This is a genomic window from Tatumella sp. JGM91 (genome assembly GCF_018257575.1).
In the GTDB taxonomy this organism is placed as follows: Bacteria; Pseudomonadota; Gammaproteobacteria; order Enterobacterales; family Enterobacteriaceae; genus Tatumella; species Tatumella punctata.
In genome coordinates this window covers 172356-230026 of the sequence record NZ_JAERJP010000001.1, presented here as the reverse complement: position 1 = coordinate 230026, position 57671 = coordinate 172356, and the positions used below count along the sequence as shown (strand labels likewise).

The 57671-nt window shown below is 51.0% G+C and carries 55 protein-coding genes, 2 tRNA genes, 1 pseudogene and 1 riboswitch (2 of these 59 cut by a window edge); of the genes and pseudogenes, 21 read left to right on the top strand and 37 right to left on the bottom strand.

Features of this window, described 5'->3' with window-relative positions; genetic code table 11:
* Nucleotides 1-414, top strand: partial view of an undecaprenyl-diphosphate phosphatase gene (gene ybjG / locus JK198_RS01160; RefSeq protein WP_212706730.1) — the 3' portion only. Its footprint begins 192 nt before the window's first position; 414 of the gene's 606 nt are visible here — the last part of the coding sequence; its start codon lies off the left edge, out of view; its stop codon occupies nt 412-414.
* 45 nt (nt 415-459) lie between these two features.
* Here the strand turns inward: ybjG and JK198_RS01155 are convergent, their stop codons facing one another.
* A complete protein-coding gene (locus JK198_RS01155; RefSeq protein ID WP_212706731.1) occupies nt 460-1659 on the bottom strand; it encodes a serine hydrolase in 1200 nt (399 codons plus the stop codon).
* A gap of 65 nt (nt 1660-1724) precedes the next feature.
* Complete coding sequence (locus JK198_RS01150) at nt 1725-1955, bottom strand: hypothetical protein (RefSeq protein WP_212706732.1); 231 nt, start codon at nt 1953-1955, stop codon at nt 1725-1727.
* 305 nt (nt 1956-2260) lie between these two features.
* Between JK198_RS01150 and moeA the strand changes: the two genes are divergently transcribed.
* Together moeA and JK198_RS01140 are read left to right on the top strand one after the other, a co-directional pair.
* Nucleotides 2261-3496: a molybdopterin molybdotransferase MoeA gene (moeA, locus tag JK198_RS01145; protein WP_212706733.1), complete on the top strand. Its 1236-nt coding sequence runs from the start codon at nt 2261-2263 to the stop codon at nt 3494-3496.
* Nucleotides 3497-3499: 3 nt separating this feature from the next.
* Nucleotides 3500-4258, top strand: a complete 759-nt coding sequence (locus tag JK198_RS01140; RefSeq protein ID WP_212706734.1) for a molybdopterin-synthase adenylyltransferase MoeB — start codon at nt 3500-3502, stop codon at nt 4256-4258.
* 101 nt (nt 4259-4359) lie between these two features.
* On the opposite strand, the gene JK198_RS01135 is transcribed toward JK198_RS01140, so the two are convergent.
* The 3 genes from JK198_RS01135 to mntR all read right to left on the bottom strand — a co-directional run bounded on the left by JK198_RS01135 (nt 4360) and on the right by mntR (nt 7785).
* Nucleotides 4360-5952: an ABC-F family ATPase gene (locus tag JK198_RS01135; protein WP_212706735.1), complete on the bottom strand. Its 1593-nt coding sequence runs from the start codon at nt 5950-5952 to the stop codon at nt 4360-4362.
* A gap of 270 nt (nt 5953-6222) precedes the next feature.
* Complete coding sequence (locus JK198_RS01130) at nt 6223-6621, bottom strand: H-NS family nucleoid-associated regulatory protein (protein ID WP_212706799.1); 399 nt, start codon at nt 6619-6621, stop codon at nt 6223-6225.
* Between the two features lie 696 nt (nt 6622-7317).
* Nucleotides 7318-7785, bottom strand: coding sequence for a manganese-binding transcriptional regulator MntR (gene mntR / locus JK198_RS01125; protein ID WP_212706736.1), 468 nt, complete (start codon nt 7783-7785; stop codon nt 7318-7320).
* Between the two features lie 224 nt (nt 7786-8009).
* Between mntR and JK198_RS01120 the strand changes: the two genes are divergently transcribed.
* Nucleotides 8010-8243, top strand: coding sequence for a hypothetical protein (locus JK198_RS01120; RefSeq protein WP_212706737.1), 234 nt, complete (start codon nt 8010-8012; stop codon nt 8241-8243).
* A 287-nt stretch (nt 8244-8530) separates the two neighbouring features.
* Here the strand turns inward: JK198_RS01120 and ompX are convergent, their stop codons facing one another.
* Nucleotides 8531-9043 (bottom strand): outer membrane protein OmpX, encoded by a 513-nt coding sequence (gene ompX, locus JK198_RS01115; protein WP_212706738.1) that lies wholly within the window; start codon nt 9041-9043, stop codon nt 8531-8533.
* A 364-nt stretch (nt 9044-9407) separates the two neighbouring features.
* Between ompX and rhtA the strand changes: the two genes are divergently transcribed.
* Nucleotides 9408-10307 (top strand): threonine/homoserine exporter RhtA, encoded by a 900-nt coding sequence (rhtA, locus tag JK198_RS01110; protein WP_212706739.1) that lies wholly within the window; start codon nt 9408-9410, stop codon nt 10305-10307.
* Nucleotides 10308-10480: 173 nt separating this feature from the next.
* Nucleotides 10481-10984: a DNA starvation/stationary phase protection protein Dps gene (gene dps, locus JK198_RS01105; RefSeq protein ID WP_212706740.1), complete on the top strand. Its 504-nt coding sequence runs from the start codon at nt 10481-10483 to the stop codon at nt 10982-10984.
* A gap of 62 nt (nt 10985-11046) precedes the next feature.
* Here dps and rlmF read toward each other — a convergent pair whose 3' ends face one another.
* The 3 genes from rlmF to dinG all read right to left on the bottom strand — a co-directional run bounded on the left by rlmF (nt 11047) and on the right by dinG (nt 15283).
* Nucleotides 11047-11976 carry a 23S rRNA (adenine(1618)-N(6))-methyltransferase RlmF gene (gene rlmF, locus JK198_RS01100; protein WP_212709909.1) on the bottom strand — a complete coding sequence of 310 codons (930 nt, stop codon included), beginning with the start codon at nt 11974-11976 and terminating at the stop codon, nt 11047-11049.
* Nucleotides 11977-12070: 94 nt separating this feature from the next.
* Nucleotides 12071-13036: a DNA-binding protein YbiB gene (gene ybiB / locus JK198_RS01095; protein WP_212709908.1), complete on the bottom strand. Its 966-nt coding sequence runs from the start codon at nt 13034-13036 to the stop codon at nt 12071-12073.
* 54 nt (nt 13037-13090) lie between these two features.
* Nucleotides 13091-15283, bottom strand: coding sequence for an ATP-dependent DNA helicase DinG (dinG, locus tag JK198_RS01090; RefSeq protein ID WP_212709907.1), 2193 nt, complete (start codon nt 15281-15283; stop codon nt 13091-13093).
* Nucleotides 15284-15515: 232 nt separating this feature from the next.
* Between dinG and JK198_RS16740 the strand changes: the two genes are divergently transcribed.
* Nucleotides 15516-15620 carry a hypothetical protein gene (locus tag JK198_RS16740; RefSeq protein ID WP_249212911.1) on the top strand — a complete coding sequence of 35 codons (105 nt, stop codon included), beginning with the start codon at nt 15516-15518 and terminating at the stop codon, nt 15618-15620.
* Between the two features lie 64 nt (nt 15621-15684).
* On the opposite strand, the gene idi is transcribed toward JK198_RS16740, so the two are convergent.
* The 5 genes from idi to pbpG all read right to left on the bottom strand — a co-directional run bounded on the left by idi (nt 15685) and on the right by pbpG (nt 23131).
* Complete coding sequence (idi, locus tag JK198_RS01085) at nt 15685-16206, bottom strand: isopentenyl-diphosphate Delta-isomerase (RefSeq protein ID WP_212706744.1); 522 nt, start codon at nt 16204-16206, stop codon at nt 15685-15687.
* Between the two features lie 63 nt (nt 16207-16269).
* On the bottom strand, nt 16270-17145 hold the full coding sequence (locus JK198_RS01080; RefSeq protein WP_212709906.1) for an oxygenase MpaB family protein: 876 nt from the start codon (nt 17143-17145) through the stop codon (nt 16270-16272).
* 51 nt (nt 17146-17196) lie between these two features.
* Nucleotides 17197-19491 carry a beta-glucosidase BglX gene (bglX, locus tag JK198_RS01075; protein WP_212709905.1) on the bottom strand — a complete coding sequence of 765 codons (2295 nt, stop codon included), beginning with the start codon at nt 19489-19491 and terminating at the stop codon, nt 17197-17199.
* Between the two features lie 123 nt (nt 19492-19614).
* Nucleotides 19615-22059 (bottom strand): DUF3772 domain-containing protein, encoded by a 2445-nt coding sequence (locus JK198_RS01070; RefSeq protein WP_212706747.1) that lies wholly within the window; start codon nt 22057-22059, stop codon nt 19615-19617.
* Nucleotides 22060-22222: 163 nt separating this feature from the next.
* Nucleotides 22223-23131: a D-alanyl-D-alanine endopeptidase gene (pbpG, locus tag JK198_RS01065; protein ID WP_212706748.1), complete on the bottom strand. Its 909-nt coding sequence runs from the start codon at nt 23129-23131 to the stop codon at nt 22223-22225.
* 263 nt (nt 23132-23394) lie between these two features.
* Between pbpG and JK198_RS01060 the strand changes: the two genes are divergently transcribed.
* Nucleotides 23395-23973, top strand: a complete 579-nt coding sequence (locus tag JK198_RS01060) for a DedA family protein (protein ID WP_212706749.1) — start codon at nt 23395-23397, stop codon at nt 23971-23973.
* Nucleotides 23974-24120: 147 nt separating this feature from the next.
* The gene (locus JK198_RS01055) at nt 24121-25185 is read left to right on the top strand and encodes a L,D-transpeptidase family protein (protein WP_212706750.1); all 1065 of its coding nucleotides are present in this window, start codon (nt 24121-24123) and stop codon (nt 25183-25185) included.
* Nucleotides 25186-25270: 85 nt separating this feature from the next.
* On the opposite strand, the gene JK198_RS01050 is transcribed toward JK198_RS01055, so the two are convergent.
* The 11 genes and pseudogenes from JK198_RS01050 to moaA form a co-directional block, all read right to left on the bottom strand.
* The gene (locus JK198_RS01050; protein ID WP_212709904.1) at nt 25271-26467 is read right to left on the bottom strand and encodes an MFS transporter; all 1197 of its coding nucleotides are present in this window, start codon (nt 26465-26467) and stop codon (nt 25271-25273) included.
* A 73-nt stretch (nt 26468-26540) separates the two neighbouring features.
* The gene (dusC, locus tag JK198_RS01045; protein ID WP_212706800.1) at nt 26541-27488 is read right to left on the bottom strand and encodes a tRNA dihydrouridine(16) synthase DusC; all 948 of its coding nucleotides are present in this window, start codon (nt 27486-27488) and stop codon (nt 26541-26543) included.
* 4 nt (nt 27489-27492) lie between these two features.
* Nucleotides 27493-28821, bottom strand: a complete 1329-nt coding sequence (gene rhlE, locus JK198_RS01040; protein WP_249213221.1) for an ATP-dependent RNA helicase RhlE — start codon at nt 28819-28821, stop codon at nt 27493-27495.
* A 228-nt stretch (nt 28822-29049) separates the two neighbouring features.
* Nucleotides 29050-29442: a YbhQ family protein gene (locus tag JK198_RS01035; RefSeq protein WP_212706752.1), complete on the bottom strand. Its 393-nt coding sequence runs from the start codon at nt 29440-29442 to the stop codon at nt 29050-29052.
* 435 nt (nt 29443-29877) lie between these two features.
* Nucleotides 29878-30588: a Bax inhibitor-1/YccA family protein gene (locus JK198_RS01030; protein ID WP_212706753.1), complete on the bottom strand. Its 711-nt coding sequence runs from the start codon at nt 30586-30588 to the stop codon at nt 29878-29880.
* A 70-nt stretch (nt 30589-30658) separates the two neighbouring features.
* Nucleotides 30659-31685, bottom strand: a pseudogene (locus JK198_RS01025) (DUF1615 domain-containing protein).
* 98 nt (nt 31686-31783) lie between these two features.
* Nucleotides 31784-32245 (bottom strand): molybdopterin synthase catalytic subunit MoaE, encoded by a 462-nt coding sequence (gene moaE / locus JK198_RS01020; protein ID WP_212706802.1) that lies wholly within the window; start codon nt 32243-32245, stop codon nt 31784-31786.
* Between the two features lie 9 nt (nt 32246-32254).
* A complete protein-coding gene (moaD, locus tag JK198_RS01015) occupies nt 32255-32500 on the bottom strand; it encodes a molybdopterin synthase sulfur carrier subunit (RefSeq protein WP_212706754.1) in 246 nt (81 codons plus the stop codon).
* Nucleotides 32493-32978: a cyclic pyranopterin monophosphate synthase MoaC gene (moaC, locus tag JK198_RS01010; RefSeq protein WP_212706755.1), complete on the bottom strand. Its 486-nt coding sequence runs from the start codon at nt 32976-32978 to the stop codon at nt 32493-32495. Before moaC ends, moaD begins: the two co-directional genes overlap by 8 nt.
* Nucleotide 32979: 1 nt before the next feature.
* Nucleotides 32980-33495, bottom strand: a complete 516-nt coding sequence (moaB, locus tag JK198_RS01005) for a molybdenum cofactor biosynthesis protein B (protein WP_212709903.1) — start codon at nt 33493-33495, stop codon at nt 32980-32982.
* Nucleotides 33496-33510: 15 nt separating this feature from the next.
* Complete coding sequence (gene moaA / locus JK198_RS01000) at nt 33511-34497, bottom strand: GTP 3',8-cyclase MoaA (protein ID WP_212709902.1); 987 nt, start codon at nt 34495-34497, stop codon at nt 33511-33513.
* A riboswitch (molybdenum cofactor riboswitch) is annotated at nt 34487-34624 on the bottom strand. It overlaps the preceding gene by 11 nt.
* A 206-nt stretch (nt 34625-34830) precedes the next feature.
* On the opposite strand from moaA, the gene yvcK reads away from it, so the two are divergent.
* A complete protein-coding gene (gene yvcK, locus JK198_RS00995; RefSeq protein WP_212706758.1) occupies nt 34831-35733 on the top strand; it encodes a uridine diphosphate-N-acetylglucosamine-binding protein YvcK in 903 nt (300 codons plus the stop codon).
* 19 nt (nt 35734-35752) lie between these two features.
* Here yvcK and uvrB read toward each other — a convergent pair whose 3' ends face one another.
* Complete coding sequence (gene uvrB / locus JK198_RS00990) at nt 35753-37783, bottom strand: excinuclease ABC subunit UvrB (RefSeq protein ID WP_212706759.1); 2031 nt, start codon at nt 37781-37783, stop codon at nt 35753-35755.
* A gap of 838 nt (nt 37784-38621) precedes the next feature.
* On the opposite strand from uvrB, the gene JK198_RS00985 reads away from it, so the two are divergent.
* Entirely contained in the window at nt 38622-39338 is a 717-nt protein-coding gene (locus JK198_RS00985) for an ATP-binding cassette domain-containing protein (protein WP_212706760.1), read from the top strand.
* Here JK198_RS00985 and bioD read toward each other — a convergent pair.
* Genes bioD through bioB form a run of 4 tightly spaced genes read right to left on the bottom strand, consistent with a single transcriptional unit; the run spans nt 39325 to nt 42953 of the window.
* Nucleotides 39325-40014, bottom strand: coding sequence for a dethiobiotin synthase (bioD, locus tag JK198_RS00980; RefSeq protein WP_212709901.1), 690 nt, complete (start codon nt 40012-40014; stop codon nt 39325-39327). The genes JK198_RS00985 and bioD overlap by 14 nt on opposite strands.
* Nucleotides 40011-40787, bottom strand: coding sequence for a malonyl-ACP O-methyltransferase BioC (gene bioC / locus JK198_RS00975; protein ID WP_212706762.1), 777 nt, complete (start codon nt 40785-40787; stop codon nt 40011-40013). The genes bioD and bioC overlap by 4 nt, the downstream gene beginning before the upstream one ends.
* Nucleotides 40771-41922: an 8-amino-7-oxononanoate synthase gene (bioF, locus tag JK198_RS00970; protein WP_212706763.1), complete on the bottom strand. Its 1152-nt coding sequence runs from the start codon at nt 41920-41922 to the stop codon at nt 40771-40773. Before bioF ends, bioC begins: the two co-directional genes overlap by 17 nt.
* Complete coding sequence (bioB, locus tag JK198_RS00965) at nt 41919-42953, bottom strand: biotin synthase BioB (RefSeq protein ID WP_212706764.1); 1035 nt, start codon at nt 42951-42953, stop codon at nt 41919-41921. The genes bioF and bioB overlap by 4 nt, the downstream gene beginning before the upstream one ends.
* A gap of 81 nt (nt 42954-43034) precedes the next feature.
* Between bioB and bioA the strand changes: the two genes are divergently transcribed.
* Both bioA and JK198_RS00955 read left to right on the top strand, forming a co-directional pair.
* Nucleotides 43035-44333: an adenosylmethionine--8-amino-7-oxononanoate transaminase gene (bioA, locus tag JK198_RS00960; protein WP_212709900.1), complete on the top strand. Its 1299-nt coding sequence runs from the start codon at nt 43035-43037 to the stop codon at nt 44331-44333.
* A gap of 73 nt (nt 44334-44406) precedes the next feature.
* Complete coding sequence (locus tag JK198_RS00955) at nt 44407-44883, top strand: kinase inhibitor (protein ID WP_212706766.1); 477 nt, start codon at nt 44407-44409, stop codon at nt 44881-44883.
* Nucleotides 44884-44929: 46 nt separating this feature from the next.
* Here the strand turns inward: JK198_RS00955 and pgl are convergent, their stop codons facing one another.
* Entirely contained in the window at nt 44930-45928 is a 999-nt protein-coding gene (gene pgl, locus JK198_RS00950) for a 6-phosphogluconolactonase (protein WP_212706767.1), read from the bottom strand.
* A gap of 159 nt (nt 45929-46087) precedes the next feature.
* Between pgl and JK198_RS00945 the strand changes: the two genes are divergently transcribed.
* Complete coding sequence (locus tag JK198_RS00945; protein WP_212706768.1) at nt 46088-46906, top strand: pyridoxal phosphatase; 819 nt, start codon at nt 46088-46090, stop codon at nt 46904-46906.
* Between the two features lie 41 nt (nt 46907-46947).
* Here the strand turns inward: JK198_RS00945 and JK198_RS00940 are convergent, their stop codons facing one another.
* Nucleotides 46948-47109, bottom strand: a complete 162-nt coding sequence (locus JK198_RS00940; protein WP_212706769.1) for an AcrZ family multidrug efflux pump-associated protein — start codon at nt 47107-47109, stop codon at nt 46948-46950.
* Nucleotides 47110-47269: 160 nt separating this feature from the next.
* Between JK198_RS00940 and JK198_RS00935 the strand changes: the two genes are divergently transcribed.
* From JK198_RS00935 to gpmA, 6 genes are all read left to right on the top strand, one after another.
* Nucleotides 47270-48043, top strand: coding sequence for a TOBE domain-containing protein (locus JK198_RS00935; RefSeq protein WP_212706770.1), 774 nt, complete (start codon nt 47270-47272; stop codon nt 48041-48043).
* Nucleotides 48044-48138: 95 nt separating this feature from the next.
* A complete protein-coding gene (gene modF / locus JK198_RS00930; RefSeq protein WP_212706771.1) occupies nt 48139-49620 on the top strand; it encodes a molybdate ABC transporter ATP-binding protein ModF in 1482 nt (493 codons plus the stop codon).
* A gap of 213 nt (nt 49621-49833) precedes the next feature.
* Nucleotides 49834-50877: a galactose-1-phosphate uridylyltransferase gene (galT, locus tag JK198_RS00925; protein ID WP_212709899.1), complete on the top strand. Its 1044-nt coding sequence runs from the start codon at nt 49834-49836 to the stop codon at nt 50875-50877.
* 1 nt (nt 50878) lies between these two features.
* Entirely contained in the window at nt 50879-52045 is a 1167-nt protein-coding gene (gene galK, locus JK198_RS00920) for a galactokinase (RefSeq protein ID WP_212706773.1), read from the top strand.
* A complete protein-coding gene (gene galM / locus JK198_RS00915; protein ID WP_212706774.1) occupies nt 52021-53052 on the top strand; it encodes a galactose-1-epimerase in 1032 nt (343 codons plus the stop codon). Before galK ends, galM begins: the two co-directional genes overlap by 25 nt.
* Nucleotides 53053-53204: 152 nt before the next feature.
* Complete coding sequence (gene gpmA / locus JK198_RS00910; RefSeq protein WP_212706775.1) at nt 53205-53957, top strand: 2,3-diphosphoglycerate-dependent phosphoglycerate mutase; 753 nt, start codon at nt 53205-53207, stop codon at nt 53955-53957.
* A 72-nt stretch (nt 53958-54029) separates the two neighbouring features.
* Here gpmA and aroG read toward each other — a convergent pair whose 3' ends face one another.
* On the bottom strand, nt 54030-55085 hold the full coding sequence (gene aroG, locus JK198_RS00905) for a 3-deoxy-7-phosphoheptulonate synthase AroG (protein ID WP_212706776.1): 1056 nt from the start codon (nt 55083-55085) through the stop codon (nt 54030-54032).
* Nucleotides 55086-55357: 272 nt separating this feature from the next.
* On the opposite strand from aroG, the gene zitB reads away from it, so the two are divergent.
* Nucleotides 55358-56323, top strand: a complete 966-nt coding sequence (zitB, locus tag JK198_RS00900) for a CDF family zinc transporter ZitB (protein WP_212706777.1) — start codon at nt 55358-55360, stop codon at nt 56321-56323.
* Between the two features lie 53 nt (nt 56324-56376).
* On the opposite strand, the gene JK198_RS00895 is transcribed toward zitB, so the two are convergent.
* From JK198_RS00895 to cpoB, 4 genes are all read right to left on the bottom strand, one after another.
* Complete coding sequence (locus JK198_RS00895; RefSeq protein WP_212706778.1) at nt 56377-56862, bottom strand: methylated-DNA--[protein]-cysteine S-methyltransferase; 486 nt, start codon at nt 56860-56862, stop codon at nt 56377-56379.
* Between the two features lie 242 nt (nt 56863-57104).
* Nucleotides 57105-57180 (bottom strand) — tRNA-Lys (locus JK198_RS00890).
* Nucleotides 57181-57215: 35 nt separating this feature from the next.
* A tRNA-Lys gene (locus tag JK198_RS00885) sits at nt 57216-57291 on the bottom strand.
* Between the two features lie 166 nt (nt 57292-57457).
* Nucleotides 57458-57671: the end of a cell division protein CpoB gene (cpoB, locus tag JK198_RS00880; RefSeq protein ID WP_212706779.1), read on the bottom strand. 566 nt of this gene lie beyond the right edge of the window; the window shows 214 of its 780 coding nt (coding positions 567-780); the start codon falls outside the window, past its right edge; it ends in the stop codon at nt 57458-57460.

Genomic DNA, 57671 nt, shown 5'->3' with positions numbered 1-57671 from the left:
ACAGCGCTGGTGTATGCCCTGGGGATTGCCACTGTGGTTGCCTTTATTTATCCGCATCCGCGCCCGTTCGCTATCGGCCTCGGGTATCAGTTTCTCAGTCACAGCGCTGATGGTTCCTACCCGAGCGATCACGGCACTGTTATTTTCACAGTTGCCCTGGCATTTATCTGCTGGCACAGATTATGGTCGGGTGTGATCCTGATGGTGGCAGGTATCGCCATTGCCTGGTCAAGGGTCTACCTCGGAGTTCACTGGCCACTGGATATGCTGGGTGGTTTTCTGGTGGGAATGCTTGGCTGCATCGCTTCTCAATGCGGATGGTCCCTGTACGGCGAGCGGCTGTTATCTTTAGCAGGCACCCTCTATAGCCGGTTATTTGGCCCATTGATCCGCAAAGGATGGGTTCACCCTTAAACCTCTGTTACGGGCAAAGCGATCAGGCTTTGCCCGTTCTCATAATCAGCCAAACCATTTCTGATATAGCGTGCTGATTTTCATACTTATAAAGTCCAGGATACGACTAAAAAAGCTCCCCTGTTTCACTTCTTCCATAACCACCAGCGGCTTCTGATCAATTACCTTGCCCCCGAGCTGGAAGTTGACAGTCCCGACAACCTGCCCTTTATTCAGCGGCGCTTCCAGGACCGGTGTGTTCAGGGTGTAACCCGCTTTCAGATTATTGACCTGGCCTCTCGGCAAGGTGACCGCTGTATTCGCCATCACTCCTAAATCTGCATATTTGCTGTCACCATACCAGACTCGCTGCTGAACAAAGGGTTTGTCGGCTTTTATCGGAAATACTGTTTCATAATAGCGGAAACCCCAGTTGAGTAATTTCTCACTTTCCCTGAACCGGATAGCATCCGTTTTAGCACCCAGAACTACGGAGATCAGCCGCATATTCCCCGACGTCGCGGATGCCACCAGGTTATTACCGGCGCCCGAGGTATAACCTGTTTTAATACCATCAACCTGTAAGTCAGTACTCCACAGCAGCCGGTTACGGTTAGGCTGACGTATATTATTAAAGGAAAATTCTTTTTCCTTGTTTAATGCATACTCGTCGGGAACATCACGGATTAAAGCCTGGCCAATCAGTGCCATATCACGAGCTGTACTGTATTGTCCCGGTTCATCCAGTCCATGAACTGTTGAAAAATGCGTATTCTGCAATCCCAGTTGTTTTACATAGTTATTCATCAGGTCGATAAACGCACTCTGACTTCCGGCAACATAATCAGCTAATGCAATGCAGGCATCATTGCCGGACTGAATCACGATGCCTTTATTTAAATCAGAGACCGATACCTGATCTCCGGGTTTTAAAAACATCAGCGAAGAACCACGCAGTTTAGGATTACCGGTTGCCCAGGCATCCTGCCCGATGGAGACCATATCCGTAGATTTTATTTTCCCGGATTTTAAAGCCTGACCCACCACATAACTGGTCATCATTTTGGTCAGACTGGCAGGGTCAAGCCGGTCATCGGCATGGGATTCTGCCAGTACTTTACCGCTGTTGTAGTCCATCAGGATCCATGCTTTGGCATCGATCTGCGGGGCATCAGCGGGTTGATCTGCATGCGCCAGCACCGGGGAGACCAGTAACAGAGCTATCATCACGGCGCGATATCGGGGGGAGTGACATGTCTTTTGCATGATTAACAGTCCGTCCTTGTTAAAAGAGATAAGTTTCGAAAATGTGGTTCATCCGCAGGATTTTATCAACCAGAACTTAACTGTTGTTGAGCCGGTAAATACATTTCCTGAATGACCTCAGGAATCGCTGAGCACACCGGAAGGATATTCAGCACCGGTATAAACTCTGCTGAGTTGTTCACTGGACTATCAATAACATAAGCCCGCAGGGATTGTATACTTTGCCGCCTCTCTTTACCAAAAGCATACATACGAAAATTTCCGACCAGAGACAGGCTGTTAGCTGATTTTTCCACAGAGACTTTTTCTCCGGGCCGGATAACTTCACTGACCACGGCTGATGCTCACTCTGCCGACTGAAACCGACATGACGTCACTATAACCATACATTAATCACGCTGAAACATAACGAGGAAATACTCAAAGTAGCATAAATGATATTACAGATACTTATTCAGCAATACTTTTTGGCAGCGGATCCTGCCGGCTATTGTTACCCTCTCCGGTGGCTAAAATGCTATTCTTAGTGTGTGATCTGTATTACCGGACAAGGTAAATATACACTTGCCCTCCGCGCATCGTTAACCTGGCAGGAGCCACTATGGAACCTTATACTTCCGGACTTATCTCTTTGGAAGATGCACAGCATTTAATCCAGCTACAAATCTCTCCCATCCGTGACAAGCTTCAACTGGCACTGAATGATGCGGCCGGAAGAATCACCGCCGATCCGGTGATTTCACCCATGGCTGTACCCGGATTTGATAATTCAGCGATGGATGGTTATGCCGTCCGCCTGGATGACCTGGCTCTGTCACGGCCATTACCGGTTGCCGGTAAAGCGCTGGCAGGAAATCCGTTTAACGGCGAATGGCCACGGGGTACCGTCATCCGCATTATGACCGGAGCACCGGTGCCTGCCGGTACCGATGCGGTTGTTATGCAGGAACAGGCCAATAGCAGTGAACAGGGAATAACGTTTACCGCTGAGGTGGTTGCCGGACAAAATATCCGTCGTACCGGAGAGGATATCCGTGCCGGTGACCAGATTCTGGAAGCGGGTGTCCGGCTGGGCGCTTCACAACTGCCATTACTCGCATCTTTAGGGATCAGCGAGGTCAGCGTATTACGTAAACTGCGGGTCGCTATATTTTCGACCGGTGATGAACTGGTGCCGGTAGGGCAGCCACTGCAGGCAGGGCAATTGTACGATACTAACCGGTTTGCTATCCGTCTGATGCTGGAAAAACTGGGTTGTGAGGTGGTCGATTTAGGCATCATCGCCGATGATCAGCAGTTACTGAAACAGGCCTTTGAGGAAGCCAACCGTCAGGCCGATGTAGTCATCAGTACCGGCGGGGTTTCGGTCGGGGAAGCCGATTTCACCCGCGATATGCTTGAAGCGCTGGGCACCGTCACTTTCTGGAAACTGGCAATCAAGCCCGGTAAGCCTTTTGCTTTTGGTCGTCTGTCAGAAAGCTGGTTTTGTGGCTTGCCCGGCAATCCTGTTTCCGCGGTAGTCACGTTCTATCAGCTGGTACAGCCAATGCTGGCGCGTTTACTCGGCCAGCAGCACAGCGGACTCGCCGCCCGTTTAACCGCCAGAACCAGTACATCACTGCGGAAAATGCCTGGCAGGATTGATTTTCAGCGTGGATATTTTTCTGCCACAGCAGATGGCACCCTGCAGGTTACCCCTGCCCCGCACCAGGGGTCGCATATATTCAGTTCATTTTCTAAAGCCAACTGTTTTATTGTGCTGGAACGTGAACGGGGAGCCGTTCAGAGCGGTGAAAATGTCACGATTGAGCCTTTTAATGATCTGCTGAGTGACTGAGCCATGATGCCACTGAATGATGCAGAAATTATGCGTTACAACCGTCAGCTGGTATTACAGGGGTTTGACTTTGACCGCCAGGAACAGTTGAAGGCATCAAAAGTGTTAGTTGCAGGCCTGGGTGGGCTCGGCTCTGCCGCAGCCCCCTGGCTGGTGTCTGCGGGGGTCGGACAGTTAACGTTACTGGATTTTGACACCGTATCTTTGTCCAACCTGCAACGGCAGATTTTACATAACGATGATACTCTCGGGATGGCAAAAACCGACTCTGCCGTGTTGTCATTACAGAAGCTGAACCCCTGGGTCACTCTCACACCCCTCTGTCAGCAATTAACCAATGATAATGCGGATGCCCTGGTACAGCATCACCATGCGGTTCTTGACTGCAGTGATAATGTTACCACCCGTGAATACCTGAACGCGGCATGCTATCGCCATAAAATCCCCTTAATCTCCGGGGCAGCTATCCGTATGGAAGGACAGCTAACCGTCTTTCGCTGGCAGAAAGGTGAACCCTGCTACCGTTGCATGAGCCGGTTGTTTGGCGATCAGACACTAAGCTGTGTCGAAGCAGGTGTAATGGCTCCGCTGGTCGGTGTTATTGGTGCGATGCAGGCCATGGAAACCTTGAAAGTGCTTACGGGTTATGGTGACAGCCGGGGCGGAAAAATCCTGCTGTATGACGCAATGACGGCCCGGTTTCGTGAAATGCGCCTGCAGCCCGATCCTGATTGCGAAATTTGTGGTCAGCCTGCTCAGTAATTCCCCTCTGCTACAGGCTAAGGCTTGCCTGAGGCCTTAGCCTGGTGTTCGGGAGCTACCCGGAGGCTTATCGCCGCCGGGTATTCTCCTGTTGCGGGAAATCAGGCAATCCCCTGACTACGCAGATAATCATCATAGCTGCCAGTGAAGTCGGTAATACCCTCAGCTTTTATCTCAATCACACGTGTGGCCAGTGAGCTGACGAATTCACGGTCATGAGAAACGAAGATCAGCGTTCCTTCATACATCTCCAGTGCCATATTCAGGGATTCGATAGATTCCATATCCAGGTGGTTGGTAGGTTCATCCATTACCAGCACATTTGGCCGGGCCATCATCAGCTTACCGAACAGCATGCGGCCTTTCTCACCACCTGACAGCACTTTTGCCGGTTTCTTAATATCATCCTGAGAAAATAACAGCCTGCCAAGAATACCACGCACTGCCTGCTCGTCGTCACCTTCCTGTTTCCACTGGCTCATCCAGTCGAAGACGGTCAGATCATTAGCAAAGTCAGCCGCATGGTCCTGGGCATAATATCCCTGCAAGACATTTTCCGACCATTTCACGGTGCCGTTATCCGGCGCAACTTCCCCCATCAGGGTTTTCAGCAGTGTGGTTTTACCAATACCATTGGCACCGATAATTGCGACCTTTTCCCCGACTTCCAGTAATAAATTAAGACGGTTAAATAATGGTCCCTTATCAAAACCTTTACTTAATTCTTCCGTTTGCAATGCATTACGGAATAATTTTTTATCCTGTTCGAAACGGATAAAAGGGTTCTGACGGCTGGATGCTTTAACTTCATCCAGTTTAATTTTATCTATTTGTTTGGCTCGTGATGTTGCCTGGCGGGATTTAGAGGCATTGGCACTAAAGCGGCTCACGAAGGACTGTAATTCAGCGATCTGTGCTTTCTTTTTCGCATTATCTGATAATAAACGATCACGGGCCTGAGTTGCCGCAGTCATATACTCATCATAATTTCCGGCATAGACCCGCAGTTCACCGTAATCCAGATCCGCCATATGCGTACATACCATATTCAGAAAGTGGCGATCGTGGGAAATGATCACCATGGTACTGTTACGCTCGTTTAATACCTGCTCAAGCCAGCGGATAGTATCTATATCCAGGTTGTTGGTTGGCTCATCCAGCAACAATATATCAGGGTTAGAAAACAGCGCCTGTGCCAGTAACACACGTAATTTCCATCCTGGTGCAACTTCGCTCATGGGGCCGTAATGCTGTTCCTGAGGGATGCCCACACCTGATAATAGTTCTCCTGCCCGGGCTTCTGCAGTGTATCCATCCATTTCACCATACTGAACTTCCAGTTCAGCCACTTTATAACCTTCATCTTCACTCATTTCAGGTAAAGAATAAATACGGTCACGTTCCTGTTTTACTTCCCAGAGTTCATTATGCCCCATAATGACCGTATCAAGGACCGTAAAGTTTTCGAACGCAAACTGATCCTGGCGTAATTTACCAATCCGCTCATTAGGATCGTAAGAGACATTTCCGGCACTTGGCTGTAAATCACCGCCCAGGATCTTCATAAACGTTGACTTACCGCTGCCGTTGGCACCAATTAAACCATAACGATTCCCTCCGCCGAACTTTACAGAGATATTTTCAAACAATGGCTTACTGCCAAACTGCATCGTCACATTACTGGTTACTAACACGGGATAGCCTTATAGATAAATCGGATTCAGGAAAAATTGTGGTTCAGAAAGCCAGACGGTTGCTGTACTTTCTGACACAGCGAGATTCAGTGATCTTATATAACAGCAGACAGTACCATTTGCTAAAAGTAACTGAAACAATAACCGACGGATTTTATGTCAGTTGTCTGCTCTGGCCTGTACTGCGTCTTAATCACGTGACTGATAAAAGCAAAAAAGCCAGTAACAGAATGTCACTGGCTCTCCCACTAACAAGGAGTTTGCACCTGATTAGATCAGGAAATCGTCCAGGCTTTTACCTTCGTCCAGCGCTTTTTTGATCGCGGCTGGTGTACGGCCCTGGCCGGTCCATGATTTAGTTTCACCGTTTTCATCGGTGTATTTATATTTAGCAGGACGCGGGGCGCGTTTTACACGTTTTTTGCTCACCTCAATTGAACCCAGTAATTCGTTAGGGTCAATACCGTCGGCCAGCAACATTTCACGGTACTTAGTCAGTTTTTCTTCTTTCTCACGATTCTGAGCTTGTTCAGCTTCAATTTCTTCGCGACGTTCATTAACAACAACAGTCAGTTTTTCCAGAACTTCTTCCAGATCACTTAATGCCAGGTCACGGGCCTGCGCACGCAGAGTACGAATGTTATTGAGAACTTTAAATGCATCACTCATCATATTTTCCTTGCTTATCCGGGTACAAATAACTGTGGAGCTGAGGTTACCTAATTTAAATAAAAAAATAAATAGCCGAATACTGATTATAAAATTTAAATTTTAAATTTAGCATTATCGGTTACAGGCTGAATAAAAATTAACGCTCATTTAACAGTGCTGCAGATAACCAGCTCTCCGGTACTCCCTCTTAGCATAACCCCGTAAGCAAGATAACTCTTATAGAAAATGATAACGGCGGACATTACATTCCGCAGACATTAATTACTTAAATCTTCTTTTCTAATCATAACATGACAATTGAAGCTGAATTTTGTACCTGATATTGCAACGCATTACCAATACAACTAATCAAAATTCAGACAGATAACCTTCCGGGCTGTAAGCTTATTATGCCACATACAGACTCTCGCTGAGTGGTTAATGGTTTTGTTGAATCGTTTGCGTCACTACAGGCAAAGGAATAGTGCCGTTTCTTCCTGAGATTAAATATCACAGAATATATACAGAAAAATATTATGTTTTCAGCCGGATATAAAAATAATCCGAACTGACAGCAGGCTTCTCAGGAAGTTTATAGCAACAACTGAAAAAGTAATCTGTTGGCTGTTATCTGAGGACAAAAAAAACAACCACACGTCACCGCGGGTTGTCTTAAGTGATTGCTATCGGAGATCCTGCACACTGCCAGATAATTTATTTTTCTGACTGATATTGCTGGTTAAACGCTTTAAATATCGCCAGTGTTTCTTCACTGACATGATGTTCAATACCTTCAGCATCACGGTGGGCAGTATCCGGGCTGACGCCTAATGTCAGTAAAAAAGCTTCGACAATATGGTGCCGTTCCCTGCTTTGTTCTGCCAGAGTTTCCCCTTCTGCTGTCAGAAATACCCCGCGATAAGGTACCTGCTCTACCAGTCCGCTAGCCGCCAGTTTCTTCAGCATCTTAGCAACCGTCGGCTGAGAGACACCCAGCCTCGCTGCCATATCAACCTGCCTTGCTTCACCAAATTCATGAATCAGGTCGGATATCAGCTCAACATAATCATCAATTAATTCCCTGCGATGTGCTTCCCTGACCTGCCGAAACCCTTCGGCATGATCCTCGACATCTTTAATTGCCCCCGGCAGGGAACTGACATTATTTGCTCGACGGTTCATTAAACTTCCTCATTATAATCTTGCCAGTTCCGTGGGCAGAAACCGGCAATCTGTCCGGTATTGTAAACCAGCTGCACAGAAGCTCAAATTTTTCATCAATAGCCATGGCTAAATGATATAGCAAATGCTATATCTTACTGCAGACACAGAAGGTATGGTTATTGTTCGCCAGCCAGTGTGTCGTGCTGTACCAACCGGCAGTCTTAGGCAGAGGAGAAGCAGCCATGAAAAAATCAGTAACCTGCGGCATCTGTAAGCACCAGCTATCTTTGGCCTCTGTTAATCGTCACAGTTATCAGTGGCTGAAATGCATATATTTACGTTCGCCCTTCAGCCTGCGGTTATTGTTACTGAATATGTTGTTTCAGCAGTTTAAAAAAACCAGACAACAGACATTGCTGCCATTACCTGCCAGCCGTTTCCGTCACCTGCATCCTATTCCGGTAAAAATCCTGTAAATTTACGCTCAGAGAATGCTCTGCCGGTAAAGTTCAGACTGCCGATGCATACAATGGAACCGTTGCTGTTGTTTGCCCGTTAAGGTGCATGGTTCAGTAACCCGTTTGACTGCCAACGCAGGGAGGTTCCGGACAGAAGGTGCAACGGAAGATCTGTGCCTGGCACCATCATTTTTCAGAGCGGAGAGATACAGACTAACAGAATGTGCAGCAAGGCCATCACTGAAACAAAGGCATAAAAAAACGGCCGCGGGGGCCGTTTTTTCTACAGGACAGTCTAAGTAAACTTAGAAGCTGTAGCCGATACCAGTGATCCAGGTACCAACGTCGACGCTGCGGATACGGCTCTGCTCGTAACCAACGTCAACTGCAACGTTTTCGATTGGGTTAAACTGCAGGCCTGCACCATAAGAGAAACCAACATCGCTGCTATCTTTCTTGTTGTAAGCAGTCTGGTCGTTCAGCTGGTATTTACCGAAACCGATACCGACAACACCGTAGATGCTGACCCAGTCGTTCAGACGGTAAGCAGGACCACCAGTGAAGCCGTAGTACTGACCTTTCTGGTAATAACCATCAATAGTACGGTCTTTTTCAGTGTAGGTGAAAGATCCGATCCAACCCAGCGGGTTAGAACCATCTTCGTAGCGATATTTCAGGTTGAAACCATTAGCTTTGTTCAGTACGCCCTGGTAGTCACTCTGTGCGTAACCTGCGCTAACGGTGCTCTGTGCCATTGCAGAACCGGCAGATACTGCCAGTACGCAAGCTAATGCTGAAAGACATGCAATTTTTTTCATAATCACCTCAAATGTGAAACGACTTTTTCCTGACAACGGGGAAAATATAACAAAAACCAGCAAGAAACTCTGCCGATATTTTATTGTCTAACAGATTGTTTGGTGTAACAGAAAGTTACCAGTCAACTGTAATGCACTGATTTTATTTTAGATTACTCCTGTAATCTCTGCGTAATTTTTTTGTGCTCAGGACAAATCTTTAAGGATATTCTTAAAATAACAGGACATTTCTTTACATTTAAAAAGATTCACCGCTTAAAAAACAACCATCGATCGTATTAATTTTACCCGCCTGATGAGTTAATTTATACAATCAGCTAAACTCCGCCACAAATTAATCTTTCTGATGCCGGAATAGCACGAAATGTTCATTGCCGATAAAAAAAACGCCAGCCTGTGGTTTCCTGTGATGCTGTTACTGGTTGCCATGATCTCGTTACAGGGTGCGGCCTCACTGGCTAAGCACCTGTTTCCTATGGCCGGTGCCACCGGAGTTGCCGCTTTACGACTTGGCCTGTCCACCCTCATGTTATGGTGTATTTTCAAACCCTGGCGTTTGACCTTTACAAAAGAACAACGCAGACCGCTTATTTTCTACGGGCTGGCGCTGGGGGGAATGAATATGCTGTTCTATCTTGCCCTGCGAACCATCCCGCTTGGCATTGGTGTCGCCCTGGAATTCTTAGGGCCTCTGACTCTGGCACTGGCAAACTCACGCCGTATCCCTGACTTTATCTGGATTATTGTCACAGTTACCGGCCTGGGGCTACTGATGCCTCTGGGAGACAGCCTGTCAGATATCGATCCTCTTGGCGCAGTACTCGCCCTCTGTGCAGGTGCCTGCTGGGCAATCTATATTATATTTGGCAGAAAAGCCGGTGCAGAGCATGGCCCGGCAACCGTGGCTGTCGGTTCTCTGATCGCCTCAGTAGTATATGTACCGATTGGCGTAACATTTGCTGACAGTGGTATCTGGCATTGGGAAATCATCCCGCTGGCCCTGCTGGTGGCATTATTATCAAATGCCATCCCCTACTCTCTGGAAATGATGGCCCTGACGCGCCTGCCCGCGCGTTTATTCGGTACCCTGATGAGTATGGAACCCGTAGTCGCGGCAATATCAGGAATGATATTCCTTAGTGAAATGCTGACCCTGCCTCAGTGGCTGGGATTAACAGCCATTATTGTTGCTTCAGCAGGCTCCACCCTGACAATGCAACCGCCAAAAAATAAGATCCGCCGTATTAAAGTTAAATCCTCCTGAGCCTGTTTCCTTGCTGCATTATCCCCTCGCCACCCCCTGAGATATCAGGGGATTGGTAATCTCAATCACACCGATTGGTGTATCTGCCGTGCAAAATATGACACCGTTGCTATACTTATTTCCGTGTTAAAGAGATCTGTAATACAAGATCAACTGACAGAGGAAATCACTAAATGAGTACCGCAAAACTGGTAAAAACTAAGGCTTCTGATCTGATCTATACCCGCAATGATGTAGCCGAAAAAGATAAAAAGGCTGCCATTAAAGTTCTGAGCCGCGTGGTCGTTGAGTTAATTGATCTCTCGCTAATCACCAAACAGGCCCACTGGAATATGCGTGGCGCCAACTTTATCGCAGTCCACGAAATGCTGGATGGCTTCCGGACGGCAATTACTGACCATCAGGATACGGTTGCCGAACGTATCGTTCAGCTGGGCGGTGTGGCATTAGGAACCACTCAGGTGGTTAACGATGCATCTCCGCTGAAAGCCTATCCGTTGAATATTCATACAGTGCAGGAACACCTGGTCGCGCTGGCGGAACGTTACGGGCTGGTCGCTAACGATGTTCGTAAAGCCATCGATGAAGTTCCGGATGAAGACAGTGCAGATATCTTCACCGCCGCGTCGCGGGATCTGGATAAATTCCTGTGGTTTATTGAAGCGAATATTGAATAATCCGGCCACCGGTGATAACCGGCAGATATCCCTGCTTACGGCGGAGATATCTGCGTCTTCGGCTAACGGCGGCGTAATAATTTACGTCGCTGATCTTCCTGATGAAAACTCCACGCCAGTATCCGGCTTTGTTTCTGCCCCTGTCCCATTTCCAGGATTCTGATCTGTGCAGCACCACAACTCCGCAGTAAACTGGTCAGTGGCAACAGATTCTCTTTCTTCGATACCAGGCTAGTGAACCAGCCAGCCTGCCCGGCAAATATCACACTTTCATGGATCATCCGGGTAATAAAACCGCGTTCCCCCCCCGAGCACCATAATTCATTATGCTGTCCGGCAAAGTTGAGCGGGCTGCGTTTGTCGATACCCAGGTTACGGATTTTTCGCGCGCTGCCCTGCTGCGCATCTTCTGCTGAACTGTGGAACGGCGGATTACAAATGGTCAGATGGTAAAAATCAGTTTTACGCAAAATACCGTTAAATATCGCCGCCGGATTTTTCTGTAACCTGATACGTATTGCCTGCTGTAATCCGGGGTTTGCGGCCACAATCGCATTGGCTGCAGTGACGGAAGCCGGATGAATATCCGTACCGGTAAAACGCCAGCCATATTCCGCATAACCAATTAACGGATAAATACAATTGGCACCACAGCCAATGTCCAGAACATCAGCGGCCCCCTGCACCGGACCCTGTATATCCTCAGACAATAAGTCAGCAATATAATGCAGATAATCGGCCCGTCCGGGGACTGGCGGGCAAAGAAATCCGTCAGATAATTGCCAGTTCAGATCATAATACTGTTTCAGCAAGGCCTGATTTAATGCTCTGACCGCTTTTGGCTCGGAAAAATTAACTGACCGCCGGCCGTCAGGTGTGGTGATTAACCAGTCACTCAGATGCGGGTTGATGGCAGACAGGCGTTCAAGGTCATAACTACCCTGATAGCGATTCCGCGGATGCAATGATTGTTTGAGTATTGTTTTTTTCATAAATAGTCACAGGAAAAACCAGCGTGTAACTTACCCACCCTGGCATAAAAAATAAAGCCGCAATCTCTGATTAATATAAACAGTCAGGGAATATTCAGTATCCCAACGCCTGCAATTGTCTCAGTCCCTGATCGACCGTTGCACAACGGCCGCTGGCAACCAGACAACAGGCAACCTGCAGCCGTAACGGCTGAGGCACCGGAATCGACTGTTCCAGCACGTCCTGCGTCCAGCGGGCTGTATCCGCTGCAGATTTTGAATCAGGCAGCCTGGCGGCCGCTTCAGGCTGCCGTTCAGTCAGTAGCAGTGGCTCACCGTCCCCGCCGGTGACCTGATAAATGGCCGGCCCGCGCTGCGGATTGGCGTAGACCTCCCCTTCACAGCCATTTAATAATAATGCAGGCGCGCCGGTCTGGCGGAAAAAGGTCGCGACTTTAGGAACATATTCCGGGTGAGATACTGCAGATAAGCGTAGTGCAGCATCATCGGCAAACGGACTGGCCAGTTTCGCCAGGGAATGGGCACTGTTACGTAAACCCAGCTGCCAGCGCAGGGCCAGTTGCCTGGCTAACGCCGGACACCATTGGTCGATGGTAATAAACGCCAGATGCCCCTGATTAAGCTGTTGTTGTGCCTGCGCAATACTCACCGGGAAAATACCCAGTGCGGCAAAAACGGCTTCACTGGTGATGCGGGTAGGATCATGATCAATCCCATGAACAAATACCGGGAAACCGATTTTCTGCAGTAATAATGCCAGCAGTGGTGTCAGGTTTCCCTGGCGACGAGCACCATTATAGCTGGGGATTACCACCGGTAACGGCAGACCCGCGGGAACCTGCAACTGTGGTAGTTTCTGCTGGAGTGCACGATAAAAGCCCAGCATTTCAGTGTCACTTTCCCCTTTAATACGTAGCGCGATTAATACCGCGCCCAGTGTCAGCGGATCAAGCTGGTCATCAAGCATCGCCTGGTACAACTGATAAGCTGTCTGCTGGTCCAGATCGCGCGCATGATTTTTTCCGCGCCCGATCTCTTTTACTATCCGGATAATATCCATGCTGATTTCCTGTCTGCAGGCCGTCGGCCCTGTCATTAATAGTCAGCCAGTGTATTAACGCCGGGTCCGGCGCTTTACGGTTTTCTTACCGGTGCTGGCGGTGGCTTTTTTACTGTTATCCGGCGGCGGAATCACCGGCTGTTCGATAGCAAATACCGGTAACGCTGAGAGTAAACGACTGCCATACGCTTTACTTAGCAGCCGGCGATCATAAATAATGACTTCGCCTGAACACTGATGGCTGCGTATTAGTCTTCCTACCTGCTGAATAAGGGTAAAGGATGCACTGGGCAGACTCTGAATTTCAAACGGATAACGTTTCTGGCTTTTCAGCCATTCACCTTCGGTGACTATGACCGGACTGTCGACAGGCGGAAATGAGATTTTGTGAATATGCACCTGAGTTAATAGTTCGCCTTTCAGATCCAGCCCCTCAGAAAATGATTGCAGCCCCACCAGCACACTCTGCTGTCCTGCTTTTACCCGCTGACGATGGATCGCAATTAACCTTGAGCGCGGCTGATCGCCCTGTACCAATAGCATCAGACGTAAATCGGCCACTTCAGCCAGAAAAAGCTGCAACGCCCGGCCACTGGAAAATAAAACCAGGCTCCCCGTATGTTTTTTTTCGGTTACCTGCTGACGAAAATAACGGGCCATCTCAGCAATATGCAACGCCTCCTGTGCAAGCTGCGGTTCATATTGCATTTCAGGGATCACCAGTTTCCCCTGCCGCACATGGTCAAAAGGTGAGTCCAGTGCGACAAAACGGTCCTCTGCTGCGTTATTCAGCCCGGACATCTCACTGAGACGCCGGAAGCTGTTCAGGGAACGTAACGTTGCGGATGTCAGGATCACGTGGGGGACTTTCCGCCATAACAATTTTTCCAGCTGATCGCTGACCCGGATCCCTGCACAATGAAACCATAAATGACGCTTACCTTCCTGCCAGTCAGTGGTCAGCCATTTGGAGACCGGTGCGCCCGAGAGCTGTTGCATACCCGCCAGCCACCATAGCTTACTCAGCGATTCGAACCAGCCGAGAAAGCGGTTAAGCTGTAACAGCCCGCGATGAATACGTACCATATTCTCTTTTCCGGTCATTTCTCCCAGCAGAGTGATCAGACCCTCACACAGCCCGCGTAATGCGTCACACAGTTTAAACAATCGCTGGCAGCATTGTTCGGTGTCTGCCGGTAACTTTCCCATCACAAAACGGTATTCACAGGCTGTCTGGCCCTGTTCCGGCAGCAGTGGCGATATACCCGCCACCAGTTCCACGATCAGTTGCTGCACCGTGGCACAATGCTCACCCAGCCGTTGCGGATTAGCCAGCGGCGGCGGCGACTTAAAGGTAAACCAGCTGCGGAGCGTTTCTATCAGTTTAGTAAACAAATCCAGTTGCAGGCCGGTACCGGCCGGGGAGATATCACTGCTCATCTCCAGGGCATCCCGCGCAACATCCGGCAAATGATGTCCTTCATCAATCACCAGCAGCATCTCTTTGGCCGGGGGCAACACCGTGTCAGTCTCGAGTGCAGCCATCACCAGTGCATGATTAGCCACAATGACTTCTGAATGTTCGATTTCCCGGCGGGCAAGAAAAAACGGACATTCCCGGTACCACTGACAGTGGTGCGCAAGACAACTGGTTTTATCCGTCGAAATTTTCTGCCACAGCTGATCATCAATTTGCTCACTGCAATGATCACGCAATCCATCCCATGCGCCACTGGCCAGGGACTTCTCCAGCCCGGACGCTATTTTCTCTTCCCGCTGTTGCTGTTCTCCTGAGACTTTTGCTATCTGACCGGCGGATTCATCCAGCCAGTACAGCAGATCTCCCTGAGTATCCTGCTGGTCACTTATAAAATAAAGATTACGCGGACACACATAACGACGGCGACCGAAAGCCGCGGTAAACGCCAGGTCAGGAATGAATTTTTTGAGTAATGGTAAATCTTTATCAAAAATCTGATCCTGCAGTGCCACATTCGCGGTACTGATCACCAGTTTCTTTTCTGACGAACGGGCGATGGCAATACCGGGGATCAGATACGACAACGTTTTCCCCACCCCGGTCGGGGCTTCAATCGCCAGATGACGTCCGGCCTCACCCGACAAGGTTTTGGCGACCTCGGCAATCATCTGCCGCTGAGGCGGACGCGGGACAAAGTCCTCCACCTGCGCCTGCAGTTGCTTATACCATTCACCAATTTGTAATTTTATTGCGGGTGTCAGAACCATAACGACCGTCTGCTGGAAGAATCAGCCTGTATTTTTACACAGTATGCTGGCTGACGGCAGCCCTGAAAGAAAAATTGCGATAAAAAACGGATGACGGACAGAGAAAATCCTGTGATAGCGGGAAATACCCGCCGGATAAATACCGGCGGGACCGGTTCCCGATAAGGATAACGTTTATCACTGAACAGTTAACAGGTATTATCGGCCATCTGAATTAAGGAGCGGTATATAAATGAACTGGCAAAAAATCGGTATTACTTTCCTTTTTTTCCTGCTTGCCCTCGGCGGCGTGGGGGGCCTAATGCTGGTCGGGTATAGCATTATTATCGGTGCCTGACAGGCAGACATTACCGGAGAATATCGCAGCGGTATCAGGATATTAGCCGGTAGTGCCGGGCAGACTACTGTGTTGCCCTTGTTTCGAGAACCTGCTGCAGAGTGTGCCTGAACCAGGGCGTGAAGCGTTCAGCACTGGCGGCCATCTCCTGCTGCAACCTGCCGGGGCTGACGTAACGCCAGGCATCGGCTTCCTGAAGATTTAACTGTGGTAACTGCCGGGTGACTCCGAAAAATATATGCCCGTATTCATGCTCAGTAAGTCCGTTCTCCAGCAGAAGGTTATAACAGGTTTCAAAAACCGGCGTCAGCGCCATCCTGATCCCCATCTCTTCCTGTAAACGGCGTTCTGCCGCATGCTGCGTCGTTTCTCCGGGAAACGGGTGCCCGCAGCAGGTGTTACTCCACAGCCCGCCACAATGGTATTTATGTGCGGCACGGCGTTGTAACAACAGATCGCCCTCAGGCGTAAACAGATAGACGGTCACTGCCCTGTGCAATAAGCCTTTTTCATGCACTTCCAGTTTTTCCATCGTTCCGGTCGGTTTATCATCTTTATCAACAAGAATAACTTCGATCACTGACATAAAATTCCTTTATAGACTTGCCGGAATGATACACCGCCCGCGACTGCTGGGAAATTGTTTGCCTCAGGGCAGTCTGCCCACCCGTTGCATCGCCCGGTGCCATGCCCCCTGCTGTATGGACCAGCGCAATAGCCGTGCAATAGTCTCCATACTGTAACGTGTCATTGTCCGTTGCAAGCCTGAGCGTGGCGGACGTCCCGGCACACCGGTCCATGAAGGCAGTAAATCACCACCGGCGCGCAGCATAATACTCATTACCGGCCTGGCGGCGGCTGATGGCGGCGGGGCTGAAAATAAGAGTCTACTCACTTCCAGGGTCCGTTGATCAATACGCAGCTGCGGACGCATAGCCTGCAGATATTCTTCAACCTGATTCACGGAGACGGGAATATCAGTCGCCCCGAGTGCGGTGCCGGTTAAAGCGGCTTCAGCATAATAACGGTTCTGATCTGCCAGGCTGAGGCGCGGATTTTTATAACGTAAATGGGCCGCCAGAAAACTGGACATTTCGGCAACATGTACCCAGGTCAGTAACGCCGGATCACTGGCCTGATAAACCAGGCCGTCCGGTGTTCTTCCTTTTACCCGCAGGTGGATATTCTTCACTTTTTCGATTAAAAAACGGGCATCCTGCATGTTACCAAAACTGGTAACAGCAATAAACTGGCTGGTTCTCCGTAAACGGCCGAACATATCCTGACGAAAATCTGAGTGATCCCAGACACCTGCCAGGGCTGCGGGATGCTGCATTTGTAACAGCAAGGCGGCGATACCGCCACAGAGCATCGATGCAAAGTCACCATGTACCGCCCACACCATACTGTCGGGGCCAAATAACCCGGCATCTCCGGGCGGCTGGTTTAAATCAAATTCATTCAGGGACAGACCGTTCAGCCGGTAGACCTGGCGGGCAATTCTGTTACGTAACATATTAATCATTTACCGGGCAGCGCCGGCGGTCGGTGTACCGGCGCTGCCTGATTTTCCGGATTATTGATAAGTAAATTGTGTTTTCTGTGTCCGGACCGAGTCCAGACCGATCATCAGGTTAAACACTCCCGGTTCTGCCACATATTTCATCTGCGGGTCCAGGAATTTCAAATCATCTTCATTCACCCTGAAGGTAACCTTCTGTGATTCTCCGGCGTTAAGATCGATTCTCCGGAACCCTTTCAGCTCTTCCACCGGACGGCTGATACTGGCAACAGGATCATTCAGATACATCTGCACCACTGTCGCCCCTTGCCGTTTACCGGTGTTGGTGACTGTCACACTGGCCTGTAGTTCACCACCCTGCGAAAAGTGGCTGGCAGATAACGTCACCGGCGACAGCGTAAACCGGGTATAACTGAGTCCGTAGCCGAACGGATATAAAGGCCCGTTTATCGCATCATAATAATGGGAAGTATATTTATCCGGATGCAGGTAGTCATAAGGCCGTCCGGTGGGCAGATGATTATAATATAAAGGAAGTTGTCCGACCGAACGCGGGAAAGTGACCGGGAGTTTACCGGACGGATTTTTGTCGCCAAACAGAATATCGGCAATCGCATTCCCGCCTTCGGTGCCACTGAACCAGGTTTCCAGGATAGCATCGGCCTGCTCAGCCTGCTGGCTGATATCCAGCGGACGTCCGTTCATCAGTACTATCACCAGAGGTTTGCCGGTGGCTTTCAGAGCATCAAGTAAACGGCGCTGGGCTTCAGGAATACGGATATCGCTGCGGCTGGAAGCCTCATGGGCCATTCCCTGTGATTCACCAACTGCGGCAACAATCACATCCGCTTTACGGGCAATAGCCACGGCCTGATCACGCAGTTGTTGCGGCGATTGCCTGTCTACCGTTACCGACGGTTGATAACTGTTCAGAAACTTTTGTACTAACGGATTATCGGTAATGTTTGCGCCTTTGGCATACAGCAGTGTCCCCTGTCCCTGTAACGCATTACGCATTCCCTGTAACAGGGTCACCGACTGTCCGGCAACCCCGGCGGCAGACCAGCTGCCCATAATATCGCGCTGACTGTCAGCCAGCGGCCCTACCAGTGCAATGGTCTCCTGTTTTTTCAGGGGCAAAACATCGAGCCGGTTTTTCAGCAGTACCATGGTTTTATCAGCCACTTCCCGCGCCTGCCGGCGGTGTAAACGGTTTTCAGCATTGGTATCCGCCGGGTCACTGCCGGCAGGCCCCAGGTGGCTGTAGGGATCACGGAACAGTCCCATCGCGTATTTCACATTCAGTACATGACGGGTGGCATCATTAATTTCGTCCATCGTCACCGCACCGCTTTTCACCAGTTCGGGCAAATACTGGCTGTAATACTGGTCACTCATACTCATATCAATGCCGGATTTCAGGGCAATACGCACCGCATCACGGGGATCGGCAGCCACCCCATGTTTAATGAGCTCTTTTATCGCACCATGGTCACTGATAGTAATCCCTTTAAATTTCCATTGGTCACGTAAAATATCTTTCAGTAACCATGCATTGGCGGTCGCAGGTACACCATTGATCGAATTAAGGGCAACCATCACCCCGCCACTGCCTGCATCTAAGGCCGCTTTATAGGGTGGCATATACTCGCCGAACATACGTTGCGGGCTCATATCCACTGAGTTGTATTCCCGCCCCCCTTCCACTGCGCCATAGAGTGCAAAATGTTTTACGCTGGTCATCAGGGAGTATCGGTCAGCAGGACTTTTCCCCTGCATCGATTCTACCATTGCACGCCCCATCATGGCGCTCAGCAATGTATCTTCTCCAAACCCCTCTGACATACGTCCCCAGCGTGGTTCATGGCTGACATCCACCATCGGTGCCCAGGTCATATTCAGGCCATCATCAGCCGCTTCATATGCCGAAATACGGCCGACGGTTTTCACCGCATCAATATCCCAGCTGGCTGCCAGGCCTAACGGAATCGGGAAAATTGTCCGCTGGCCATGTACTACATCATAGGCAAAAAATAACGGAATTTTCAGCCGGCTCAACTGCATCACCTGGTCCTGCATTGCCCGGATATCCTGACGGGTCACCGTATTAAAAATAGCCCCGACCTGTCCGTGACGGATCATTTCACGGATGGCCGGTTTGGGATTATCCGGACCGACACTGATTAAACGCAACTGACCAATTTTTTCATCCAGGGTCATTTTATCCAGTAACTGTGTGACATAGGCATCCCGGGCCTGTTCACCACCAAACGCCGGGGCTTGCGGCTCTGCCCCGAAGGCAGCAGGCACAGCAATCGTTATTGCCAGTAACGGGTATATCCATTTCATCAGCATATTCTCAGAGGCAAGGAGATAAAGACCGGTACAACCCGCGGCACAGGCCGCGGGTTATGTCAGAAAAGCATAGCATGCACATTACCGCCCGGGCCCCGTGCCCGGCCGGGGTAAGGATTAGTGTTGCCGGGCCGCAGCGGTATTTTCTGCCGGTATCGCGGGCTTCTGTTCAATCACCATGGTCTGGGGTGAAGATAACGCCACCCCCTGATCCCGGAGTCGTACCAGAATTTCAAACAGTAATTCGCTCTTAACCGAAGAAATCTGCCGCTGTGTGGCAACATTACCGGTGACACTGAGCAAAATCCCTTGCGCTGAAAGATCTTTAAAACTCACCGAAGGGGCCGGAGTTTCCAGAATACGTTCATTGTCACGGTAAACACCCAGTAAAATTTCTTTTACCTGTACCGGATCAATATCCAGCGGAAATGTCACAGGTATGGTAACCACCCCCTGAGCATTGCCCATAGTTGCGTTACGGACGTTCTGGGAGATCAACTGAGAGTTAGGGACAATCACCGTCGATTTATCCGTCAGCTGAATTTCGGTAGCCCTGACATTAATCCGCCGGATATCCCCTTCATAACCGCCTATACCCACTAAATCACCGACTTTTACCGGCCGTTCAGTCAGCAGAATCAGTCCGGAGATAAAGTTTTTCACAATTTCCTGCAAGCCAAAACCGATCCCGACTGACAGAGCACTGACAATCCATGCCAGTTTATTCCACTGTACCCCCATCACCGATAACGCCAGCAGGATCACCAGCACATAACCCACATTACTGAACAGGGTAATAATTGATACCCGCATCCCTTTATCCATGGCGGTTTTGGGTAAAAACTCCTCATCCAGCCAGCGTCTTATGGTCCGTAAAAGATAAATACCAACCAGTAACGGGATTAATGCTGTCACTAACTGCGACGGCACAATATTCAGTTTTTCCAGTCCCTTGCCGCCCCAGAACCCGATGGCTTTTTGCAGCATTTCTGCCGGAGATGACGAGGTAATAGTGCCATTAAATAAAGCGAGGATCAGGATAAGTACCAGGCAGGATTTTAATAATGCCGCCAGCAGCGTGGAAATCTGATACAGGTAACGCTCATCAATATTCAGGGCACGCTGTACCCGCCTGCCACAGGCATTACTGGTTGAAAAAATCGCTTCGCAGCTGTCACTTGCCAGTCGGCTCAGCAGGTAAAATGCACTGAACAGGATACCGACCCATACCACTTCATAACTGACGAAGCGGCCAAAGGTGACATAACCAATAGCCAGTGACAGCAGAATAGTCATCCCGGTAATAAGTAACGCCAGCTCAATCAGGCTGAAAACGACAGAGCGCTCCTGTTCAGATGAATCATCCTGATGTACACGGCGACGTACTTGACTGATGCGCATAACGATAATGACTGCGAATACACCAATCAGTAATGCTGTCAGACCGTTGCCGAACACGGTGGTATTGACACTGGTCCCGATAATGTAGTTAAAAGACTCCAGTGCCTGAAAAACAAATACCAGTGAAGCGATAATGGTCGGAAAAGGTTTCATCGCCAGCGCGATCCGGTTACTGATATTCGCCAGCCGCCAGGAAGGCCGTCGCGTGGATAAAAACGCTCTGCCCAGCCCGGCAATCAGCCCGCTGGTAATACTTAACTGTACCAGCCGTGCGACATACTCCTGTACATCGCTGTCAACCGCTTCACTACGGGTGAAGGCCAGCGCCAGGAAATTGAAGGATAATACCACTGATACTAAGGTGGTAAGTGCAATGGCTGTTGCCAGAAAACTGCGTCTTAAACGCCCTTCGGGAAGTTTATGAATGCTGACCCATGCCACAAACTCTTCCATATAGCGCCGGCCGGCAACCATCACCAGAACAGCCGCCAGTAACCAGCAGACAGTGCCGACTCGCCATGCCGGTTGCCAGGAAATGGCTATCGTACTCACCAGTTCTTCACCGAAACCACCGATTTTCTCACGATCAAAATGGTTACTGTTGTACAGGGGCTGCCAGAAACCGGCGGAAAAGATACTGCCTGAATTCAGGGCCAGCTGAGTTTTAAGCTGATCACGGCGCAGATTAAGGATCTGAGCCGACAGTGTTATCCCCCCGTTTTTTAAACCGTCGGCCTGGGAGATCTGAGCATCCAGCTCTGCTTTCTGTGCTTCCAGCATCCGGCGTTTATTGGCGACATCGGCTGTTTCTTTGACACCGCTGTCCGGTGCCGGTGCTGTACCCAGCACCGCGAGCTGAGCAACTGTTTTCTGTCGCAGGGGTAACAGACTCTGCCCCAGAGTATCGGCATTCTGTGATAATTCCTGAGCCATGTCATTCAGCTGACTCAGGGTAACATCGGTACTGTTAGCGGATACCTGCCCCTTAATTTTATCCAGAATCGCCTGCATATTTGCCAGTTCTTTACTGGCATTTACCCGGGGTGCAGGGGCGGCAGTACTCTCGGAATTGCTGTCGGCAGCCTCTGCCTGCACGGCAAACGAAACCTGAAAACTCAACAGCAATAAAAACAGTCTGAGGGTGATCGATAAAATACGCATGATGACGTTGTATCCAGAGTATCAGAACAGGGTAGTCACAAAGTCTGTGGTTAGTCTCTGTGTTGTAGAGTGTTATTCATCTGGCGGCTATAAGAATGACACTAAAAATAATTCCCGGGAAATCCGCTAAACGGTTTCCCCGGAAATCTGCAGCTGCAGCCTACTACAGACCCTTTTCTTTTTTATAGGCCAGCGCTGCTGCGGGTACCGGTGCGGCTTTGCCGGTTTCCAGCCAGCTACGAATACGGGTCGCATCGGCAAAGTGTGTATACTTACCAAAGGCATCCAGCACCACAAGCGCAACCGGACGCCCGTTAATGGTGGTTCTCATCGCTAGGCAATGTCCGGCCTGATCCGTATATCCGGTTTTGGTCAGGCGGATATTCCACTTATCATTGTAGACCAGGTGATTGGTATTACGGAAAGGCAGGGCATAGGACGGATGGCTGAAAATAGCAGTTTCCTGCCTGGTTTTACTTAGTTCACCGATTAACGGATACTTTTCGGTGGCTTTAAGTAACTTCACCAGGTCACTGGCAGTAGAGACATTTTGTAATGACAATCCGGTCGGTTCGATGTAACGGGTATTCAGCATTCCCAGTGAACGCGCTTTAGTGTTCATGGCACGGATAAATGCCTGATACCCCCCGGGGTAATGCGCTGCCAGGCTGGCTGCCGCCCGGTTCTCAGAAGACATTAAAGCCAGCAATATCATATTACGCCGGCTAATTTCACTGTTAAGTTTTACCCGGGAAAATACACCGCGCATCTCCGGCGTATGGCTGATATCCACATTAATGACTTCATTCAGTGACTGATGCGCATCTAACACCACCATCACTGTCATTAATTTAGTCAGGGACGCGATTGGCCGGACCCGGTCAGGATGACTGGAAAACAGGACGTTATTGGTATTCAGGTCAACAACTAAAGCGCTGCCCGAGGCTATTTGTGGCTGAACTACCGTACGGACATCCGGAGCACTTCGTTCTGCATAAGCCGGCAGTACCACGGCGCTCAGAGGGGAACAAAGTGCAAAAAACAGTAAAGAATGGCGAAATTTTAGGGACATTTTATCAAAGATACCTGGATGTATTTTATTGCTGTGCAGACACAGGCCGCGGGACAACTGCTGATGATACCCCGCTGGCGGCAGCATCATACGCTGTTCACCGGGAAAATACCCAAATCCCTCCCGGCCGGGATAACGCAGATTTTGTAAGAAAGTCTGACAGAACCACTGGTCTCTGCGGATTAACTCTCAGAGTTACGGCATCGCACCAAAGCCGAATGACGTGTAAACTAAAACGCAATTGACCAGGAGGATCCCCGACGTTGCATATTGATATTAACTCACTGATTTCCCATTACGGCTATCTTGCCCTGTTAATTGGATGTATGGCCGAAGGTGAGACATTTGTATTACTTGGCGGCATTGCTGCCAACAAAGGTCTGTTACATTTTGCCGGGGTGGTGGCGGCAGCCATGGCAGGCGGTATTATTGGTGATCAGTTATTATACTGGCTGGGGCGTCGCTACGGTAGCCGATTACTGGCAAAGTTCAGTAATCATCAGGATAAAGTAACCCGCGCCAGCCAGCTGATCCACCGTTATCCGAGTCTGTTTGTGATTGGTGTACGCTTTATGTATGGTTTTCGCATTATCGGACCCATTATCATCGGTTCCAGCCAGTTATCGCCGCGGCGGTTCCTGATTTTTAATATTATCGGTGCGTTTATCTGGGCGTTGTTGTTTGTCAGCCTCGGTTATTTTGCCGGTAAACTGATTACGCCATGGTTTGATAAGCTGGATGAATATCTGAAACCGCTGTTCTGGGTTGCAGGCATTGGGGTGGTGTTGTACATCATCTGGAAAGGAATACGCTTTTTGCAACAGCGACGGCATCAGCAATAACCGGTACCTGTCCGGGAAATATTTTCCGGCGCAACATGTCAGTATCCGGTTTTCCTGTTAGCCACTATAATGTGCAACCGGTCGCTGTCTGACCCGGCACAATAAGATTAACAAGCCCATATTCAGGCACTCACATATTGTATAATTATGAAAAATAGCATCCGCGCGTTCGCTTCACTGGCACTGGCTTTGGTGGCATATAGCCACTCAGCATTCGCTGTGCTTTATCCATTACCACCGGCCAACAGCAGTCTGATCGGTGAAAATATTCAGATAACCCTCCCGCAGGATAATCGCTTACCTTTAGAAGCCTTTGCCTCCCAGTATCAGATGGGACTGAGTAATATGCTGGAAGCAAACCCCGGGGTGGATGTTTACTTGCCTAAAGGCGGTTCTGATCTGGTGATCCCTCAGCAGCTTCTGCTGCCGGACGCACCCCGTGAAGGTATCGTGATTAACAGCGCAGAAATGCGACTCTACTATTACCCGAAAGGGACTCACAGTGTAGTGGTACTGCCAATCGGTATTGGCCAGCTGGGCAAAGATACTCCGCTGAACTGGGTAACCAGTGTCCAGCATAAACGCCCTAATCCGACCTGGACTCCGACCAAAGCAATGCATGCTGAATACCTGGCAAATGGTCAGAACATTCCGGATGTGTTCCCTTCGGGTCCCGATAATCCGATGGGTCTTTATGCTTTATATATCGGGCGTCTGTACGCGATCCATGGTACTAATGCCGACTTTGGTATTGGTTTACGTGTCAGCCATGGCTGTGTCCGCCTGCGTGCTGATGATATTAAATGGTTGTTTGAAAATGTACCGGTCGGTACCCGCGTACAGTTTATTGACCAGCCAGTGAAAGCGGCGATCGAACCTGATGGTTCACGCTATATCGAGGTTCATAACCCGCTGTCCACCACTGAACAGCAGTTTACCTCTAACCAGGAAGTCCCTTTAACGATTACTCCTCAGGTCAGTAAGATTCTGAGTGATGCCAGCGTAAATCAGAATGTATTAAACGCTGCACTGAAAGCGCGTAGTGGTATGCCGGTAAAAATTAACGGGGTTGAAAATAATATCGATACCACGCCTCATCCGGTGTCCGAAAACCCGTCAGCACTGCCGCAGGAACAACCTATGACGCCGATGTCGTCAGAAGGTGCCAATATCATTCAGACGGACGCCTCGCCACAGGCTGCGGCGCAATAAATTTCCATATTTTCCTGCCAATAACCGCCCTCCGGGGCGGTTTTTATATCGGTGAGGGGCGAAAATTACCTATCAGTCCCACACATCATCCGGTCTGCTGAGAAGTCGCGGGCTGCATCAGTAAACGAACCATCATTAATCCCCCGCCGATGACAACGAATGCCGCCGCCAGATACACCGAACGTACCCCAGCATGGTTCATCAGTAATCCGGCCACCGGTCCGGTGATCCCCAGCCCGAAATCAAGAAAAGCCGAATAGGTTCCCAGAGCAGAGCCCTGGCTTTGCTGTTCTACCTGTTTTACGGCCTCTACCCCCAACGCAGGGAAAATTAAAGAAAAACCACAGCCCGTAAGGAAAGCACCTATCTCTGCCGCCAGCACGGAGTCAGCATGCCACAACAGAAACAGGCCAGCGGCTTCTGCAATAAATGACACCAGAGAAACTTTAATTCCGCCAAAACGGGTAATTACATTTCCCGGGACCAGCCGAATCCCGGCAAAACCAAGGCTGTACAGAGTCAGGGTCATAGCCGCTCCGGCCCAGCCACGGCTGCTGAAATAAAGAGTAATAAAGGTCGCAATAACACCGAAACCAACAGTGCCGAGCGCCAGCGCCAGTCCGAACACCCACACGCGGCGAAAAACCTGACAGAATGCAACCCGCTGCCCCGGGGTAACCACCACCGCCGGTTTGCTGAACGCCAGAAAAAATCCCGCCCCGCCCATCAATGCCACCAGCCCTGCAAAACCACTGATCCCCGCCATCTGATTCAGAAAAACGCCCAGCGGTGCACCAATCGCCATTGCCATATAGGTTGCCACCCCGTTCCATGAAATCACTCTGGCCGTATGCAGCGGTCCGGCCAGATTCATTCCCCATAAGGTCGAACCGGTACTGCTGAAGCTTTCACCAAATCCGAGGCAAACACGCCCTGCAGCCAGTAGTGACAGACTCAGGAACGGATAAGAACTCAGGCATCCGGCAATCATTGTCAGCACACCACTCATACCGCACAGCACCAGCCCGAGCATGACCACTTTTTTGGGTCCCAGGCTATCGGCCAGCCGGCCACTCTGCGGACGGCTGATCAGGGTCGAGAAATATTGCAGGCTGATGATCACCCCGGCAATAAAGGAACTAAAGCCCAGTTGGTGGTGAACGAAACCGGGCAGTACTGCCAGCGGCAAACCAACAGACAGATAGCAGAAGAAGGTGAAAATAATGACCGACAGGATGCGTTTATTTAACTGAGCACGACTCAGGACTGCAGATTCAGACATGATTAACAGAAAACCCGGAGACAATGATTGAGTGCACATTATCATAGCTGACAATGTACACAACACCGATTTATTACAAGGTGTTAACAGCTATTCGTTCAATAGCAGCAGCAATCTCTGGCGATGTTTTCAAAGCACGGACTTCCGTAAAAACACCGGTCGCCTGCGGATACGCTTTGCGTAAATATCCCAGCCATTGTTTGATACGTGCAACATGGTATAACCCGGTATCACCTTGTTTTTCCAGCCCGCAATAGTTATTCAGTAGCCGGACAACCTGTGGCCAGGGCATCGGTGGTTCATTATATTTAATCACCCGGCTAAGGTTCGGCACATTCAGCGCCCCCCGTCCGACCATCACCGCATCACATCCGGTGACGGCACAGCAAGCCATAGCACTCTGATGATCCCAGATTTCTCCGTTCGCAATCACTGGTACGGATAAGCGCTGCCTTATTTCTCCGATAGCCGGCCAGTTAATCGCATCCGCGCGGTAACCGTCTTCCTTCGTCCGGCCATGTATCACTATTTCTGAAGCTCCGGCGCTGGCAACAGCATCGGCAATTTCGTGACTCCGGGTGACGGAATCCCAGCCAAGCCGGACTTTAACTGTCACCGGCAGGTGCCGGGGAACGGCTTCGCGCATCGCTTTAGTCGCCTGGTAAATCAGAGCAGGATCTTTCAGCAGCGTAGCTCCGCCGCCACTGCCATTCACCAGCTTCGACGGACAACCACAATTAAGATCAACCCCGTAAGAGCCCAGTTCAACCGCACGGGCTGCGTTCTCCGCCAGCCAGCCGGGGTGCTGACCCAGTAACTGGACCCTCACCCGGGTACCTGATGATGTACGGCTGGCATTGTGCAGTTCAGGACACAGACGATAAAAAGATTTTGCAGGCAATAGCTGGTCTGTCACACGAAGAAACTCTGTGATACAGAGATCATAGTCGTTAACGTCAGAGAGCAAATGCCTGACCAGTGAGTCAAGCACTCCTTCCATCGGTGCCAGTAATACCCGCATTTTCTCAGGTTCGCTCTGTTTTCTTCGGTCCGGAGGAGCGGCGCGGGCGTGGATTACCGTTACCGTTACTATTGCCATTACCGGTACGGGGCGAGCGGGCCCCCTGACCACGGCCGGCACCCTGGCCGCCCTGACGACGGTCACCACGACCGCCCTGCCGGCCATTCTGGATTGGCTCAGCTTTAATCGACGGATCCGGCTCATAGCCCGGAATAGCCAGACGAGGAATTTCACGTTTCAGCAACCGTTCAATATCGCGCAGCAGTTTATGCTCATCGACACAGACCAGTGATAATGCCGCACCGGTTGATGCCGCTCGGCCGGTACGGCCGATACGGTGAACATAATCTTCCGCGACATTCGGTAACTCGTAGTTAACCACGTGTGGCAGTTCTTCGATATCAATACCACGGGCCGCAATGTCGGTCGCAACCAGTACACGAATATCTCCGGTTTTAAAATCTGCCAGAGCACGGGTACGTGCGCCCTGGCTTTTGTTTCCGTGGATTGCCGCAGCAGTAATACCGTCTTTATTCAGCTGTTCTGCCAGGTGGTTAGCACCGTGTTTGGTGCGGGTGAAAACCAGCACCTGTTGCCAGTTATCACGACCAATCAGGTAAGACAGCAGTTCCCGCTTCCGCTTTTTGTCGACAAAATGCACTTGCTGACTGACCTGCTCTGAAGCCGTATTCCGGCGAACCACTTCGATCAGTGACGGACGATCGAGCAGCTTTTCGGCCAGTGCTTTAATCTCATCAGAGAAAGTGGCAGAGAATAATAAATTCTGACGACGCGCCGGTAATTTCGCCAGCACCTTACGGATATCATGAATAAAGCCCATATCCAGCATACGGTCAGCTTCATCCAGGACCAGAATTTCTACTGACGAAAGGTCAACAGCATTCTGGTGCGCCAGATCCAGTAAACGGCCAGGGGTTGCCACCAGAACATCAACTCCGCCCCGCAGTTTCATCATTTGCGGGTTGATACTGACACCACCAAATACCACCAGCGAACGCAGGTTAAGGTAACGGCTGTACTCACGGACATTTTCCCCGACCTGGGCCGCCAGCTCACGGGTCGGTGTCAGGATCAGTGCACGGACAGGACGACGGCCTTTAATCACCGCCGGCTGACTGGCAGATAAACGCTGAAGTAACGGCAAGGTAAATCCGGCGGTCTTACCGGTACCGGTCTGGGCGCTGGCCAGCAGGTCACCACCCGCCAGTACCACAGGGATTGCCTGTTTCTGAATAGGGGTAGGTTCGCTGTAGCCTTGTTCGCTGACAGCACGCAAAATATCGGCACTAAGACCGAGAGATTCAAAAGACATGGAAAATTTACTCCGGGACGCCCTGACCGTAAGACAACGGTGCAGTTTTCAGGGGGTTATGTCATGTGACTCAGAGATAAGTCAGGGGCAAAAACTACGATGCATGATGGCGACAGTTTAACAGAGTTAATAGCTCTGTGCGAGTGCCCCGGCTTATCAATAGTGGCTGATTTGTCACGGATCATATGCTTAACGCATTACTGACCCTGATAACAATGACGTGTAAGACTAACTACTTTTTTTTTCAACCCGGCGTACCGGTTCTTTTGCCAGCAGGGAAATCAATGCCGGGCCGATCAGCATCACCACCCCCAGTGCACCGACCAGTAACGGGTTAGAAATAACACGGGAAAGCAGGAACAGTGACAGCATTGCCGCACCAAAATAGTAAGTCGTGCTGGCTTCCTCAAGATAATCACCAACCACCCGCAGACGTGTCACTCTCTGAGTGATAATCATCGCCGCGAGTAATACCACATAGGCTGCGACCAGGCTGCCGCTGACGGACACTAATAACTGATGTTTCCAGCCCCAGACCAGCAAGGCAATAACACTCAGATGCATCGCAATATGGAAGCAGGTTTGTCCGGTTATAATCTGAACACGGTTAGACCATTTCATTTTTTTCTCCTGGCAGACTGTGATGTCGCCCATACAAACCGACATAGCGGCAGGATTAATCAGACTAATCCAGTTTAAAAAAAAGCACCTGTTATTTTTCATTTCCTGATGTCCAATTGTGATCAGAACAGCAGTTTCTTGTTTGGGTCAGGTAACTCAGCGCCGGTATTATGCCATAAAAATCACTTTTATTTCATTTTTTGCAATTCAGGCAGCCTGTCAGCAGTCAGTTATGCGCCTCAGACGCCCGATTTTAGTGAGATAATGCAGAATATAATTATTGCCGTCTGACAGTAAATTCGGTCCATCAGCGGGACTGATAACGGACTGTAGCAAAAGGTTAATACGCGGGGTCGGGCAGCAGGATACAGGGACGCATATGACAAAAAAACAGAGGCCGGATCGGCCTCTGTGTATTGATCGCGGGTGAGATGATTAACGGCGGTTACCGAAAATACGCAACAGCATCAGGAACAGGTTAATAAAATCAAGATACAGGGTCAGTGCACCGACGATACTGTAACGGCGCAGGTTTTCTTTATCATTGATATCAATAGTTTCACCGATATTTTTTAGCTTCTGGGTGTCATACGCCGTCAGCCCGACGAATACCACCACACCGATATAGGTGATTGCCCACATCAGCGCCGGACTTTTCAGCCAGAAGTTAACCAGAGACGCTATCAGAATACCGATCAACGCCATAAACATCAGGCTGCCAAGACGACTTAAATCACGTTTAGTGGTATAGCCATACAACGTCATTGCCCCGAACATCCCGGCAGTCACAAAGAATGTACTGGCGATAGATGAATAGGTATAAACCAGAAAAATACTGGCCATTGTCAGTCCGGTCAGCGCCGAATACAGCATAAACAATGAAGTCGCCAGCGCGCTGCTCATTTTATGTACCATCCCGGACAGTACAAACACGACTGCCAGCTGGACAATAATCAGACCAAAAAAAGTTAACTGGCTGGAAAAGACAAATTCCATAACCCGCGGGGTTCTGGCCGCAAACCAGCTGATAAATGCCGTCAGTAATAATCCACAGGTCATCCAGCCATAAACCTGCGCCATGTAGGTTTGTAAACCGGAACCCGCCCGTTGTAATGCTGAGTGGTCCTGCCTTTGGTATCGCTCCATGCTCCGCCTCCTGAAACGGTTAAACGTATAGAGTAAGTGTGGCACACATTGGTAGTCCTGTGCCAGTCAGCTATTTTTGCCGCGCCAGACATTGCTGATAACGGGTGTTCACCCGTTCGGCAAACCATGCGGTGGTCAGATTACGGGTGATCTTCGGGCTGTGTAATGCAATACCCGGCAACCGTTGCCGGGGCAAAGCTGAACCATGCTGCTTATCCGCCAGCAGGAAGACCTGCTTCCAGACCTGACTCTGCTCAAATGCTTCTGTTTTACTAAGGGCTAACTGCCGGCGGATATCTCCGGCACTGATCCCCAGTCGTGACTGCAAACTGAGCACTGCCTGCTCTGTTGCCCCGGCAGCATCACTGTTATAGCGAATCAGGTCACCGTCTGTGGCCAGCTTACGTCCGCTAAGCTGCATTACAGCTGGCATACCAGCCTGCATTAAAATCAGCAAACCGGTAAATCATCGCCGGATAACTGGCCGGGTAACCCAGTAAATGCAGGGTACCGAAGTACACTCCGCCACGCCGGGTGAACACTTCCTGTCGTACGGAATGCTCTGTCGGCCACGGATAACCGTCGTTATGCGCTTCAGCAAAAGCGATACTGACCTGCATAGGCCCCCCCGTATGCACCGGATTAAAATGCCCGAATAACCGTTGTCCCAGTGGCACTCTGTCTGCCAGATCATCAAAAATAGCACTGAGTTGTTTTTCGCTGCGCACCGTACTCAGGCGTGCTGCATAACTGCGGCCATCCGATGACGGAATTTTTAACGCGGTATCCACAACAAACCGGGGAATATATAACGCCCCCGCGCGGCGATAAATTTCGTTAAGGGCGATCCCGGGCAGGTCTGCTACCGGGGCATCTGCATTAAATCCCGACTCCTGGCCGGTTATCCCTATTACAGCACAGATATTTTGTCGTGAGACAGGCAGTGACTGATGGCGGAGGGCCTGATAAATATCCTCTGACCAGCCTTGTTTATCGCTGACTGATGCCGGCAGTAATCGCCGGATATCTGCCTGCTGTGCCGCCGCTTGTTGTGGCGTCACCTTCGTCAGTGGCTGGCTGCAGCCAGCCAGTAACATCAGCAGAACTAACAGTCCTCTGCGAGAGCATCCGCGGATAACGTCAGAGAAAGCGTTAATATAGCACTGCCGCTGATCACGGGCAGTGTGATTCACTGTCAGCACGAGTCTGACCAGCGCCCTGCCGCCTGGTGATCACTCTGTTTTGCCTCCAGCCAGCGCTCTCCCTGTGGTGTGGTTTCCCGCTTCCAGAACGGCGCTGTAGTTTTCAGAAGATCCATAATGTATTCCGCCGCAGCAAAAGCACTGCTGCGGTGTGCCGAGCTGACACCGACCAGCACAATATGCTGCCCCGGGGCCAGACTACCAACACGATGAATAATCACAATGCGCTGTAATGACCAGCGTTCGCGGGCTTGCTCCGCGATCGTCGCCAGCACTTTTTCGGTCATCGACGGATAATGCTCCAGCGTCAGTGTTGCGACGCTGTCCCCTGAGTTATGGTTACGCACTTTACCGGTAAAAGTGACCACTGCGCCGTCCTGATCATCACCAGACAGCCATTCATGGGCTTCTGCCAGAGAAAATGGTGCTTCGCCCACCCTGATGTGTGTATGAATCATGGTCCGTTAACCTCCGGTGACCGGCGGAAAGAAAGCAACTTCGTCGCCATCCTGTAACGGGTGGCTGAACGGCACCAGGGTCTGATTAACGGCCACCAGCAGCTTCCCCTGCTCCAGCGCCATGGCCCAGCGGCTGTCCTTAAGGCTCAGAGCCAGACGCAGTGACTCAGCATCTGAGTATTCAGCAGCGACAGTCACGCCGTCAGTGCCTGCCAGTTCCCGGACCCGGGCAAATAACAATACGTTAATCATGATTATCCGCCCTGAAATTACCCGACTTACCGCCGGATTTACTGACCAGCCTCAGCCTGTCAATAACAATGTCTTTCTGCACTGCCTTGCACATATCATAGATGGTCAGTGCGGCCACCGAGGCGGCAGTCAGCGCTTCCATTTCCACACCTGTTTTTCCCGTCAGCCGGCACAGTGTTTCAATATGTACCTGCTGATGCTGCTCGCACAGGGTCAGTGAAACTTCAACTTTACTCAGCATTAGCGGATGACAAAGGGGGATAAGCTCCCAGGTGCGTTTGGCCGCCTGAATACCTGCAATCCGCGCAGTTGCGAATACATCCCCTTTGTGGTGACTGCCATCAGCAATCATTTGTAATGTCTGCTGATTTATACTGACAAATACCTCAGCACGGGCTTCCCGGACGGTCTCCTGCTTGGCAGAAACATCGACCATATGTGCCTCTCCGGCACTGTTTATATGTGTGAGTCGCGACATATCACTGGTTCTTCAATTGTGAGACAAAATTACAGGGCGCCGTAGTGGCATCAATTTGTGACGCGATAATACGCTCCCACGCCTGACGGCAGGCTGCCGTTGAGCCGGGCACAGCAAAAATCAGCGTCCGGTTGGCCATACCCGCCACTGCGCGCGATTGCAGGGTCGCTGAACCAATGTCTTCATAGGAGATCATCCGGAACAATTCGCCGAATCCATCAATAGTCCGGTCAAACAGGGGCAGTAATGCCTGCGGGGTGCTGTTTTTAGCATGGAAACCGGTACCTCCATTAACAATGACCACCTGCACCTGTTCACCGGCAATCCAGCGTGAAACCACAGCCCGGAGGTGATAGCAGTTATCCTGACAGATCACCTGTTCCGTGACCCGGTGGCCGGCTGCGGTAACCGCTTCACGAAAGTAATCACCGGAGCTATCGCTGTGTTGATCTCTGTTGTCTGACACTGTAAGCAGTGCCACGCTAAGCGGAATAAATTCCCGCGGGGATTTGCTCATGCTGGTCTCTCCTGACTATCCGCCAATAAACGAAAGGTTTTGGGTATGGCCGGTATTTCCCTGTTGCAGAAAGTGGGTTTGCTTCTTCTGCCCGAGGCTTTGTGTAATCCGTGCCAGCAGCTCATCCTGTTGCTGGTCACTGACCAGTAAATCCCGCAGTGGTATCCCGTTTTCACCAAACAGACATAAGTGCAGGTTACCTGTCGCCGACACCCGCAGCCGGTTACAGCTCAGGCAAAAATCTTTTTCATAGGGCATAATCAAACCGACCCCTCCCTGGTAATCCGGGTGTGAAAATACCTGCGCCGGGCCATCATCTTTTGCTCTTTGCTGCAGTTGCCAGCCACGTTCAATTAATTGCTGGCGAATGACCTGACCCGAAATGTGATGTTTCCTGAACAGGTCACTGCCGTCACCGGTTTCCATCAATTCGATAAAGCGTAACTGCACAGGGCGGTCACGGATCCAGTCAAGAAATGTCTGCAAATGCTGGCTGTTAACGTCCCGCATTAATACTGTATTGACCTTAACCATCTCAAACCCGGCCTCAAAAGCCGCATCAATCCCCGCCATGACCTGGCGAAATTTATCCTGGCCGGTAATGGCATAAAACTGGCGGGCATCAAGGCTGTCAATACTGACATTGACGGCGGTCAGGCCCGCATCACGCCAATGGCGGATATCACGTTGCAGACGGTAGCCATTAGTTGTGGTGGCAATCTTACGCAGGTGCGGGTTTTCTCTGACGGCGGCAATAATATCCGTGAAGTCACGCCGTAAGGAAGGCTCGCCGCCCGTAAGCCGAATTTTTTCGGTGCCGGCTGCGGCAAAGGCGCGGGTCACCCGGCGGATTTCATCCGTGGATAAAAAGCCTTTATTGCGGACACTGTGTGGACGGTAACCATCCGGCAGGCAGTATGTGCAGCGAAAATTACACACATCCGTCACTGACAGACGCAGATAGTAAAACCGCCGATCAAACGTATCAATCAACTGAGACACAGAAACACCTTTCCGAAGTCGGGAGATGCGGTCATTTCTTCCCGCACCCTGGCAGTAATAACTGCGGCCCGGACACCTTATTACCCGTGATAACGTAGGTGATACGGGCTTAGAGTGTAGATTATCAGTACAGATAATCGCCCGAACGAATTTTAGCGCGAAACCTCTCCATAAGTCACGCTATTGGCCTCCGCTGTGGCGGTTAATGTTCATTTACCGCTACAGATTAATCCTCTGTTAAACAGGCTTTTATTAAGAGAGAATAACTGTTTCTCTGCTGGTTGTTTGGCAGATATTTGTCACCCCGGGCTAACAGCTAACCAAAGGATAATTATGAATCGCACGCTGGCAGATTTAGATCGCGTTGTGGCCATTGGCGGGGGGCATGGTTTAGGCCGCGTGATGTCATCCCTCTCCTCTCTCGGGTCACGGCTAACCGGAATTGTCACCACCACGGATAACGGGGGTTCCACCGGCAGGATCCGTCGCTCGGAAGGCGGAATTGCCTGGGGTGATATGCGCAATTGTCTGAATCAGTTAATTACTGAACCCGGCATCGCCTCTGCCATGTTCGAATACCGCTTTAGTGGTAACGGTGAACTGGCCGGACATAATCTGGGGAACCTGATGCTGAAAGCGCTGGATAATCTGAGTGTCAGACCGCTGGAGGCGATTAATCTTATCCGTAATGTCCTGAAAGTGGATGCTTTTCTGATCCCGATGTCAGAGCAACCGGTTGACCTGGTCGCTACCGATAGTCGGGGAAATGCTGTATATGGTGAAACTGCCATTGATGCAATGGATGAACTGCCCTGTTCCCTGACGCTCTTTCCGCAGGTAACCGCGACACGTGAAGCGACAGAGGCTATCGCTGAAGCTGATTTGATCTTAATCGGCCCCGGCAGTTTTTATACCAGCCTGATGCCGGTACTGCTGATGGAACAGATGGCGACCGCCCTGCGACGTACCCCGGCCAAAATGATTTTTATTGGTAATCTGGGGAAAGAACACAGTCCTGCGGGTTCTCTGACGGTCAGCGATAAACTACAGAAAATGGAGCAGGTGATTGGCCGCAGGGTGATTGATGCCGTTATTGTCAGTCCTGCCGCTGATATCAGCCAGCTGGGGGGGCGCAGAATTATTCAGCATCCCCTTGAAGCCGGTGATATCAGATACCGTCATGACCGGCATTTGCTGCATATTGCCCTGGAAAAGGCCGTACAGAGTCTGGGATAGTCCGCCGCCCCACGGATACTCAGGAGGCGGCGATAAACAGTGCCCGGACCTCATGTAATTCATCACGTAGCCGCGCAGCTTCTTCAAACTCAAGATCCATGGCATGCTTCTGCATTCTGGCCTCCAATTCGGCAATTTTTTTCTGCATTGCCTGCGGGGTTAATGCTGCATACTGGCCAGCCGCTTCTGCGGCCCGTTGCCTGGTCTGATTTTTGTCCTGAGACTTCCCTTTCGTACGGCCAATTCCCTGCCCCAGTTCAAGGATGTCAGTCACTTTCTTATTTAACCGGGTCGGTACAATCCCGTGTTGCTGGTTCCAGGCTTGTTGTTTCTCCCTGCGGCGCTCAGTTTCTTCAATAGCACGTGCCATGGAAGGCGTAATACGATCGCCGTACAGAATAGCCTTACCACTGATATTACGAGCCGCACGGCCAATCGTCTGAATCAGAGAACGTTCAGAACGCAGGAAACCTTCTTTATCTGCATCCAGAATAGCCACCAGCGAAACTTCCGGCATATCCAGCCCTTCCCGTAACAGGTTTATGCCCACCAGTACGTCAAATTCGCCTAACCGTAAATCGCGGATAATCTCCATCCTCTCGACCGTATCAATGTCGGAATGCAGATAACGTACCCGCTCACCATGCTCCTCAAGATATTCGGTCAGATCTTCCGCCATCCGTTTGGTCAGAGTGGTCACCAGTACCCGCTCATTAATTTCGACCCGCTGACGAATTTCAGATAATAAATCATCTACCTGTGTCGCCACCGGACGCACTTCAATCAGCGGATCCAGCAGCCCCGTTGGCCGGACGACCTGGTCAATCACTTCATCGCCGGATTTGTCCAGTTCATATGCCCCCGGGGTCGCAGAAACATAAATCGTCTGGGGTGCCAGAGCTTCAAATTCTTCAAATTTCAGCGGGCGGTTATCCAGCGCCGAAGGTAAACGGAAACCATACTCGACCAGGTTTTCTTTACGCGCCCGATCCCCCCGGTACATTCCGCCTATTTGCGGAATAGTGACGTGTGATTCATCGACCACCAGCAGGCCGTCGGCGGGCAGATAATCGAACAGGGTTGGCGGTGGCTCTCCCGGCCCGCGGCCCGAGAGATAACGTGAATAGTTTTCGATACCCGAGCAGTAACCCAGCTCATTCATCATTTCTAAATCGAACTGAGTACGCTGCGTAATCCTTTGTTCTTCGAGTAATTTATTATTTTCCAGCAATACACGGCGGCGATCGGCCAGTTCCAGTTTTATCTCTTCCATCGACTGCACAATACGTTCACGTGGCGTGACATAGTGAGTTTTAGGGTAAACCGTATAGCGGGGAACCGTCTGTGCCACCTGACCGGTTAAAGGATCAAAGATCGACAGTCGTTCGACTTCATCATCAAACAGTTCGACCCGCAGAGCAATTTCATCAGATTCGGCAGGGAAAATATCAATCACCTCGCCACGCACGCGGAATGTTCCGCGCTGAAAAGCCTGGTCATTACGGGTATATTGCAGCTCAGCCAGTCGGCGCAGAATACTGCGCTGGTCAATGATCATTCCCCGGCTAAGGTGCAGCATCATTTTCAGATATAAATCCGGATCACCCAGACCATAGATCGCCGAAACGGAAGCGACCACAATGACATCGCGGCGTTCCAGTAAAGCTTTGGTTGCCGACAGACGCATTTGCTCAATATGCTCGTTGACCGAGGCATCTTTCTCGATAAAGGTATCCGAGCTCGGCACATAGGCTTCGGGCTGGTAATAATCATAGTAAGACACAAAGTATTCGACAGCATTATCAGGGAAAAAGGCTTTCATCTCACCGTATAACTGGGCCGCCAGGGTTTTATTGGGGGCCAGTACCATCGTTGGCCGGTTCAGGTCAGCAATCACATTAGCCACCGTAAAGGTTTTTCCGGAGCCGGTCACCCCGAGCAATGTCTGGTGTGCTAATCCGTCTTCCAGCCCTTCCTCCAGACGGCGGATGGCCTCAGGCTGATCACCTGACGGTTTGAATTCCGAATGGAGTGTGAAAACTTTGCTCATCGTAGGGTCACCTGTCGCATCTGTTCTGGCGGGGGATCTATTCTAACCACTGAACGAAAATTTGCCAGTGTCATACTGGGTATACAGCCAGTACGGATACATATCACAATGTGACTTAAGGAATTTTAACGAGAAATAATTTTTATTTCTCCGCGCGATTGTCTCCGTGGCCAGTGTTATCCACCGACTGCCTGCCGACTTTATCGTTTGTCAAGTTAATGTAATAAACCACTGCCATAATCGGCCGTCTGACTGTCCGCAGGCTTGCTTTTAATTAACTAATTGAATATATACAGTTAATATCAAAAGTCCGATTTACAGCCAGTCTGTTGCCAGACCGCATATTTCCTTGCTTCAGCCCTGTTTTAAGATGCTAATGCACATAGTTATCCACAGGAATAGTGGATAACTGTTTTTAGCCCTGATAGCATCGGCTGTGTATAAATTATTAATCCCTTTTCAGCCAGATTAAAAAAAATTTTTTTTGGCTTTTTTTACCCCTTATGTCAGTTTTCAAATCATTGCCGCAGCACGGCTTTACGTTATTTTTCACTACGGTCAAGTACCTCTCCTCAGATTTTCTGCCTTTTTAGCGGTCAGGATGCACCCTAAAGCATTCCGCCCGGCACCGGTAAAGTGCAACAGCGCCTGCCGATAGCCACTGGCTGTGCATAACTGGCCCTGACAGACCCGATATAACCGGTTTTTCTCAGGCTACATCATTGTGGCCTGATAATTGCTTTATTCAGAGGGTGCTGTCGTCCGGGGAGAGACGGCATAAGCGTCGCCGGGCAGTCTGCGGGCCGCCAGGCGTAACCTATACAGAGGAGTGCAACAGATGCTGAGTTTACGTGCAATCAATCAGTTTTATGGTCCGAATCATATTCTCCGGGATGTCGACATGGACCTGATGCCCGGCTCATGCACTGCTGTGCTGGGCCAGCCGGGGATGGGAAAAACGACGCTGGTCAATTGTATTATGGGATATTTGCCGATCAATAGCGGTACCATTACCTGGCAGGAACGTAATGCTCCGCCACGCGACCTTCAGCAACAACCGTCAGAACAACGGGCAGGTATGGGGATCGGTTACGTTCCCCAGGGGCGGCATATCTTTTCTCAGATGAGTGTTGAAGATAACCTGATGATCGCCTTAAAGGCCGCAAAAAGCAGCCCGCCTTACGCAATCCCGCAAATAATCTTTGATCTTTTCCCGCATCTGTATGACCTGCGTCATCAGCGCAGTGGTGATTTAACTATCGATCAGCAGCAACAACTGGCACTGGCCCGGGCGCTGGTACTGGAACCCAAATTACTGATTCTGGATGAACCGACCGGAGGCATGTCCTGCTGGCTGGAAGAAGATATGGGTAACCTGCTACGCTGCCTGAATCATGAGTTCGGGATGACCATCCTGTTGCTGGAACAGCGGGTTTCCTTTATCCGCAGTGTGGCCGACTATTTTCTACTGCTGCATTGCGGCCGCAGCGTCGCTAACGGCCGTGTTACTCAGCTGGATGAAGGCATGATCAATAAATGGCTCAGCGTGAACTGACGGCAGCGGGTAAATCAACATATTGTCCGCAGCAGGACAGTTGCTGTCTGCTGGTCAGTTGCGGGATTTCGCCGAGCAGTGGTGCCGGCAGTCGCTGAATCAGGGTTTCCATATATGGCTGATGACGCTCCTGAGGTGGCTGTACACAGTTAGCTATCCAGCCGGAAAGCGTCAGGCCGGCAGCCCGGATTGCGGCAGCACTCAGAAGCGCATGATTAATACAGCCCAGTTTCATTCCTACCACCAGCACTACCGGCAATTGTTCTGCAACCACCCAGTCAGAAAACAAAAAATCGTCTGCCAGTGGTGTAAACCATCCGCCAGCCCCTTCTACGCCAATCCAGTCGGCTTTCGTTTCCAGATGACGCAGCCCTGCTGACATCGCCTGCGCGCTAATCGGCTGTCGTTGTGCCGCACTGACAATATGCGGCGATGTGGCCTCAGCAAAGACCAGCGGATTAACTTCATGATAATCCAGACCAGGTAAACTGTTTTGTTGCAGTAACAGCCCATCGCTGTTACGTAATCCCTGCGGTGTCATTTCCGAGCCGGAGGCTACTGGCTTATAACCCGCCGCGCGCCAGCCCTGCGTTGCCGCCGCCTGCAACAATGCGGTTGTCGCCACCGTTTTTCCGGCTTCTGTATCTGTTCCGGTGATAAACCAGCGATGATTCATTCTGTCACTCCATACACTATCTGATAACTTAATCGGTAGCCTTCTGTCTCTTTAGGCCAGCCCGCATCAAGCAGCGCCAGCCGCTGACGGGTAAGGGGCAGACTCTTCGTCCGCTGGTGCAGATGACCGGCCCCCACCCCTTTCAGTGACCAGAGCGCCGCACGAGCAGACGGAAAGTGCAGGGTTACGGGCTCATGGATCAGCCTGATACCATACCCGCAGACGGCCTGCGTAATCTGCTGCACAGTGAGGAACGAGTTAGTATGTGCAGTACCGTCTACGGACTGCCACGCCTGATCCACTTCCGGTAATGACCCTGCCGCAACTGTGGAAAATCGCAGCTGACCTGCCGGTCTCAGAGCAGAACGCAGCTGATATACTGCCTGCCGCAGCTGGTTGCTCCATTGCAGGGCCAGATTGCTCCAGATAACATCAAAGCTACCGGCGCGAAAAGGTAACGCGTCCAGATCAGCCTGTAGATAATCTGCGGCACTCTGTTGCTGACGGGCATAACGAAGCATCTCTGTCGAAATATCCAGTGCCGTGACCCGATACCCCGCGGCGCTGAAACAACGGCTATACCAGCCACTGCCGCAGCCCGCATCCAGTAAGTCGCCTGCTGCCGGCATGCCGGCTATTTCCCGTAAACGGTCACCGGTAATACGCTGCAGCGCTGCATAATCATCATAAGTTGCTGCCGCACGGCCAAAAGCTTTACCTATTGCTGATTTATCAACACCCGGCCCTGCGGTCTGTTCAGGATTGCAATGCATATAAGTGCTCCGCCAGTTGTTCAATCTGCTGCGGATCATGGGCTGCCGAAAGGGTGATACGCAGCCTTGCTGCGCCGGCAGGTACCGTTGGCGGACGGATCGCATTGATCCAAAACCCACGCTGACGCAGTGCTGCGGCCAGATCGACGGCTGACTGATTTTCTCCGATCATCAATGGCTGGATCGCTGTCTCTGAGGGGAGCAGTGACCAGCGCAGACCTGTCATCTGTTGACGGAATAAACGGATGTTGTGCTGTAATTTTTCTCTGCGTTGATCAGCAACGTCGATCAGGTGTAATGACGCATGAATAGCCACCGCCTGTGCCGGAGGCATCGCCGTGCTGTAAATCAGGTGTTTTGCCGACTGACACAAATAGTCGGCCACGTCTGCAGAGCAGAGTATGGCGGCTCCGGCAACACCGAATGCCTTACCGAAGGTGACCACCAGAATATCAGGCGTAATCCCCTGTTGCTGGCAACTGCCCCTGCCCTGTGGCCCGCAGACCCCGATACCGTGCGCATCATCGACCACCAGCCAGCTGCCTGAGGCATCTGCCTGCTGACGGAGCTCCCTCAATGGCGCACGGTCACCGTCCATACTGAACACCCCTTCGGTAATAATCAGGGTTTCGCCGTCACAGGTACGGGAAAGTAACCGTTGCAGGCTCTGCGGGCTGTTATGCTGAAAACGGCATAACGTCGCCGGACTCAGGGCCGCTGCTTCGAGTAATGATGCGTGCATCAGTTTATCGGCCAGCAACCGATCCTGTTTACCGGCCAGAGCAAAAACTAAGGCCTGGTTGGCCGCGAATCCGGAACCGAACAGCAATGCCCGGGAAAACCCCAGCCGCTGCGCCAGGGCCTCTTCCAGCTCCCGGTGTGCCGGGGTATAGCCCGTCACATGGCCGGAGGCACCGGCACCGGCTCCCCAGCGGTTAAGCCCCTGCTGCCAGGCATCAATAATCCGCGGGTGCCGGCTCAGTCCCAGATAATCATTGGAAGAGAAATGGTGATACTGCCGGCCTTCTGCCGACAGTGTTGCATTTGCCGCGGGAGTAACCGGCTGCATCTGACGCCACAACCCGGACTCACGCTGTAACCGCAGTGCTCCGGTGATTTTTTGCTGCCAGCTCATTGTACCGCCGCGTTATAGAACAACGCCGTATCACTCTCCTGTAATACCTGATGTAATTGCTGCTCACGGCCACGATCGCCCTGTTCCGTATAAGTCTGTTCGGGGTTAAGCCCCAGTTTACGGAACAGACGCAGGTCATTATCTTCTTCAGGGTTTGGTGTGGTCAGCAGCTTGCAGCCATAGAAAATAGAGTTAGCTCCGGCCATAAAACACATCGCCTGGGTCTGTTCATTCATCTGTTCACGCCCGGCGGACAGACGGACGTAAGAGGCAGGCATCATTATCCTGGCCACAGCTATCGTCCGGATAAAATCAAACGGACAGACATCTTCGTTATCTGCCAGTGGCGTACCTTTGACCTTCACCAGCATATTGATCGGAACACTCTCCGGAGGAACCGGCAGATTGGCCAGCTGAACCAGCAGTCCGGCACGATCGGTAACCGTTTCGCCCAGACCGACAATTCCTCCGGAACAGACTTTCATGCCCGCATCCCTGACCGCACCAAGAGTATCCAGCCGTTCCTGATAAGTACGGGTTGTCACGATACTGCCGTAAAATTCGGGGGAAGTGTCGAGATTATGGTTATAAAAATCCAGTCCGGCACTGGCCAGTCGTTCAGCCTGTTGCGCTGACAGGGTGCCGAGCGTCATACAGGTTTCCATCCCCATTTCTTTAACACCGGCAATCATTTTCTCCAGGTAAGGCATATCCCTGTCATGGGGATTTTTCCATGCCGCGCCCATGCAAAAACGGCCTGATCCGGCCTGGCGGGCCTTGCGTGCTGAAGCCAGAACTTCTTCAACTTCCATTAAGCGCTCTGACTCGAGGCCGGTTTTATAACGGGCACTTTGCGGACAATACTTACAATCTTCCGGGCAGGCGCCGGTTTTAATCGATAATAAGGTACTGACCTGGACTTTTTGCGGATCGAAATGACGGCGATGCACTTGCTGTGCTTCAAAAAGCAGTTCCAGTAACGGTTTCTCAAACAAAGCTTCGGCCTGAGAAAGGGTCCAGCGTTGTGACATGACATGCTCCGGGTAATTAACAAAGACAGTTTTTATACGTATACTTGTAAACTAAATCTTTTTAATTTGGTTTACAAGTTTATGTTAACTGCCGACGACCTTGCGTTCGACCGCCAGCATATCTGGCATCCCTACACCTCAATGATCGATCCTTTGCCCTGTTATCCGGTGGTCACCGCCGACCGCTGTACCCTGACTCTGGCTGACGGAACACAACTGACAGAGGGCATGTCTTCCTGGTGGGCTGCTATTCATGGCTATAACCACCCGCGGCTTAACCAGGCAATGGTCAGACAAATCAGCCATATGTCACATGTGATGTTTGGCGGTATTACCCACCCTGCAGCAGTCAGCTTATGCCGCAAACTGGTGGATATGAGCCCGGAAGGATTAGATAAGGTCTTTCTCGCCGATTCAGGATCTGTGGCGGTTGAAGTTGCGATGAAAATGGCCATTCAGTATTACAGCGGCGATACCCGCCCGCGCCGGAAATTCCTTACCATCCGTCAGGGTTATCACGGGGACACTTTTGCAGCGATGTCAGTCTGCGATCCTGAAAACTCGATGCATGCTTTATGGAAAGGCTATCTGCCCGAACATATGTTTGTCGCCGCCCCGGCCACCGGTTTCGATCACCCCTGGCAGGAAGAGGACATTGCCGAAATGCAGCAAATGCTGGCTGCACATCATCAGCAACTGGCAGCGGTGATCCTCGAGCCCATTGTTCAGGGAGCCGGAGGTATGCGCTTCTATCACCCGAACTATCTGCGGCGTGTCAGACAGTTATGCGATCAATTTGGCGTACTGCTGATCGCCGATGAAATCGCTACCGGTTTCGGCCGGACAGGACGGTTATTTGCCTGTCAGCACGCAGAAATTTCCCCGGATATCATGTGCCTTGGAAAAGGATTAACCGGGGGAACGATGACCCTGTCGGCCACCCTCGCAACCAGTGCGGTTGCGGAAAAAATCAGCAACAGCCCTGCCGGTTGTTTTATGCATGGCCCCACCTTTATGGGGAATCCGTTAGCCTGTGCGGTGGCCTGTGAAAGCCTCAGCATACTGGCAGAAGGACACTGGCAACGGCAGGTGAAAGAGATTGAACAGCTGTTAACTGAGCAGCTTCAGCCCCTCAAAGACTGCCCCCGGGTCGCGGATGTGCGGGTATTAGGCGCTATCGGGGTGATCGAGTGTCATCACCCGGTCAGGATGGCCGAAATACAGCAATTTTTTGTCAGTCAGGGCGTCTGGATCCGCCCGTTCGGCCGGCTGATTTATCTGATGCCGCCTTATATTATCCGCCCCGAAGAGTTATCCCGGTTAACCACGGCCATCAGTCTTGCGGTCAGACAGGACAATTTATTCGCCATGCCGGACTGACAGAACAGCGCCGGACCCGATGACTGTATGGTAGTCTGGTCCGGCAGGCTACTTTACAGAACGGAGAGATAAGATGCGTTTATTCAGTAAGGATTTAACTGACGGGCAGACCATGCCGCAACGCCATGTGTTTAATGGTATGGGCTATCAGGGCGGGAATCTGTCACCCCAGTTATACTGGGAAGATGCCCCTGCAGCGACCCGGAGTTTTGTGATTACCTGCTTTGACCCTGATGCACCGACCGGCAGTGGCTGGTGGCACTGGGTGGTGGTCAATATTCCCGCCGGGAATTCAGAAATAGAACAGGGCGCAGGTTCAGGCATCGCCCCATTACCTGCCGGAGCGTTACAGACCCGGACCGATTTTGGTTCTTCTGTCTATGGCGGCGCTGCACCTCCGCAGGGTGAGAAACATCGCTATGTGTTTACCGTGCATGCTCTGGATAGTGATCTGATTGAGGTCGACAGTCATGCCAGCGGGGCAATGGTTGGTTTTAATGTGCACTTCCATTCACTGGCCAGTGCCAGCCTGACGGTCACTTTTAACTGACCGCTGCCGGCAGAGCCCCTCAGACAGAGTCTCTGCCGGTGCCCGTTTATTTCTGCGGGCTAAGCTGGTGGACTGTTACCCACATAGGCCCCTGGCCTACCGCATAACGTCCTGTTTCTGTCAATAAGCCGTCCTGTGCACCGATAGTATAGACCCCGATATGGTGAGACTTCTGTCCGGCAGCGATCAGGAATTTCCCCTGTTTATCAATATTGAATCCGCGCGGCTGTGTCTCTGTCGGGCAGATATCGCGTACTGTCAGATGATCACCACTGTCACTGACCGAGAAGACTGTGATAGTGCTGCTGGTACGATCACAGGCATACAGGAAACGCCCTTCCGGAGTCAGATGAATATCCGCCGCCCAGCGGGTACCGGTAAAATCATCGGCCATCATATCCAGTGTCTGAATCGTCTCAGCACCGTGGGTGTTCAGTTGTAACACACTCACCGTACTGTCCAGCTCATTGACCAGATAGGCATACTGTCCGGCGGGATGAAACACCATATGACGTGGTCCGGCACCCGGCCGGGTATCCACCTGACCACAGGCCGGTTCGCTTAAGGTGCCGTTACTGTTCCAGCGAAAAGCACATACCCGGTCCTGTTTCAGTGCCGGAGTAAACAGCAGATCATCACTGCTGAGATTGGTGGAATGGCAGCCATCCAGCCCTTCAATGACCTGACTGACAGGCTGCGGCAGACCCTGAGCATCCAGCGGTGTGACCGTAACCAGCCCGTCATGATAGAAACCACTGAACAGAGCCGTCCCCTGATGGTCAGTCGATAAATGTGTCGGACTGCCCGGCAATGCAGCTTCCCCTGCGCGGGTTAAGCTGCCATCGGCAGCAATAGAAAATGCAATCACACGAAAATCAGGGCGCACACCGGCGTACAACACCGGTTTATGCGGATTGACGACCATCGGCTGTACCTGTCCATCAACATCAATCACCTGTAATAACGTCAGCGCCCCGGTCTCAGAGAGCTGCCAGACATGAATTTGCTGACTTTCGGGACTGGCGATATAAACAACTTGTTGCATGTATTCTCCTTACCTGGAATCGGTGATTTTTCGGGATTTGCTCCACTGTATCGCAATATACCGCCGCAAAAAATGATTTATTCATGCGGGGTTTTTTGGTGGCTGCCAGGGAATCAGGATAGACTGCAGGCACCACTCCACCTTCAGGTAAAAGATCTTATGCGTTATCGTGTTATTGCTCTTGATCTGGACGGCACCCTGCTGACGTCTGAAAAAACGATATTACCCGAGTCGATTGATGCTCTGTCACAAGCCCGCCAGGCGGGGGCCGAAGTGGTGATTGTCACCGGACGACACCACAGTGCGATCCATCCGTTTTATCAGGCTCTGCAGTTAACTGCACCTGCAATCTGTTGTAATGGTACCTATCTGTATGATTATCAACAGAAACGTGTACTGGATAATGACCCGATGTCTGTCGCCCAGGCTGAACTGGTCATTCAGCGGCTGGAGGAAGAAGGTATTAAAGGCCTGTTATATGCTGACGATGCGATGCTATACCAGCACCCTACTCCGCATGTTATCCGTACCAGCGCCTGGGGCGAAAGCCTGCCGGCAGCACAGCGTCCGCTCTTCACCCGGGTTGATGACCTGACCAGCGCAGCCCGACGGTCAGATAAATTGTGGAAATTTGCCCTGTCTCACGACAATCTCCCTCAGTTACGGGATTTCGCGTTACGTATCGCCGATGAAGCACAGGTTACCTGCGAGTGGTCCTGGGCAGATCAGGTGGATATTTCACGTCAGGGGAACAGTAAAGGTAAGCGGCTGGCAGAATGGCTGGCAACCCGCAACTTATCTATGCAGGATGTCATTGCTTTCGGTGACAATTACAACGATTTAAGTATGCTGGAACACGCCGGACTGGGGGTTGCGATGGGGAATGCCGATCAGCAAATTAAAGACCGTGCAGGCTGGGTGACAGGCGATAATAACCGGCCATCGATTGCTGAGACTATTTATCAGAAAGTTCTCTGAATAAAAAATGACCTGCCTCGCCGGGCAGGTCACAGAAGCCGTTACGGATGGGTACTCTGGCCGGATGTCTGATCATCCTTACCCCGGGTCCCGGAAATAAGATTGAATAGTTCTCCCAGTCCGTAAATCAAACCCAGCATAATTGCCATTACCAAAGGTACCATTATAATGGCCATCAACAGGCTTTCGAGCAGTTCGAGCATATCAACCTCAGTCTGTTCACAAAAAGGATATTTTACGGGGAGTACTGCGTAAAGCCCATTGCTTTTTGTGCTTTTACGTTTTCTTACCTGAAGTCCGGTATGCGCCGGTACCTGCTTCTGCCTGGCGGCTGCCGATCCCCCCCTGAACAGAGGAACGATTATGCAGGCTGATATTTCTTTAACTCTCCACCTCAGTAATACGCTGTTTGCTGACCCGCGCCGGATAACATTACTGGACGCTGTCCGGCAAACGGGTTCTATCAGCCACGGGGCTAAACTGACCGGAATCAGCTACAAAACGGCCTGGGATGCCATTAATGAAATGAATGCTCTGGCTGACGTTCCGGTGGTAATAAGTAATGCCGGGGGGAAAGGCGGCGGTGGCGCCCGGCTGACCGCCCACGGCCTGCGATTACTCCAGTTGTATCAGTTGCTGGAGCAAATACAGCAGAAGATATTTAATAATTTACAGAAAGAAACCTTACCGCTGAACAGCCTGCTGGCTGCTATTGCCCGTTCTTCATTACAGACCAGCGCCCGTAACCAGTTATTTGGTACCGTTAGCGCAATCCGCCATGCAGGGCCGATTGATATTGTCAGTGTCTTACTCAGTGACCGGCAAACCTGCATCGAAGTATCTGTTACCCGTGACAGCAGTCATCGTCTGCAACTGGTGATAGATAAAGAAGTACTGGTTCTGATTAAAGCCTCATGGCTACAGATACATACCGGCCCGGTCACCGAAGGAAACCGGTTCTCAGCCACAGTCAGTAATATTACTTCCGGTACCGAAGGTGATGAGGTCTTAATGCAGCTGGATAACGGTGAAGCACTTTGCGCTACATTACCCTCATCTGCCCATGATTTTTATACCGGTCAGCAGGTGCAGGTCAGTTTCAGGCCGGAAAATGCATTGCTGGCCTGCCTCAGTTAATTATCACCGGCCATCACTGTCATTCCGCTTATGTTTGACAAGTTTTTACCCGGAAGTTACAACAAGGTAAAACAATGCATAAAACGGAATAAAACATGACATCATTGCAAATATCGCAAGGCACGTTCCGCCAGGGGAAACACCGGGCGCTGTATATTGAACAGTTAATGCTGCAGGCCGGTGAGAGCTGGGCATTTGTCGGCACGAATGGCAGCGGGAAATCGTCACTTGCTAAAGCAGTCACCGGAGAACTGCCTGTTGCTGAAGGTCAGTTTTGTCAGCAATTTGAACGTGCTGTACGTCTGTCACTGGAACAGCTGTCGCAGCTGACCGCCAAAGAGTGGCAACGCAGTAATACGGACCTGTACAGCGAAGATGAGTGTGAAAACGGACGCTTAACCCGCGATATTATTATGGATGAGGTGGATGATGAAGCACGTTGCCGACAACTGAGTCAGCAGTTTGCTATCCGCCACCTGCTGGACAGACCGTTTAAATTTCTTTCCACCGGTGAAACACGTAAAGCATTACTCTGCAAAACGCTGATGTCAGCGCCGGATTTATTAGTACTCGACGAGCCTTTTGATGGCCTGGATGTGGAATCCAGGCAAATCCTCACCCGCCAGTTACAAGCGCTGCATCAGCAAGGCACCTCACTGGTACTGGTACTGAATCGCTTTGAAGATATTCCTGAGTTTATCGATCATGTCGGGGTACTGGCCGAAGGCACACTCAGCCATAGCGGGCCACGCAAGGACATTCTGCAACAGGCACTGATCATGCAACTGGCCCACAGCGAGAAAATCACCACCCTGGAATTACCCGCTGCAGATGATCCGGCCACACAGCGACGCTGTCCGGCAGATCAGTCACCGGTGATTTTACGTAATGGTAAAGTCTCATGGGACGATAAACTGATTATTAACGGGCTGAACTGGCAAGTAGAACCGGGCCAGCACTGGCAAATCACCGGGCCTAATGGTGCCGGAAAATCCACTCTGCTCAGTCTGATTACCGGAGACCATCCTCAGGGATACAGTAATGACCTGACCCTGTTTGGTATCCGCCGTGGCAGTGGTGAAACAATCTGGGATATTAAGCAACATATTGGTTATGTCAGCAGTAGTCTGCACCTTGAATACCGTGTCAGCGCAACGGTGCGTACCGTCATTTTATCCGGATTTTTCGATTCAGTCGGCCTGTATCAGTCCGTATCTGATCGTCAGAATCAGCTGGCCAGCGAGTGGCTGGCGCTACTGGGGATGGATAATACACTGGCCAATGCGCCGTTCCATAGCCTGTCCTGGGGACAACAGCGGCTGGTGCTGATTGTCCGTGCACTGGTGAAACACCCGCGAATACTCATCCTGGATGAGCCGTTACAGGGGCTGGATGCCATCAACCGGCAACTGATCCGCCAGTTTGTGACCATTCTGATCCGCGAGGGGCATACCCAGTTATTATTTGTCTCCCACCATGCCGAAGATGCACCTGAATGTATTACCCACCGTCTGAGTTTTGTCCCTGATGGATCCGGGGGTTACACTTATCAGCAATCCCCCCTTCCTCCGCACTGATCTTATACCACACAGGGCGGGACAGCTCCTCTCTGCCCTGTTTTACAGGGCTACTGGCTGGCTGAATCGCCACATATAAATCTGCTGCTTTCCGCTATTTCCCTATTGTGTAAACGTTTCCATTCATCCACACTGATCACAATATTGATAGTTTCTCTATGTTAACGTCAGGGCATTTCGCCTTACCTGACTCATGATACTCAGGATAATATTATGTCCGTATTTAATCCGGTCGATCATCCGCATCGACGTTATAATCCGCTCACTGACCAATGGGTTTTAGTCTCTCCGCACCGCGCCAAACGTCCCTGGCAGGGTGCGCAGGAAACCCCGGCATTACCTGCACTGCCCGCGCATGATCCGGACTGTTTTCTTTGTGCCGGTAACCTGCGCATTACCGGGGATAAAAACCCCGATTACACCGGTTGCTGGGTATTTACCAACGACTTTGCCGCGCTGATGACCGATACACCGCCGGCACCCGAAAACGACGACCCGTTAATGCGTTATGAAGCGGCCCGCGGTACCAGCCGGGTGATCTGTTTTTCTCCGGATCACAGTAAAACCCTGCCGGAGTTATCCGTCAGTGCCTTGCTGCAGATTGTGACTGTCTGGCAGGAACAAACTGAAGTCCTGGGTAAAGAATATCCCTGGGTTCAGGTCTTCGAAAACAAAGGGGCAGCTATGGGCTGTTCTAATCCTCATCCCCACGGACAAATCTGGGCTAACAATTTTTTACCTAATGAGGCCCTGCGTGAAGACAAAAATCAGCAGCAGTATTATCAGCAGCACGGAACCCCGATGCTGCTTGATTATGCCAACAGAGAAATGGCCGACGGTCAGCGGACCGTTGCCGAGACCAGCCACTGGATTGCGGTCATCCCCTGGTGGGCGGCCTGGCCGTTTGAAACCCTGCTGTTGCCTAAATCCCCGGTGTTACGCCTCAGCGAACTGAACAGTGAACAAAGTCAGGATCTGGCGGTGATACTGAAGAAACTGACCAGCCGTTATGACAACCTGTTCCATTGTTCTTTCCCCTACTCAATGGGCTGGCACGGTGCACCTTTTAACGGGGAATCGAATCTGCACTGGCAGCTGCATGCGCATTTTTACCCGCCATTATTACGTTCGGCTACTGTGCGTAAATTTATGGTGGGCTATGAAATGCTGGCAGAAACACAACGTGATTTAACCCCCGAACAGGCCGCAGAGAAAATGCGCGCCGTAAGTGATATCCACTTCAATGAGGCGCGCTGACATGCTACTACAGCAACAGAACCGGACCCTGTTTAATGACCTTTTCGGTTATCCCGCCACCCATAGTTTTCAGGCCCCGGGACGGGTCAACCTTATCGGCGAACATACTGATTATAACCAGGGCTTTGTTTTACCTTGTGCGATTGATTACCAGACGGTCATCAGTTGTGCGAAACGCGATGATAATCTGATCAGGGTAATTGCCGCTGACTATGACAATGCCAGTGACCAGTTTTCCCTGGATGAGCCGGTACTCAGTGTCCGATCCCCGTTGTGGGCCAACTATGTTCGTGGTGTCGTTAAACACTTACATCAGCGTAATCCTGCTTTTGGCGGCATGGATTTAGTGATTAGCGGTAATGTGCCGCAGGGTGCCGGTCTGAGTTCTTCTGCTTCTCTGGAGGTCGCTGTCGGGACGATGATCCAGCAACTTTGGCAGCTGGACCTTGACCCGGCTACGCTGGCACTGATCGGCCAGCAGGCAGAGAACCAGTTTGTCGGTTGTAACTGCGGTATTATGGATCAGATGATCTCAGCACTGGGTGAAAAAGACCATGCGCTGCTGCTGGATTGCCGGTCACTGGAAACCCGGCCAGTGCCGATGCCACACAATGCCGCGGTGGTGATTATTAACTCCAATTTTAAACGTTCACTGGTCGGCAGTGAATACAATACCCGCAGAGAGCAGTGTGATACTGGCGCCCGGCTGTTTAATAAGCCCTCTTTGCGGGATGTCTCACTGTCAGAGTTCAGTGCGATGGTCACTGATATTGATCCGCTGGTGGCCAGACGCGTCCGCCATATTCTGACCGAGAATCAGCGAACGACTGATGCTGCCGATGCCCTGAGTCGTGGCGATTTAGTGGCTATCGGACATCTGATGGCTGAATCCCATGCTTCCATGCGCGATGACTTTGACATTACGGTACCGCAGATTGATCTGCTGGTAGATATTGTGAAATCAGTCATTGGTGAGCGGGGAGGCGTCCGCATGACCGGGGGCGGATTTGGTGGCTGCATTGTGGCACTTATCCCTGTAGGATTGGTTGAAGATGTCCGTCAGGCCGTTTCTGAACAATACCAGCCGCAGACGGGTATTAAAGAAACCTTTTATGTTTGCCATGCATCACAGGGGGCAGGAATATGTCACACAGCAACCAGTCAATAGCACCGGATGGTCAGCCCTGGCGGATGACCGTGTTACGTAATGCCAACGGTATGGATGTCACTTTTATGGACTGGGGAGCGACCTGGCTCTCCGCCAGAGTACCGCTGGAAGATGGCTCAGTGCGGGAAGCGGTGCTGGGGTGTGCCACCCCGGCCGACTATCTGAACCAGTCTGCCTATCTCGGTGCCTGTATCGGCCGTTATGCTAACCGGATTAGTCAGGCGTTGCTGACACGCAGCGGATGTCAGCTGCAGGCTAACCAGCCCCCGCATCAACTGCATGGCGGGCCGCAGGGCTTTAGCTGCCGCCGCTGGCTGATCGTCAGCCAGACACCCGATGAAGTTATCTATCGCCTGAATTCCCCGGATGGGGATCAGGGTTTTCCCGGTAACCTGACGGCGGAAGTCCGCTATCAGCTTAAAGAGGATAATAGTCTGGTCATCAGTTACCAGGCTGAAACGGATCAGCCCTGTCCGGTAGCATTAACTAATCATGCTTATTTTAACCTTGATGCGAATCAAGGTGATGCACGTCAGCATCGGTTACAAATAAACGCTGATCGTTATTTACCGGTAACTGCTGAGGGTATTCCTGACGGAGATTTACAGCCAGTCGCCGGTAGCGGATTTGATTTCCGCCAGGCAAAATCAGTTGCCGATGATTTTCTGACCGATGCTGACCAGAAAAAAACGTCCGGTTATGATCATGCATTTTTGCTGAACACCCTGAGCGGTAACTCTCAGCCAGCCGCCCGTTTATGGTCAGCCGATGGCAAACTCCGGATGTCCGTGTTTACCGATGCACCGGCGTTACAACTTTATACAGGGAATTTTTTAGCCGGTACTCCGGCGCGACAGGGAGTCTATGAAAATTATCAGGGGATTGCTTTAGAAACCGGTTTTCTGCCGGACTCACCCAATCATCCGGAATGGCCTCAGCCAGATTGCTGGCTGGCAGCAGGTGAAAAAATGCACACACAAACCTGTTACCGGTTTAATGCTGTCTGATTTGCGGTGAAATATCCTGCAGAGAGTCTTCGCCGGACTTACGCAGGCTGCAGTTTTCAGCTATGTTAACCTGTATCCTGCCCGGATGAAGACTCCGGCATTGGCATAGTTTCCATTATCATAGAACTTTTCGAGCATTAAGGAGTTAAGCGATGGCAGTAACCAAGCTTGTTCTGGTACGTCACGGCGAAAGCCAGTGGAATCAGGAAAACCGCTTTACCGGCTGGTACGATGTTGACTTGTCCGAGAAAGGCCGCGGAGAAGCAAAAGCCGCAGGAAAGTTACTGAAAGATGAAGGCTTTAATTTTGACTTTGCCTACACGTCGGTACTGAAACGTGCCATCCATACCCTGTGGAGCGTGCTGGATGAACTGGACCAGGCATGGCTGCCTGTTGAGAAGTCCTGGCGTCTGAATGAACGTCATTACGGTGCTCTGCAGGGCCTGAACAAAGCAGAAACGGCTGAAAAATACGGTGACGAACAGGTTAAACAATGGCGTCGTGGTTTTGCGGTCACTCCGCCGGAACTGGATCGCAGTGATGAGCGTTTCCCCGGTCATGACCCTCGTTATGCATCATTAACTGCAGAGCAATTACCAACCACCGAAAGTCTGGCCCTGACTATTGAGCGTGTTATCCCGTTCTGGCAGCAGTCTATCCTGCCACGTATTAAGACCGGTGAAAAAGTTATTATCGCTGCACACGGTAATTCCTTGCGTGCACTGATCAAATACCTGGATGACCTGTCCGAAGATGAAATTCTCGAACTGAATATCCCTACCGGCGTGCCACTGGTTTACGAGTTTGATGAAAACTTTAAACCACTGAAACGTTACTATCTGGGAAATGCTGATGAAGTCGCGGCTAAAGCTGCTGCGGTAGCTAACCAGGGTAAAGCCAAATAATCCGTTACGGGGATATCTGCCTGTAATCCGCGGCCGGTGAAGACTTTCACCGGCCGTTTTTTTATCCGTGCATCACAGCGCTCGTCTGGCACGTACCGCTGTGGCCAGCTGATGTAATACCTGTTCCGTTGCTTCCCAGCCGATGCAGGCATCGGTGACACTTTTACCATAAACCAGTGGCTGTCCTGCTTCCGGGTTCTGATTACCCTCTTCCAGATTACTTTCTATCATCGCTCCGATAATGTCCCGGTCCCCGCCAGCAATCTGCCCGGCAACATCCGCAGCCACGTCAAGCTGACGGCGGAATTGTTTAAGGCTATTGGCATGGCTGAAATCAATCATAATCTGTGGCTTAAGCCCGGCACCGGTCAGTCCCTGACGAACGGATTCAACATCTTCAGCACTGTAGTTAGGGACTTTTCCGCCGCGCAGAATGATATGACAATCCTGATTCCCGCGGGTTTCGACAATCGCGGAATGGCCATATTTAGTCACCGACAGGAAACAGTGTCCTGCTGCTGCGGCATTAATCGCATCAATTGCCACTTTAATGGTGCCATCAGTGCCATTTTTAAAACCTACCGGACAGGAAAGGCCTGAAGCCAGCTCACGGTGCACCTGAGATTCGGTGGTACGGGCCCCGATAGCGCCCCAACTCATCAAGTCAGCCAGATACTGGGGGGTGATCATATCCAGGAACTCTCCGGCTGCCGGCAGCCCGCTGTGGTTAATATCCCGTAATAGTTGCCGGGCAATTTTCAGCCCGTCATTGATCCGGAAACTGCCATCCATACCGGGATCATTAATCAGACCTTTCCAGCCGACGGTGGTGCGGGGCTTTTCGAAATAAACCCGCATCACAATTTCCAGATCATCGCCCAGTTGCTGACGAAGCTTAAGCAGTCGCCCGGCATAGTCCAGCGCGGCCTGTGGATCATGGATAGAGCATGGACCAATCACTACTAACAGACGATCGTCCTGTCCCTGTAAAATTTTTTGGATCGCCTCACGGCAACGAAATACTGTTGCAGCCGCTTCCTCGCTGGCCGGGAACGCCTCCAACAGTGCCACCGGAGGTAACAGTTCTTTGATATCCCTGATCCTTACGTCGTCGTTCTGATAGTTCATAGTGGTTCCATTAGAAGTGAGTCGAAATCATGGCCTTTACTCTAGCCTGCCGCGCCATCGGAGTAAATCGGCTTTATCCGTGCGGCAGAGAGAAATAAGTGTGGCTGCTGTGAATATCCGGTGGCAGCTGTGAATTTTTACCTGCTGAAATATATACAATATATTCTCCCCTGTTCCGGGCTTATGCCATACTGAACAGGCACGATTTAACAGTTTTTTATACAATGCTGTTCAGTATTACCGGAACAGCCTTTCAGGATTAACATCACTTTATGACTCACTCGCACAACCACAACACTGCCAGTGTCAATCGCTCACGTTTACTGGCAGCTTTTATTGTGACGGTTATTTTTATGCTGGCTGAAGTTATCGGCGGCTGGATGTCGGGTTCGCTGGCGCTGCTTGCAGATGCCGGCCATATGCTGACAGATGCCGCTGCATTACTTCTGGCATTACTGGCAACACATTTTTCAGGCCGTCAAACCGACCGTAACTACAGTTTCGGAATGCTGCGGCTCACCACGTTATCCGCGTTCGTCAATGCACTGGCTTTACTGCTGATTATTGTTTTTATCGTCGCTGAGGCAATAGCCCGCGTCTTTTCGCCGCAACCGGTAGCTGGCGGCCTGATGCTGGGGATCGCTATCGCCGGGCTACTGGCGAATATTCTGTGCTTCTTTTTGCTGCGGCAGGGGAACGGCGAGCAGAATATGAATGTGCGGGCTGCGGCACTGCATGTGCTGGGAGATTTGCTGGGATCCGCGGGGGCGATTATTGCTGCCTTGCTGATCATCCGGACCGGCTGGACACCTTTTGACCCGATTCTGTCAGTAGTGGTGTGTTTACCGGTTCTGAACAGTGCCTGCAGGCTGTTACGCGAAAGTGTACGTGAATTGCTGGAACGTACTCCCGCAGACGTTGATACGGATAAACTGGCCCGTCAGCTTACCTTACAGATTGCCGGAGTACGCAATGTGCACCATATCCATTGCTGGCAGGTTGGTGAAAAGAAAGTGCTGACCCTGCATGTGCAGATAATTTCTGACTATCAGCAGGATCAGTTACTGCAACGTATTCATCTCTGGCTGAATGAGCATTATTCCATATCCCATGCCACAGTACAGCTTGAATACCAGCTGTGCCCGCAGACTGAATGCAGGCTCAGCCACGAAGAACATCCCCATGACAACCCTGCGGCGGCTGGTAATCGTCACCAGCGGCATTCACACCACCATTAATCGGTTACCGGCGGCCGGGGAAGCAGCCCCGTAGCGCCGGATTTTCAGGACAATTACCGTAAACCGCTGGCTTCCAGTTGCAGTAATTGTTGTTTTACCGTTGTTCCGCCGGCAAAACCGGTCAGGCTGCCATCAGCACCAATCACCCGGTGGCAGGGGATAATGATTGATAACGGATTTCTGCCATTCGCCCCGCCTACCGCCCGAACGGCTTTTGGCCTGCCGATACGGGCAGCGATATCCCGATAACTGCGGGTTTCACCGTAGGGAATTTCTGCCAGTGCCTGCCAGACCTGCCGCTGGAACAAGGTCCCTTCTGGCTGTAAAGGTAAATCAAAGCATTTCCTGTCACCGGCAAAATATTCCGTTAACTGTTCTGCCGCCTGTAACAGCACCGGATGTTCCTCAGATAACAGCTCCGGTCTGGCCCTGATACGCGCCGGGGGCTCATTTTCCCAGGCAACCGCAGCCAGTCCCTGCTCACCGGCGATTAATGTCAGCTCCCCGACCTGCGTCGGTAATAATTTATAGAAGTACATGCTTATCATTTCCGGAGATACAGAGGGTGCATCGATTATGCCACGGAACAGCAAACTTATTGCCGTTTTTCGGACATAGGGGTATTTTTTATTGATCGCCGAAAACCGCCAGTAAGTACAGCGGGCGGCCAGGCAAAGGGCTCAGAGGATAACCTGACCCTGCGGCAGGCTTTCATCCGCGGCGGGATAATCAGAGAGCTGAAACGAAAAAAGCCCCCTTACGGATGCTTTTCTCTGGAAACTGGTGGGTCGTGCAGGATTCGAACCTGCGACCAATTGATTAAAAGTCAACTGCTCTACCAACTGAGCTAACGACCCTGACGGGAATTTTTTGCGATAGCATTCTTAATGAATGGTGGGTCGTGCAGGATTCGAACCTGCGACCAATTGATTAAAAGTCAACTGCTCTACCAACTGAGCTAACGACCCCTCTTTTACCATTGCCGAATGCAATTTGTTTATCACCCGGCAACGGCGGCATATATTACTGATTTAACTGGGTAGCGCAACTCTTATTTAAAAAAAACTAACTGACTGCTTACCTTTCAGCCTGTAAGACCAGAAATGAAACGATTTCTGGTCAAATCATCGGTAATTAGCCTTCCGCCAGCTTTTTTTGTGCAGCTTTGGCAGATGCTGTTGCGGGATAAAGTTTTACCACTTGCTGGAAAACAGCCCTGGCTTTATCAGTATCTTTTTTATCCTGCATAACCACACCCACTTTAAATAATGCCTCAGGTGCTTTTGGTGATTTAGGATAATTTTTTACTACGGTCGCAAAATAATAGGCAGAATCATCAAGCTGACCT

What these genes read in the sequence shown, in the direction of transcription:
- JK198_RS01155 (WP_212706731.1), bottom strand. Translation starts at nt 1,659, where the DNA reads ATGCAAAAGACATGTCACTCCCCCCGATATCGCGCCGTGATGATAGCT.
- moeA (WP_212706733.1), top strand. Translation starts at nt 2,261, where the DNA reads ATGGAACCTTATACTTCCGGACTTATCTCTTTGGAAGATGCACAGCAT.
- JK198_RS01140 (WP_212706734.1), top strand. Translation starts at nt 3,500, where the DNA reads ATGATGCCACTGAATGATGCAGAAATTATGCGTTACAACCGTCAGCTG.
- JK198_RS01130 (WP_212706799.1), bottom strand. Translation starts at nt 6,621, where the DNA reads ATGAGTGATGCATTTAAAGTTCTCAATAACATTCGTACTCTGCGTGCG.
- mntR (WP_212706736.1), bottom strand. Translation starts at nt 7,785, where the DNA reads ATGAACCGTCGAGCAAATAATGTCAGTTCCCTGCCGGGGGCAATTAAA.
- JK198_RS01120 (WP_212706737.1), top strand. Translation starts at nt 8,010, where the DNA reads ATGAAAAAATCAGTAACCTGCGGCATCTGTAAGCACCAGCTATCTTTG.
- ompX (WP_212706738.1), bottom strand. Translation starts at nt 9,043, where the DNA reads ATGAAAAAAATTGCATGTCTTTCAGCATTAGCTTGCGTACTGGCAGTA.
- rhtA (WP_212706739.1), top strand. Translation starts at nt 9,408, where the DNA reads ATGTTCATTGCCGATAAAAAAAACGCCAGCCTGTGGTTTCCTGTGATG.
- dps (WP_212706740.1), top strand. Translation starts at nt 10,481, where the DNA reads ATGAGTACCGCAAAACTGGTAAAAACTAAGGCTTCTGATCTGATCTAT.
- rlmF (WP_212709909.1), bottom strand. Translation starts at nt 11,976, where the DNA reads ATGAAAAAAACAATACTCAAACAATCATTGCATCCGCGGAATCGCTAT.
- ybiB (WP_212709908.1), bottom strand. Translation starts at nt 13,036, where the DNA reads ATGGATATTATCCGGATAGTAAAAGAGATCGGGCGCGGAAAAAATCAT.
- dinG (WP_212709907.1), bottom strand. Translation starts at nt 15,283, where the DNA reads ATGGTTCTGACACCCGCAATAAAATTACAAATTGGTGAATGGTATAAG.
- JK198_RS16740 (WP_249212911.1), top strand. Translation starts at nt 15,516, where the DNA reads ATGAACTGGCAAAAAATCGGTATTACTTTCCTTTTTTTCCTGCTTGCC.
- idi (WP_212706744.1), bottom strand. Translation starts at nt 16,206, where the DNA reads ATGTCAGTGATCGAAGTTATTCTTGTTGATAAAGATGATAAACCGACC.
- JK198_RS01080 (WP_212709906.1), bottom strand. Translation starts at nt 17,145, where the DNA reads ATGATTAATATGTTACGTAACAGAATTGCCCGCCAGGTCTACCGGCTG.
- bglX (WP_212709905.1), bottom strand. Translation starts at nt 19,491, where the DNA reads ATGAAATGGATATACCCGTTACTGGCAATAACGATTGCTGTGCCTGCT.
- JK198_RS01070 (WP_212706747.1), bottom strand. Translation starts at nt 22,059, where the DNA reads ATGCGTATTTTATCGATCACCCTCAGACTGTTTTTATTGCTGTTGAGT.
- pbpG (WP_212706748.1), bottom strand. Translation starts at nt 23,131, where the DNA reads ATGTCCCTAAAATTTCGCCATTCTTTACTGTTTTTTGCACTTTGTTCC.
- JK198_RS01055 (WP_212706750.1), top strand. Translation starts at nt 24,121, where the DNA reads ATGAAAAATAGCATCCGCGCGTTCGCTTCACTGGCACTGGCTTTGGTG.
- JK198_RS01050 (WP_212709904.1), bottom strand. Translation starts at nt 26,467, where the DNA reads ATGTCTGAATCTGCAGTCCTGAGTCGTGCTCAGTTAAATAAACGCATC.
- dusC (WP_212706800.1), bottom strand. Translation starts at nt 27,488, where the DNA reads ATGCGGGTATTACTGGCACCGATGGAAGGAGTGCTTGACTCACTGGTC.
- rhlE (WP_249213221.1), bottom strand. Translation starts at nt 28,821, where the DNA reads ATGTCTTTTGAATCTCTCGGTCTTAGTGCCGATATTTTGCGTGCTGTC.
- JK198_RS01035 (WP_212706752.1), bottom strand. Translation starts at nt 29,442, where the DNA reads ATGAAATGGTCTAACCGTGTTCAGATTATAACCGGACAAACCTGCTTC.
- JK198_RS01030 (WP_212706753.1), bottom strand. Translation starts at nt 30,588, where the DNA reads ATGGAGCGATACCAAAGGCAGGACCACTCAGCATTACAACGGGCGGGT.
- moaD (WP_212706754.1), bottom strand. Translation starts at nt 32,500, where the DNA reads ATGATTAACGTATTGTTATTTGCCCGGGTCCGGGAACTGGCAGGCACT.
- moaC (WP_212706755.1), bottom strand. Translation starts at nt 32,978, where the DNA reads ATGTCGCGACTCACACATATAAACAGTGCCGGAGAGGCACATATGGTC.
- moaB (WP_212709903.1), bottom strand. Translation starts at nt 33,495, where the DNA reads ATGAGCAAATCCCCGCGGGAATTTATTCCGCTTAGCGTGGCACTGCTT.
- yvcK (WP_212706758.1), top strand. Translation starts at nt 34,831, where the DNA reads ATGAATCGCACGCTGGCAGATTTAGATCGCGTTGTGGCCATTGGCGGG.
- uvrB (WP_212706759.1), bottom strand. Translation starts at nt 37,783, where the DNA reads ATGAGCAAAGTTTTCACACTCCATTCGGAATTCAAACCGTCAGGTGAT.
- JK198_RS00985 (WP_212706760.1), top strand. Translation starts at nt 38,622, where the DNA reads ATGCTGAGTTTACGTGCAATCAATCAGTTTTATGGTCCGAATCATATT.
- bioD (WP_212709901.1), bottom strand. Translation starts at nt 40,014, where the DNA reads ATGAATCATCGCTGGTTTATCACCGGAACAGATACAGAAGCCGGAAAA.
- bioC (WP_212706762.1), bottom strand. Translation starts at nt 40,787, where the DNA reads ATGCATTGCAATCCTGAACAGACCGCAGGGCCGGGTGTTGATAAATCA.
- bioF (WP_212706763.1), bottom strand. Translation starts at nt 41,922, where the DNA reads ATGAGCTGGCAGCAAAAAATCACCGGAGCACTGCGGTTACAGCGTGAG.
- bioB (WP_212706764.1), bottom strand. Translation starts at nt 42,953, where the DNA reads ATGTCACAACGCTGGACCCTTTCTCAGGCCGAAGCTTTGTTTGAGAAA.
- bioA (WP_212709900.1), top strand. Translation starts at nt 43,035, where the DNA reads ATGTTAACTGCCGACGACCTTGCGTTCGACCGCCAGCATATCTGGCAT.
- JK198_RS00955 (WP_212706766.1), top strand. Translation starts at nt 44,407, where the DNA reads ATGCGTTTATTCAGTAAGGATTTAACTGACGGGCAGACCATGCCGCAA.
- pgl (WP_212706767.1), bottom strand. Translation starts at nt 45,928, where the DNA reads ATGCAACAAGTTGTTTATATCGCCAGTCCCGAAAGTCAGCAAATTCAT.
- JK198_RS00945 (WP_212706768.1), top strand. Translation starts at nt 46,088, where the DNA reads ATGCGTTATCGTGTTATTGCTCTTGATCTGGACGGCACCCTGCTGACG.
- JK198_RS00940 (WP_212706769.1), bottom strand. Translation starts at nt 47,109, where the DNA reads ATGCTCGAACTGCTCGAAAGCCTGTTGATGGCCATTATAATGGTACCT.
- JK198_RS00935 (WP_212706770.1), top strand. Translation starts at nt 47,270, where the DNA reads ATGCAGGCTGATATTTCTTTAACTCTCCACCTCAGTAATACGCTGTTT.
- modF (WP_212706771.1), top strand. Translation starts at nt 48,139, where the DNA reads ATGACATCATTGCAAATATCGCAAGGCACGTTCCGCCAGGGGAAACAC.
- galT (WP_212709899.1), top strand. Translation starts at nt 49,834, where the DNA reads ATGTCCGTATTTAATCCGGTCGATCATCCGCATCGACGTTATAATCCG.
- galK (WP_212706773.1), top strand. Translation starts at nt 50,879, where the DNA reads ATGCTACTACAGCAACAGAACCGGACCCTGTTTAATGACCTTTTCGGT.
- galM (WP_212706774.1), top strand. Translation starts at nt 52,021, where the DNA reads ATGTCACACAGCAACCAGTCAATAGCACCGGATGGTCAGCCCTGGCGG.
- gpmA (WP_212706775.1), top strand. Translation starts at nt 53,205, where the DNA reads ATGGCAGTAACCAAGCTTGTTCTGGTACGTCACGGCGAAAGCCAGTGG.
- aroG (WP_212706776.1), bottom strand. Translation starts at nt 55,085, where the DNA reads ATGAACTATCAGAACGACGACGTAAGGATCAGGGATATCAAAGAACTG.
- zitB (WP_212706777.1), top strand. Translation starts at nt 55,358, where the DNA reads ATGACTCACTCGCACAACCACAACACTGCCAGTGTCAATCGCTCACGT.
- JK198_RS00895 (WP_212706778.1), bottom strand. Translation starts at nt 56,862, where the DNA reads ATGTACTTCTATAAATTATTACCGACGCAGGTCGGGGAGCTGACATTA.